This window comes from Thioalkalivibrio sp. ALE14, assembly GCF_000376845.1.
GTDB lineage: Bacteria > Pseudomonadota > Gammaproteobacteria > Ectothiorhodospirales > Ectothiorhodospiraceae > Thioalkalivibrio.
This window is the reverse complement of the sequence record NZ_AQXY01000019.1, coordinates 1-56549: the sequence shown is the minus strand read 5'-3', so window position 1 is coordinate 56549 and position 56549 is coordinate 1. Positions and strand designations below refer to the sequence as shown.

Sequence of the window (56549 nt, the reverse complement as noted above, 5' to 3'; positions counted from 1 at the left end):
CGGAACTGGTAGACGCATCGGACTTAAAATCCGCTGGCCGCAAGGCCGTGCCGGTTCGACTCCGGCCGTCCCCACCAATCCTTCTCTCCTGTTGGTCGTGCCCTGCATGTAGGGCACGGCAAGCCGTACCGTGCTCTCCCTTGAGGAGCGGTGTGAAGCTCGCGGATCCGTGAGGTTTCCGTCAGGGCGCTGTCCGGGGCGCGGTTGATTGGTCGTTTCCGTTCGTCCGGCAATAGCGCATAGTAGAAGGCCCTGCGTCCCCCGAAAAGACCCGGCATGAGCTCATCCCCGGACACGACGGAAGAACCGGATTCCCGCGGCATTGCGTCTGCGACGCCGGTTCGTACCACGGAGCCCCATGTCAGCGGGCCGGTGGTCGCGGCGCTGGTTGCGGGCGTGTTTTTCGCGCTTCTTTTCCTGGTGATTGACCAGGGCTGGAAGCAGCAGATGGCCGAGCGCTACCAGCAGTCACTCGCGACCGAGGCGAACAGCCTGCGATCCCGCCTCGAGAGCGTATTGAACGCCTCCGTGCACGCGACGATCGGCCTTGCCGCCTACGCCTATGTCCACCCGGAGTTGAACGAGGACGAGTTCGCCCGGGCGGCGGAGCGGCTGTATCGCGGCCAGCCGGATCTGATCCTGTCCCTCACACTGGCACGTGGCGAGACCCTGGATCTGGTCTATCCGCGCGAGGGTAACGAGGCGGCCATTGGCCTGAACCTGGCCGCCCATCCCCAGCAGTCGGCGTCATTCCATCGGGTGTTGGAGAGCCGCGAGACGGTGGTCGCGGGGCCATGGCCGCTCGCTCAGGGTGGCCGGGGATTGCTGGTGCGGGCCCCTGTTCTGACCGAACCGGATGAGGATGCCGACGCGGCGAATCCCTGGAGCCTGTCGAGTATCGCGCTCGACTTCGACACCCTCCTGCGGCAGGCCGGCCTGGTCCCCGGGACGGCCCGACTGTCCGTCGCCCTGCGGGGCCGGGACGGAACCGGCGCGGAGGGGGAGGTTTTCTATAATCCCGACGCGCTCGACATATCCAGTGCACCGCTGGAGCTCGATGTGAACTTTGCCGGGGGGCGTTGGCAGATGCTGGCGCAGCCGGCCCCCAGTCCGTCCGCGACCAGCCGGCCGGCCGCATGGTGGGTCCTGGGGGCGGTCGGGCTTGTTGCAGTGAGTGGCTACACCTTCCGGGTGGGCCAGGGCATGCGCCAGCGTCGCGAGGCCCTCACGCGCTATCAGGCGCTGGTAAACCGGCTGGATGATGCGACGCTGGTGGTGGCCGGGCGACGCATCCTGTGGGCCAATCCCGCGTTCACACGCATGACGGGCATGTCGCCGGCACCCGGGGAGACCCTGGCCGCACTGGACGTCATCCACCCGGACGACCGCGTGCACCTGCCGCCCGGACTCGACTTTGCGCGCCCGGATGTGCGCGAAGAGCCCATGGGGCGCGAGATTCGCGTGCAGACGGCGGACGGAGCCCAGCGTTTCCACCTGCTCCGCTGGGTTTCGATCGACTGGAACGGCCAATGGGCCTGTCTGCTGAGCTTTGTCGATGTGCACGAGAATCGCATGCTGTTTAACGCGCTCAGCGAAGCCCGCGATCTGCAGGACGCCCTGTTCGAGGCAATGCCGGGCGATGCCCTGGTTATCGACGAGGCCGGGCTGATACGGCGGCAGTTCGGCGATGGGCGCCGCGGCCGCGATCCGAATGCGACGGCTGTGGGGCACACGCTGGACGAGTTGTTGCCGGGGGAAGTGGCGGAGCGGTTCGCCGGGATCGTGCAACGCTCGCTGCAGGAAGGACGCATGCAGGAGATCCAGTACCGCCTGCAGGCGAATCCGTTTCATGGCGGGAAGAACGAGGCCGCAGGCGAGGCCACGCGTTGGTACGAGGCGCGGGTCCGGCCGATTCACACGCCGTTCGAGGGTTCCGCCGCTGTGGTCTGGCATGCGCTGGATGTCACCGAGCGAAAGGAACTGGAGGATCGCATGCAGGCGCTCGCCTGGGAGGATCCACTGACCGGTACGGCTAACCGGGCGGCGCTGGATCGCGCGTTTCCGCGCCTGGCGGCCCGGGCGGATCGTCTGGAGGGCCAGTTAGCCCTGCTGTTCATTGATCTGGACCGCTTCAAGCCGGTGAACGACGAGTATGGTCATGCAGTGGGGGACGAGCTGTTGCGGCTGCTCGCTCGGCGTTTGACGGGCAGCCTGCGCCCTGATGACCTGCTGGTTCGCCTGGGCGGCGATGAATTCATCGTACTGAGCGCGCCATTGAACCGGCCGGAGGAGGCCGCGGGCCTGGTCGAGCGTCTCCAGGCGGCGTTCCGCGAGCCATTCGAGCTGCATCCCGGTCACATGGATCCGGTCGAGCAGAGCCTTTCCTGCAGTATTGGCGTCGCGTTCTATCCGCGTGATGGCCGCCGGCTCGCGGATCTGATGATGGCTGCGGACCATGCGATGTACCGCGTGAAGGCGGCCGGCCGCAACGATGTGGCCTATGCCTCGCCTGAGGCGCCCGGGGTCTGATCCGTGAACCGGCCCGGACTGAATCGCGCCGCGGTTCCGGCCTCCAACGGTTCGACGAGCCCCAGCAGATGGTCGGCCAGCCACTCGGCAGCCAGCGGGGCGTACAGCAGTCCCCGTGACCCGTGCGCAAGGTTCAGCTGGACCCGGCCCCCTGCGTCCATGCGGCTGGGGCCCACCAGGGGGAGCCGGTCGCGTACCACGGCCCGCTCGCCGGCCCAGTGGTCGAGCACCTGGACGGTGTCCGGGGCTTCCAGCCCGGGCACCCAGGCGAGGTGGCGCAGGTTCGCGGCGTCGTCCTCGGCCAGGATGGAGCCTTCCTGCCGGACCCCGGGGCTGGCCGTTCGGCGATAGGTGGCGCCGATCCACGCGGTCCCGTCGGCCGCCGGGATACAGTACCCCTGGCCCGTGGCCACGAATCCGCCCCAGTCGGGCAACGCGGCCTGCACCCGGGTCATCTGCCCCGTGACGGTTGCGATGCCGGCCTGTTCCGGGCACAGGGGTAGGCCCGGCCCGGCGGCATTCGCGAGCACCACGGCGTCGAAGGTCTCGCTGCCGGTATCGGTTTGCAGCTGGACACCGTCGGTGTCTCCGGACAGCTGGATCCCGGTGACGGCTTCCTGGCGGATCGCCGGGAGGCCCCTCGCGAGTGCGCGGCACAGGGCGCCCATATCCACGGCCAGTCCATCGGAGTAATACAGGTGAGGCGCATCGGCACACCGGGGCCCCTCGGGGTCGAACAACAGCCCGGTCGCCTCGCGCCCGGCCTTGCGCAGCCGTGTGACGCGCTTCTGGCCGTGGGCGCTGATGCCATGGAAGGCGACCCCGGAGGCCAGGCGGAGCGTCTTGCCCGTGGTGACTTCCATCGCCGCGATCAGCTCGCGCGACTGGCGCATGCCGGCAACCGCCAGTCGGTTGAGTTCGGCATCCCGTGGATGCAGGTTCGGCAGCAGAACGGCCGCGGGATTGCCCGAGGCGCCCCCGCCGGCCCCGGCCGGATCGAACAAGGCCGTGTGGACCCCGCGTCGATGCAGGGCGTGGGCCGTGGCCAGGCCGGCCAGCCCCGCGCCCACGACGGCGACGCGGCGGGGTGCCGGCGTCGCCGGGGCCGGGGGTTCTGCACAAGGCCCCTCCAGGGTGCCCGTCAGACGCTCGCGCTTGCGCCCGTGGCCCGGCACGCGCTGGACTGAGAAACCGACGCCTTCCAGATCCCGCCGTACCTGTCCCGCGGCCGTGTAGGTCCCGAAGGTCGCGCCGGGCGCGGACAGCCGGGCGATCTGCCGGAACACCCCCGTGTTCCACAATGCGGGATTGCTGCGCGGTGCGAAGCCGTCCAGGAACCACGCATCGATCCGCCCGCGGACCCGGGCCAGAAGCGGTGCCGCATCGCCCAGTCCGAGCGTGAGGACGGCACGCCCGCCCGGGAACTCGATTCGATGCAGACCCGGGACCGGCGGTGGGTATTGCTCGCGCAGGGCACGACTGTCGGCGTCGTCCAGTCCGAGGTGCTGGTGAAGCGTTGCGAGATCCTCGGGGGAGAGGGGATGGGCCTCCAGACTCAGGAGCGAGAGGAAGGCGTCGGGTGGTGCGTGGCGGCGCCACTGTGCCAGGGCCAGCAGGAGGTTCAGGCCGCTGCCGAAGCCCGTTTCGCCGATCGCGAAATGGCGCCGGCCGGAAAAGCGATCCGGTAGCCCATTCGCTTCGATGAAGACGTCCTGTACCTCGGCGCGCGGGTTATCCGAGCCGAAATAGCCGTCCCCGTAGTCGATGGCAAAGGGCATGCCGTCACGCCATTCAAGGCGTGCCCAGTCGAGCAGCGGGCGCGATGGAGAGTCAGCAACCACGAATCAAAGGAGCGCCGGCGATGCGGATGGGCTCCGTACCGCCGGCGGCCGGATCGGCAAGCGCGTCAGTGATTCAACGCGACAGTTCGTCGAAGGGGGTGAAGGCCACCTGCTGGTTGCGAAGCCCGTGGTCCAGCTGCGCCAGCAGGGTCTGGCTGATGGACTTGAAGTGGTCGAGTTCGTCGCCTTCCAGGGCATCGCTTTCCGGAAGCTCCACGCGCATCGGGTTCTGCGGCCGGTTGTTCACGTGGATCTCGTAATGCAGGTGGGGCCCGGTGCTGCGGCCGGTGTTGCCGGACAGGGCGATACGGTCACCGCGCTCCACGGTCTGCCCGGGGCGTACCAGCTGTCGTTGCAGATGCAGGTAGCGCGTGGAGTATCCCTGGCCGTGCTCGATCACGATGAAGCGCCCGGCGTAGGGATGGTTCTCGACCCGGGTCACGCGGCCATCGGCCGGAGCCAGGACCGGGGTCCCCACCGGCATGGCGAAATCCGTCCCGTGGTGAGGCGCGACACGGCCGGTAACCGGGTGGCGTCGCCGCGGGTTGAAGCTGGAGCTGATGCGGTAATTGCCGGCAAACGGGCGCCGGTCAAAAGGCGGCAGCAGGCTCTCGCCCTCGGGGGTATAGAATCGTCCGTTCACGTTGCGCGCCGCCCGGATCTCGATGCGTTCGCCGGCGTAGTCGAAGGCGAGCAGGCGCAGATTGTGCGGGGTGTCGTCGCCGACCAGGGTTTCCTGTTCCACCAGAAGGGTGAACTGGTCTCCGGTGCGGGCGTGGGTGCGCACCGGGAGGTAGCGGTCCAGCAGCACGGCCAGGGCGTTGGCCGCACTCGGGGAGATATCCGCCCGCTCGCTCAGCGCGGAGGCAATATTGCCGTCGATCTCGGCGTTGATGATCAGGTGGCTGACCTCGCGGCCATTCTCGACCTCGCCGCGCTCGAAATCCCAGCCGTCGGCCTCGCGGATCCATTCGTGGCCGCTGGCACGGTCGGTCCACAGGCGCATGCGGGTCAGGTAACCCTCGTCGTCGACCTGCCATTCGATCTCCTGACCGGGGCGCACGCGGTTGAGGATCGAGGCATTGTCATCGTCGTCCAGCAGGCGGTAGAGGGTTGCCAGGGGCAGTTCCCATTCGCGTTCCCACAGCCCGGTCAGGCGCTCGCCCTTCTGGAGGGTATGGCTGTGCCAGTCGGTTTCCGGGGATTCCGCCTCGGCGGCGGTCTCCGTGTCGCCGTCGAGGTCGAAGGTTTCATAGGAGGTCGGGGCTTCCGCGTCCGGATCGATGGGGGCATCGTCGTAGCCAGCGCCCGGGTCATCCAGCATATCGGTGGCGAATGCGACGGTCTGGGCACTGGCATCGAACGACGCGGCCGGCACCGGGCTGATCGAAGCGCCGCCGGCTGGGTGGTCGGCACGCACCAGAGACAGTTTGCCGTCAGGGAGCGGGTTGCCGGCACCGATCTGGAGCGGCTGGGAGGTTTCGGCAGGCTGGGAGGCGAGCAGGAGGCTGGTCCCCACCAGGATGGCGAGTCCGGCGGTGCCCGCCAGAAAGAAATGCGATGTCTTTCTGCTGTAACCCATATGGCCCTTGCCCCGGAGAGTTTTCGCTTTATACCACGTTTTTTCGGGCAATAAACACCGTCAGCCAGCGCGCGCGGGCCGTTTCGCCGCCAAGGTTCCTCAGGATCGAATCCCGACTCCACGATTGAGAAGCACCAGGGCGGTGCCGTAGAGGACGGCGATGAAGCCGGCGATGATCGCAAACGACATGGCGATCGGGAAGTCGCTGTGACCCAGGCTGCCGTAGCGGAAGGCGTCGACCATGTAGAGGATCGGATTCAGCATGGAGACCCCTTGCCAGAACTCCGGCAGCAGGCTGATGGAGTAGAACACTCCACCCAGGTAGGTCAGCGGCGTAAGCACGAATGTGGGGACGATCGCGATATCGTCGAAGGTGCGGGCGAACACGCCGTTGATCAGGCCGGCAAGGGCGAACAGGATCGAGGTCATCAGCACGATGACCAGCATCACCAGCGGGTTGTGAATGCTGAGCGGACTGAAGAACAGCGAGACCAGCAGCACCGCAACCCCCACCGACAGGCCGCGGGCCACGCCGCCGAAGATGAATCCGAGGATAATCACGCTGTTGGGGATGGGCGAGACCAGCAGCTCCTCGATGTGGCGCTGGAACTTGGAACCGAAGAACGACGACACCACGTTGGAATAGCTGTTGGTGATCACCGCCAGCATGATCAGGCCGGGCACGATGAAGTCCATGTAGCGGTAGCCTTCCATCTCCCCGATGCGCTCGCCGATCAGGCCGCCGAAGATGATGAAGTACAGCGCGGTGGTGATTACCGGGGGCAGGACCGTCTGCACCCAGATGCGGGCGAAGCGCAGGACCTCCTTGGTGACGATGGTGCGGAAGGCGGTCCAGTAGTGATGCAGGTGGGTGCTGCTCATGCCTGGTTCTCCGGCTGCTCGCTGGCGCCGCTGGCACCCGGTGTGAGGTGACTGGGGCTCTGGCCGTTGCGGGTCATGCGGATGAACAGTTCCTCCAGGCGGTTGGACTTGTTGCGCATGCTCTGCACGCGGATCCCGGCCTGATCCAGCACCCGGAACAGGTCGTTCAGGTGCTGACCGCTGCGGATATCCGCCTCCAGCGTCAGTTCGTCGACCTGGCGCAGGACCACCGGTGCATCCTCCGGGATGCCCGGGGGCGGTTCGCTGAGATCCAGCACCATGGTCTCGGTCTCGAGCTTGGCCAGCAGCTGCTTCATCGTGGTGTTCTCGATGATCCCGCCGTCATCGATGATTGCGATGTTGCGACAAAGCGTCTCCGCCTCCTCGAGATAGTGCGTGGTCAGGATGATGCTGCGCCCGTCGGTGTTGATCCGGGTGAGGAAGTCCCACATGGAGCGGCGCAGTTCGATATCGACGCCGGCGGTGGGTTCGTCGAGGATCAGCAGCCGCGGTTCGTGGACCAGGGCACGCGCGATCATCAGCCGCCGCTTCATGCCGCCGGAGAGCGTGCGCGCCATGTCCTTGCGCTTCTCCCACAGGCCCAGTTCGTTCAAGTAATGCTCGCAGCGCTCCCAGGCCTCGCGCCGCGGGATGCCGTAGTAACCGGCCTGGTTGACCACAATCTCGCCGATCGGCTCGAAGTTGTTGAAGTTGAACTCCTGCGGGACCAGGCCGATGGAGCGTTTGACCGCCTGCAGGTCGGTGTCCAGGTCGTGGCCGAAGACCTTGACCGTGCCGGCCGTCTTGTTGATCAGCGAGGTGATGATCCCGATGGTCGTGGACTTGCCGGCCCCGTTGGGGCCCAGCAGGGCAAAGAAGCTGCCCGGTGCCACCTCCAGGTCGATCCCCTTGAGGGCCTCGAACCCGTTCTTGTAGGTCTTCTTCAGCCCGCGGATTTCCAGCGCTGGCGTCATCATCACATCCTGTACTGTTCGGCGTTTTCCGGGGTTAGAGCGATCCCGGCGGGTCGACAAGGTGCGTATTATGGGGGCTTTGCATCGTTGTAGAGGAAAGCCGCGTGGATTCTGTTTTTGTTGCGTCGTCGGACACCGCCATTCCGCTGATCCCGGTCAGCCGCGAATCCCTCCCGGGTCGCCTGGAGAGCGCCCCGGCCAGCTGGCGCAACTGGGTTGACACCTCCGGGTTCGAGGCGGACCCAGGCGCCACGTTGCGGATTCCCAACCCCGAGGGCGGGCTCGAGGCCGTGCTGGCCGGCTTTGACGCGGAGACGCCGATCTGGATGCTCGCCGGCGCGGCGGAGTCTCTGGGTACCGGGGACTATCGCCTGGAAACGGATTTCCTGCCCCCCGACGTGCAGAACCTCGCGGCGATCGGCTGGGGTCTGGGGCGGTACCGCTTCGATCGTTATCGCGAGGCGCAGGAACGCGCACCCCGGCTGGTCTGGCCGGAAGGCGCGGATCCGGCCCGGGTGCAGGCGTTCGTCGACTCCATTGGCCTGACCCGTGACCTGATCAATACCCCGGCGGCGGATATGATGCCGGCCAACCTGGCGTTGAAGGCCCGGGAGCTGGCCGAGGAATTCGGCTGCAGCCTGCACGTGGTCAGCGACAGCGACAAGCTGGAACAGGACTTCCCCTGCATCCACGCGGTGGGCGCGGCGAGCCACCATGGTTCAAGGGTCATCGAGCTGACCTGGGGCCCGCCGGACGCGGCCTCGCTGGTGTTGGTGGGCAAGGGCGTGTGCTTCGATTCCGGCGGGCTGAACCTCAAGCCCGGCAATTCCATGCGGCAGATGAAGAAGGACATGGGCGGGGCCGCTATCGTGCTGGGGCTTGCGCGCCTGATCATGGCGCAGAACCTTCCGGTCCGGCTGACCGTGCTGGTCGGCGCGGTGGAGAACGCCATTGGCGCCGGGGCCTTCCGGCCCGGGGACATCCTGCCTGCGCGCAACGGCAAACGGATCGAGATCGACAACACCGATGCCGAGGGGCGCCTGGTGCTGGCCGACCTGCTGGACCGGGCGGGATCGTTCCACCCGGATCTGCTGGTCGATTTCGCCACGCTTACCGGGGCTGCGCGGGTGGCCGTGGGCACCGAGATCAGCGCCTGCCTGACCGAGGACGAGGGCTGGGCCCGGGCGCTGGTGGAACCAGCGCGCGAATGGGACGATCCGGTCTGTCAGCTGCCGCTGCACACGCCGTACCGCTACATGCTGGACAGCGACGTGGCGGACATCGCGAACAGCTCCAGCGGCGGCTACGCGGGCGCCATCACGGCCGGTCTGTTCCTGAAGGAGTTTGTCCCCGAAGGCGCGACGTGGATGCACTTCGACATCATGGCCTTCAACGAGCGCGCGCGTCCGGGACGGCCCAAGGGCGGCGAGGCCATGGGGCTGCGGGCGCTGTTCGCGGCGCTGGAGTCGCGCTACGGGCAGGCCGGGTAGGAGGCCGGCCAGGGGAGAGGGATTCCCCCTCGCGCCCCTTCGCTCGCTGCAGGGCAGGCTCAGATCAGCTTGAGGTCGCTGCGGGCGCGGATGATCTTGCGCAGGGCGATCAGGTAGGCCGCGGTGCGGTAGTCGAGTACCTCGCCATTGCTCTCCACTTCGCGCACCTCGTGCATCTCGCGGAAGGCCTCGCGCATGGTGTCCTCGAGGCCCGAACGGACCAGGTCGATCTCCTCGGCCCCGCGCACGACGGCATCGCGAATCCATTCCGGGATGCTCGAGTTGGTCATCATCTCGATGGCCGTCACGATGTGCTGGCCCTGGGACTGGTCGTAGCGCCGCTCCAGGCGCCCGAAGCGCATGTGGGAAAGGTTCCGCACCCACTCGAAGTAGGAGACGACGACGCCGCCGGCGTTGACGTAGACATCCGGCAGGATCGTGACGCCGCGGGTCCGCAGGGCCAGGTCGGCCTCCCAGGTACAGGGGCCGTTGGCGGCCTCGGCGATCAGGCGGGCCTGGATACGGTCGGCATTGTCGCGGTGGATGGCCCCTTCCAGCGCGGCGGGGATCAGGATGTCGCAATCGCGTTCCATGATGCGGTTGCCATCGCGCACGAACTCGACCCCCGCAAAGCCCTCCATGGTGCCGCTGCGGCGGACGTAGTCGTGCAGCGCCTCAACATCGATCCCGTCTTCGGAATACACCCCGCCATCGCTCTTGATGACGCCGACAATCTTCGCGTGGTCGTCGTGCTGCAGGAAGCGTGCGGCGTAGTAGCCCACGTTGCCAAACCCCTGGATGATGATGCGCTGGTCGCCCAGGCCGCCCTTGAAACCGGCCTCGCGGGCCGCCGAGCCTTCGCGGAAGAAGGCCTGAAGTGCATACTGCACGCCGCGCCCGGTCGCCTCGAGGCGACCGACGATTCCCCCCAGCTCGACCGGCTTGCCGGTGACCGAGGCGGCATGGTCCAGGTCCTCCGGGTGGCGCTCGCGATAGGTCTCCATGATCCAGGCCATTTCGCGCTGCGAGGTCCCGACATCCGGGGCGGGCACGTTCTGGGCCGGGCTGATGTAGTCGCGCTGGATCAGTTCGTGGGCGAAACGCCGGGTGATGCGTTCCATCTCCCATTCGTCGTATTTCTGCGGGTCGATCCGCAGCCCGCCCTTGGAACCGCCGAAGGGGATATCCACGATGGCGCACTTGTAGGTCATCAGGGCCGCCAGTGCCTCGGCGTGTTCCTGGTCCATGGTCGCGGAAAAGCGCAGCCCGCCCTTGGACGGCATCCGATGCGAGGAGTGCACCGCCCGCCAGCCGCTGAATACTTCGATGCGGTCGCGAAAACGGATCGGAAAGCTCACCTGAATGACGGAATCACAGGTCTTCAGCGCCGCCCGGGCCCCCTCGGGCAGCTCAAGGTACGCCATGGCCCGGTCGACCATGTGTGAGACACTATCAAGAAAGGTTTCAGGGACTTCGCTTTCCGACATGATGGCAATCCTTTCTGGTGTGGCCATGCCGCCCGCAAGGCATGGAGGCTTCGCTGATGAGTGACGCGGGATCCGCTCCCGACCCGCGGTTTTCGGTGGCACCGATGATGGACTGGACGGACACGTGGTGTCGCCGGTTCCATCGGCTGCTGACCCGGCGGGCATTGTTGTACACCGAGATGGTGCATGCCAATGCGGTGATTCATGGCGATCGCGACCGGTTGCTGGGGTATGCGCCGGTGGAGCACCCGCTGGCCCTGCAACTGGGCGGTTCCGAACCGGCCACGTTGGCCGGCGCCGCCCGGATCGCGGCCGAGCGCGGCTACGACGAGATCAACCTGAACGTTGGCTGCCCTTCCGACCGCGTGCAGTCGGGCGCCTTCGGCGCCTGCCTGATGGCACAGCCGGGCCTGGTCGCCGATTGCGTCGCGGCGATGCAGCAGGCCGTGGATGTCCCGGTCACCGTCAAGCACCGGATCGGCATTGATGACCAGGATTCCGAGGGCGATCTGCATGCCTTCGTGGAACGCGTGGCGGCGGCCGGTTGCCGGCACTTCGTGGTGCATGCGCGAAAGGCCTGGCTGCAGGGTTTGAGCCCCAAGGACAATCGCGACGTCCCGCCTCTGGACTACCAGCGCGTGTACCGCCTGAAGGCGGAATTCCCGGACCTGACCATCGTGCTGAACGGTGGACTGGACGATGTGCCCGGCGCCCGCAGCCATCTGGAACACGTGGATGGCGTGATGTTCGGCCGCAAGGCCTATCACGAGCCCTGGAGCCTGGCCGCGGTCGATCGACTGTATTTCGGCGCAGCGCAGGATCCCACTCGCGAGGCGGTGCTGGACGGCATCCTGGCGCTGGCGGAACAGATGCGCCGCGACGGCGTTCCGCTGGCGCGCCTTACCCGTCACATCCTGGGGCTGTTCCACGGCGAGCCCGGGGCTCGCCGGTGGCGCCGTATCCTGACCGAGGGCACCCACCAGCCGGACGCCGGGCCGGAATTGATCGAGCAGGCGGCGCAGGCCTGTCTGCCCCGGGCGGCCTGACGGCCCCCGCCGGGCGCGCCCGGTTAGTCGGCCGGGTCGTCCGGCGCGAGCCAGCCGGCCTCCAGCCCGTCCGCGAGGACCTGCCGGATCGCGGGGATCGCCTCCTCCCACTCCGCGATGCTGAGCGTGTCGGCGTCACAGAAGGCCTCGAGCACCTCGGGTGCGACGGCCTGTGCCGGATAGTCCGTGCCGGCGATGCACAGCACCGGACCGTCCGGACCGCGGAACCATGCGCGCCGCACGCCCGGATGAACGATGAACCGGGTCGCCGGGGTCGCGCGGGCCGCCAGCGACGGGTCATCCGGGGCCAGTTCCACGTTGCCCGCCGGGCGGGTCAGGAAGCGGCCCAGATAGGCGTCCAGGTCATGGTCCTCGGCAGCGAGCAGCGCCCGCAGCGCCTCGCGCAGCTCGCCCCGGTCCGCCGCCGGGATCTCGGCCGCGTGCGCTGCCGGGTGCCGCCCGGGGTCCTCGAAACGCGCCTGGTCGCCGATCACGTTGGCGCGTTCCTCGAGAAAGCCGGTCAGGACATCGAGCATGGTCGGGGCCCGGAAGCCGACCGACCAGGTCATGCACGCCACGTCCAGGGACATGCCGTAATGCGGCAGGCCGGGCGGCAGGTAGAGCAGGTCGCCGGGTCCCAGTTCCCAGGTCTCGGTGGGCTCGAATGCCTGCAGGATGGCCAGCGGCAGGTCGTCGTGGCACGCCAGGGATCCCGGCGGGTCCTGGATCTGCCAGCGGCGCCGCCCGGCGGCCTGGAACAGGAAGACGTCGTACTGGTCCACATGCGGGCCGACCGATCCGCCGGGCGGGGCATAGGAGATCATCAGGTCGTCCCGGCGCCAGCGCGGGACGAAGTCGAAGCGTGCGAGGAACTCCGGCCCCCCGGGCCAGAAGCGTTCCACATCGGTGACTAGCAGCGTCCAGTCATGCTCGGGCAGCTCGCCCAGGCGCTCGGCATCGAAGGGCCCGTACTCGACATCCCAGTCCTGGCGATCGACATGACCGCTGACGATACGGCTGGCGGCGTCGGCATCGGTCGCCAGCCCGGCGAGGTCGTCGGGCTCGATCGGGTTGTCGAAGCCGGGGATGGCGCCGCGCACCAGCAGCGGGCGCTGCTGCCAGTAGTCGCGCAGGAACTCGGCGGGGGTGAGGCCGCCGAGCAGGGCGAGCGGTTGGTTCGGGTCCGGGGCCGCCATGCCGCGCGCCGGATCAGATGTCGCGCGCGAGTCGGTCGGCGATGCCCGTATAGGTGCCCGGCGTCAGCTCGCGCAGGCGGGCACGGGCCTCTTCGGGGATCTCCAGGCTGTCGATGAAGGCCGCCAGCGCCTCGGGGGTGATCCGCTGTCCGCGGGTCAGTTCCTTGAGCTTTTCGTAGGGCGACTCGATCCCGTAGCGGCGCATGACGGTCTGTACCGCCTCGCCGAGGACTTCCCAGTTCTGGTTCAGGTCTTCCGCCAGGCGCCCGGGTTCGATCTCCAGTTTGCCGAGACCGCGACCAAAGGCCTTGTAGGCGATCTGTGACCAGGCGAAGGCGATGCCGATGTTACGCAGCACGGTCGAGTCGGTCAGGTCGCGCTGGAAGCGCGAGACCGGCACCTTGCTCGCCAGGTGGTCGAACAGGGCATTGGCCAGACCGAGATTGCCTTCGGCGTTTTCGAAGTCGATCGGGTTGACCTTGTGCGGCATGGTCGAGGAGCCGACTTCACCGGCCACGACCTTCTGCTTGAAATAGCCGAGCGATATATAGCCCCAGATGTCGCGCGACGCATCCAGCAGGATGGTGTTCGCGCGCATGAAGGCGTGGAACAGCTCGGCGAGGAAGTCGTGCGGCTCGATCTGGGTGGTATGGGTATTCGGCTGCAGGCCCAGGCCCTCGATCATGCGGCGCGACAGGGCGGGCCAGTCGACTTCGGGGTAGGCAATGGAATGGGCGTTGAAGTTGCCGACCGCCCCGTTGATCTTGCCGCGACAGGCCACCCCGGCGATCTCGTCGCGCTGGCGCTCCAGGCGTGCGACCACGTTGGCCAGTTCCTTGCCCATGGTGGTGGGGGAGGCCGGCTGGCCGTGGGTGCGCGCGAGCATCGGCTGTTCGGCGAAGCGGCCGGACAGTTCGCGCAGCGGGGCGAGCACGGCATCCAGGGCCGGCAGCATCACCATGTCACGGGCCTCGCGGACCATTACGCCATAGGCGAGGTTGTTGATGTCCTCGGAGGTGCAGGCGAAGTGCACGAACTCGATCTGGCTCTGCAGGTCGCCGCGGTCCGCCATCTGTTCCTTGATGTAGTACTCGATCGCCTTCACGTCGTGGTTCGTGGTCGCCTCGATCTCCTTCACGCGCGCCCCGGCCACTTCGTCGAAGCCGAAGGCGATCTCGTCGAGGAAGGCGCCGGCCTCGTCGGTCAGCGCCGGGACCTCGGGGATGGCCGGTTCGGCGGCCAGGGCCTTGAGCCAGGCGATCTCCACCCGCACGCGGGCCTGCATCAGGCCCTGTTCGGAGAAGTAGGGGGCCAGGTCGCGGGTATGACGGGCGTAGCGGCCGTCGACGGGGCTGATCGCGGTCAGGGGGCTCAGGGACATGGGAATTCCGGGGTCGGGTTCGGGACAGGCGGCGCAGTATACTAAGGCGTTCAGGTGCAATACAGCGTCCGCCGGGCCAGCATGGTCCCACGGGCCGGCGGAGCGGACATGAGCCGGACTCCGGTAACCGGCGCGGACTCAAACAGGAGAATGGCATGTCGAAGCCCGCAATGCGTGAGGAACAGGACAGTCTCGGGCCGGTGGAGGTCCCGGAAGAGGCGCTGTGGGGCGCCCAGACCCAGCGTGCGGTGGATAATTTTCACATCGCCGGGCGACCCCTGCCGCGGGCGTTCATCCGCGCGCTGGCGCAGACCAAGGCGGCCTGCGCCGAGGCCAATCAGGGGCTGGACCAGCTAACGCCCGACGTGGCCGGCGCGATCGTCGCAGCCGCCGAGGCGATCGCCAGTGGCGAGTATGCCGACGCCTTTCCGGTGGATGTCTACCAGACCGGTTCCGGCACCAGCAGCAACATGAACATGAACGAAGTGATCGCGCGCCTGGCCTCGACCGATGGCCTGCCGGTTCACCCGAACGATCACGTGAATCGTTCGCAGAGTTCGAATGACGTAATCCCCACCGCGTTGCACGTGGCGGCCTCCACCCAGCTGGAGCAGGAGCTGATCCCGGCCCTGCGTCACCTGATTGCCACCATTGCCCGGCGCGAGGGCGGGCTGACCGCGGTCGTGAAGACCGGGCGTACCCACCTGATGGACGCGATGCCAGTGCGCATGAGCCAGGAGCTTTCCGGCTGGCGCACGCAGCTGGAGCTGGACGTGGAACGCCTGCGCGAGACCCGTACCCGGGTGAACCGGCTTGCGATCGGCGGGACGGCGGTGGGCACGGGCATCAATGCCCCGGCGGCATTCGGGGATCGCGTCGCGGCGCGCCTGGCGGAGCGCACCGGGATTGCCTTCGAGCGGGAGTCAAACGGGTTTGCGGGGCTTGCCAGCCAGGACACTGCCGTCGAGTTGTCCGGGCAGCTGCGGACCACGGCGACCAGCCTGATCAAGATCGCCAACGACCTGCGCTGGATGAACTCGGGGCCGCTGGCCGGGCTCGGCGAGATCGCCCTGCCGGCCCTGCAGCCCGGCAGTTCGATCATGCCGGGGAAGGTCAATCCGGTGATCCCCGAGGCCGTGATCATGGCGGCGCAGCAGGTCATCGGGCTGGACGCCGCGATCGCAGCGGCCGGGCAGGGCGGCAACTTCCAGCTGAACGTGGGGCTGCCGCTGATTGCCGACAACCTGCTCAATCAGACAGGGCTGCTCGCGCGCGCGTGCGAACACCTGGCGGACCGGGCGATCGCGGGCTTCACGGTCAACGAGGATGTCCTGCGCGCGGCTCTGGATCGCAATCCGATCCTGGTCACGGCCCTGAACGCCGAGATCGGCTACGAGGCCGGGGCGCGCATCGCCAAGGAGGCCTATGCCACGGGGCGGCCGATCGTCGAGGTCGCGGCGGAACACACCGACATCCCGCGCGAACGCCTGCAGGCCCTGCTGGACCCGGCGGCCCTGACCGGCCCGCAGGGCGGATAGGAACGGTTCCCCGGTTCTGCGGGTAGAGCGGCGGTCAGGCGGTTTCCAGGGGGAGGGTGACCGCCGGGCCCAGCAGCTTGCGGAAGTCCGCAAACGGGACCGGATGCGAATAGTAGTAGCCCTGCGCCGTGTGGCAGTCGAGCTTCTGCAGGAGCTGCGCCTGCCGTTCGGTTTCCACGCCCTCCGCGATCACGTCCAGCCCCAGGGTGCGGGCCATCAGCACGATGGCGCGCACGATCTGTGCGTGTCCGTCGCCCTGGTCGAGGTCTTTCACGAAGGAGCGGTCGATCTTCAGCGTATCGGCGGGCAGCTGCTTGAGCTGCATCAGGGAGGCATGTCCGGTGCCGAAGTCGTCGACCGCGAGGGACATACCCGCCTGGCGCAGGCGCTGAAAGACCCGGGCGGCGCCTTTCGGGTCATCCATGATGCTGGTCTCGGTCAGCTCCAGTTCGATGCAGCGTGTCGGGATGCCGGCCTCGCGGATAATGCGATGAAATCCCCCGGCAAGGTCCGGCTGGCGCAGCTGGCGGGCGGAGACATTGATCGCGATCCTGGGTAGCGCGTCTTCGGCGACGCGCAGGGACTGCAGGTCCCGGCAGACCTGACGCAGTACCCATTCCCCGATTTCCTCGATCAGGGTCATGTCCTCGGCCAGTTCAATAAAGTGGCCGGGCGGTAGCAGGCCCAGTTTCGGATGCTGCCAGCGGATCAGCGCCTCGGCACCGATGATGCGCCCGCTCGCGAGTTCGACCTTGGGCTGGTAGTGCAGAACGAGCTGGTCGTTGGCGATCGCCTGGCCCAGTTCGTTCTCCAGTTCGAAGTGGCGGAAGGTGCGGGCGTTCAGGTCCTGGGTGTAGAAGCGGAACCCATTGCGCCCGCGCTGCTTGGCCTCGTACATCGCGGCGTCCGCGTTCCCCAGCAGGGTGTCCGGGTCCTCGCCGTCGTAGGGGTAGACCGCGATTCCGCAGGAGACGCTGCTGACGACCGGCTGGTCGAAGATCTGGCGCTCGGTGGCGGTCTTGCGCACCACGTCGGTGACCAGCCGGACGATGCCTTCCAGCCCCTCGCCGTCCTCGACGAGGATGCCGAATTCATCGCCACCCAGACGTGAAAGGGTGGTACGCAGCTGGCGTCCCGATCGTTCCCGTGCATGGTCCAGCAGCCCGGAAAGGTCCTGTGCGACCTTGCGGATGAGTTCGTCCCCGGCACGGTGTCCCAGGGAGTCGTTGGTGCGCTTGAAGTTGTCGAGGTCGAGCAGGATCAGCGCCACGTGCCCTGCGGCGGCCCCCGCATGGCGCTCCATCGCCTGCGACAGGCGGTCGCTGAACAGCATGCGGTTGGGCAGGTTGGTCAGCGAGTCGTGCGACATGTGGTGCAGCAGCTCGCGCGACTGGCGTTCGGTGATCCGCTGCAGGGCTTTCTGGCGGCGGTCCATCATCTGGAACAGGTCGGCACTCTCCAGCGCGTAGGCGGTGTTGAACAGCACCATGGTCAGCGTCGACAGGATCATCTCGTAGCGCTGCAGCTCCGCCTGGCGGAAGCGGGCGACGAACATCCCGCGAATGCGGGTGCGCGTGGAGATGACGTGCAACATCACGCTGTCGCCCGCCGCCGGGGAGGGCAGGCAGACCGGGTGATTCTGGTGCAGCGCCCAGGAGAACTGCCCGTCCTGGATGAGCTGTTCGACGGTCTCCGCGAGATCCGGCTCCAGCTCCCCCGGATGTTCCTGGTAGGCCAGGTTAAAGGAGCAGTCGTTGTCGAGGACATACACCGCCACGTCCTGCGCCGGCAGCAGTCGGCGGATGGCCTCGACGGTGTTCTGTATGATCAGTTCGGGGCTGCGGTTGCGGTCGGTGTCGCCAAAGATCGCCGTGGTCGAGGCGAGCACATCCATCGCATAGGCGTTGGCCTCCAGGGCCTCCTCGAGGAAGCGGATACGCTCATGAAGGGCATTGACCTCCTCGGGCGTGCGATAGGATGGGCTCATGCAACAGCGTCCTTTGCCTGCATAGGGGCTCAGTCGAGGAGGATCGCCTGCATCTGGTCCAGATGCTTGCAGGCGTGGCCGATGATGTCTTCGTAGATCGGCATCTCCAGGCCAATGCGATCGAAGGTCTCGGGTGCCACCGGGGGCACGAAACGCTCGCCGGACGACCCCAGCCGCAGCGAGTTCGCGATGCTGTCGGCGACGTGCACGATCGCGGTTTCCACCGGAAACGCGCGGGCCTCCTCCGGGGCGTGGTGGTAGCGCGTGGCCTCCACCTGGGCGGGAGCCATGCCCCATTGCTCGAGCAGGCCGGAGCCGATGGCCGCGTGGTCGAAGCCGAGCAGTTCCCGTTCCGCTTCGAACAGCAGGCACTGCTCGCGCTCGCGGATGTTGATCAGCTCCTCGGTTCCGGTGCCCAGGTGCAGAAACAGCAGCAGGCGCCCCAGGTCGTGCATGATCCCGTATAGGTACAGGCGCTCGATGTTCGCCTCGCGCCGGAAGCGGGCGATGGATCGACTGAGCACGCCGACCGCGATGCTGTGGCGCCAGAAGGATTCCATGTCGACGCCGATGACTGGCAGGCCGCGGAAGTGCTGGATGACGATGGTCGACAGCACGATCTGGCGCATCTGCTGCAACCCGATAATCGAGACCGCCCGGTGCAGGGTGTCGATGGGCTCGGGGAAGCCGTACAGCGAGGAATTGGCCATCCGCAGTGTCTTCGCGGCGATGGTCGGGTCCAGCTCCACTGCCTCGGTGATCCCGGCGACGTTGGCGGTTGGATCGCTAAGGCGCGTGAAGATGGTGTTGTAACTGCCGGAAAAACTGCACAGCGCTTCGTCCTGCTCGAGAAACTCGGCCACCGTCATCAGGCACTCCGGGGCTTGTGACCGCGGCGCATGAGATCGTCCAGGAGCTGCTCGCGGGCCAGTCGATGGATCCCGTCCATTGGATGCGCCGCCACGTCACAGTGACGGAAGCGCTCGGCCAGGATGGTATCGGCCTGTTCTTCCATCTCCGGGGTGGGGCGGGCATCGGCGGGGAGCTCCGGGGGCTCGTCGTGGCCATCGTTGGCGGCTGCCTGCTCGTCCTCGACGACCTCGACGGTGCTGATGCCCCAGGACAGGAGTACGCGGATCTGCTTGTCCTGGAGCACCATGCCGGCGGGGATCAGGAGACGGCCGGAACGGTCATGAACCGCTGTCGCCAGCGTCTGACCGGACTGTACCGCTTCCGTGGATATCCGCCGTCCCATGCCGAAACCTTATGCGGAAGCTGCGAGCTGGCGCAACACATAGGGCAGGATGCCGCCGTGGCGGAAGTAGTCCACCTCCTGCGGGGTATCCAGGCGTACGCGCACGGTGAAGGTCTTGCGCTGGCCGTCGCCGTCCACGGCCGTGACCGTGGCCTCGCGGGCCTCGCCGTTTTCCACGCCGGTGATGCTGTAGGTCTCGCGGCCGGTCAGCCCGTGGCTGGCTGCGTTCTCGCCGGGCAGGAATTGCAGGGGCAGTACGCCCATGCCGACCAGGTTGGAGCGGTGGATGCGCTCGTAGCTCTCGACAATCACGGCCTTTACGCCGAGCAAGAGGGTGCCCTTGGCGGCCCAGTCGCGCGACGAGCCGGTGCCGTATTCCTGCCCGGCGATCACGATCAGCGGCGTGTCTTCTTCCTGGTACTTCATCGCGGCGTCGTAGATGGACATCTGTTCGCGATCCGGCAGGTGCTGGGTGACGCCACCCTGGGTGCCCGGCGCGAGCAGGTTGCGCAGGCGCACGTTGGCGAAGGTGCCGCGCATCATCACCTCGTGGTTGCCGCGGCGCGAGCCATACGAGTTGAAGTCGGCGGGTTTGACGCCCTTCGATTCGAGATAACGGCCCGCCGGGCTGTCCTTGGCGATGGAGCCGGCCGGTGAGATGTGGTCGGTGGTCACCGAGTCGCCCAGCAGCGCCAGCACACGCGCGCCCTGGATGTCGTGCCAGGGCATCGGGGTCATGCCCATGCCCTTGAAGTAGGGCGGGTTGCGCACGTAGGTGGAGTCTTCCTGCCACTCGTAGCGCTGGCCCTGCGGGGCCTCGAGGTTTTTCCAGCGGTCCTCGCCGGAGTACAGATCCCCGTAGGCCGTGGTGAAACTGCCAGCACCGACATGGCTGGCGACTTCCTGGCGCACCTCTTCCGTGGTGGGCCAGATGTCTTTCAGGTAGATCGCGCGGCCCTCGGCGTTTTCGCCAATCGGGTCGTTGTAGAGGTCGATATTGCTGCGTCCGGCCAGCGCATAGGCGACCACCAGCGGCGGCGAGGCAAGGAAGTTCATCTGCACCTCGGAATGGATGCGCCCCTCGAAGTTGCGGTTGCCGGAGAGCACCGAGCTGACAATCAGGTCGTCCTTGATGATGGCCTCGCTGATCGGCTCCGGCAGCGGGCCGGAGTTGCCGATGCAGGTGGTGCAGCCGTAACCCACTACATGGAAGCCCAGGTGCTCGAGGTCCTTCAGCAGGCCGGACTTCTCCAGATAATCGGTTACCACGCGCGAGCCGGGGGCCAGGGAAGTCTTCACCCACGGCTTCACCTGCAGGCCCAGTTCGCGGGCCTTGCGGGCGACCAGACCGGCACCCAGCATCACGGACGGATTGGAGGTGTTGGTGCAGGAGGTGATCGCCGCAATCACGATGTCGCCGTGATCGAGGGTGAAGGTCTCGCCGTCCATCTCGATGGCGGTGTGGTGCGGTTCCTCCGCCTGGTGCTCCACGCCCACGGCGGTATGCCCACCCTCGGCGGCGAAGCGTTCCGCCTCGTCCGGCTCGTCGCTACCGCTGTCGCGTTCCTTCAGCATGGTGTCCAGGTGGCGGCTGATGGTGGCGCCGGCCTCGCTCAACGGGATGCGGTCCTGAGGGCGCTTGGGCCCGGCCAGGCTCGGTTCCACGGTGGACAGGTCCAGTTCCAGCATGTCGCTGTAGCGGGCGATCGGGGCGCTGTCGTCACGCCACAGGCCCTGGGCCTTCGCGTAGGCCTCGATAAACTCGATGTGCCCGGCCTCGCGGCCGGTCAGACGGAGGTAGGTCAGGGTTTCCTCGTCGATCGGGAAGATGCCGCAGGTCGCGCCGTATTCCGGGGCCATGTTGGCGATGGTCGCGCGATCGGCCAGCGGCAGGTCGGCCAGGCCGTCGCCGAAGAACTCGACGAACTTCCCGACCACGCCCTGCTTGCGCAGCATCTCGACGATCACCAGTACGAGGTCGGTCGCGGTGGCCCCCTCGGCTAGCTTGCCGGTCAGGCGGAAGCCCACCACCTGCGGGATCAGCATGGAGATGGGCTGGCCGAGCATCGCGGCCTCGGCCTCGATGCCGCCCACGCCCCAGCCGAGCACGCCGAGGCCGTTGATCATGGTGGTGTGGGAGTCGGTACCGACCAGGGTGTCGGGATAGGCCATGCAGCCGCCCTCGGCCTTGTCGTCCACGAACACGGTGCGGGCCAGGTACTCCAGGTTGACCTGGTGCACGATGCCGGTATCGGGCGGCACGACCTTGAAGGTATCAAAGGCCTGCTGACCCCACTTGAGGAAGCTGTAGCGTTCGCGGTTGCGCGAGTATTCCAGCTCCGCGTTCAGGTTCATCGCGTTGGCGTTGCCGTGCGCGTCCACCTGGACCGAGTGGTCGATGACCAGCTCCGCCGGCTGCAGCGGGGTGATCTTCTTGGGGTCCCCGCCCAGGGCCTCCATGGCATCGCGCATCGCGGCCAGATCGACAACCGCCGGGACGCCGGTGAAGTCCTGCAGCAGCACGCGGGCGGGACGGAAGGCGATCTCCTGGGTGGGTTCGGCCTGCGGGTCCCAGTCGAGCAGGGCCTCGATGTCGGCGCGGCGCACCGTGCGCTCGTCCTCGAAGCGCAGCAGGTTCTCCAGCAGCACCTTCAGCGCGAAGGGCAGGTCCTTCGCCCGGTCGTCGTCGGTGATCGGCACGTAGCGGCAGTCGATACCGCCGGCAGAGAGGTTGCGGGTGTTCTTCGGGTCAGCGTGGCTCATGATGCGTCTTCCGCGTTCAGGTATTGAGTCGGTTGAGGATGTTGTTCGCTTCGCGAATCAGCCGCTTGCGGCCGAAAAGGAGTTTCCAGCGGGATCCACCGGCCTGGCGCCAGAGGACCGCGGCCCGGATCCCGGCCAGCAGCAGCGCGCGGATGCGCGCGGCGGTCTCGGGATTCGAGAGGTTGTTCTGTTCGCCCTGGACGATGATGCGCGGGCCCAGCTCGGAGATCGTTTCCTTGTAGATCTCGGCCAGGCGCGCGATCACGCTTTCGTGCGTGATGTGGAAATAGTCGATCTGGCGCTGGGCGCCCTGCAGTCCGTCGGTGAGCTGCTGCAGCATGTCGTCGCGCTTTTGCAGCTTGCGCTCGAGGAAGATCAGTCCGATGGCGTAGCGGGTGATCTCCATGTCGGGCGGCTTGCTGCCGTTTTGCAGCTGGCTCTCGACGCGTTCCAGCCCGCTGCGCAGGCTGACTGCCTCGCGGTAGACCGCCTCGGGGGTCTCGACATCGAAGGCGAACAGGCTGCCGATCAGGACCTCGAATTCGTATTCGTCGCAGCTGCCGCGCCAGGCGAGGTCCTTGACCAGGCTCGCGCACTGAAAGAGGGCGGCCAGTGCCAGGGTGCGGTTGTGGTCGGAGCGGTCCAAGCCAGTTGATTCCTTGGGTGGGCGGGGCGGGATGCCGGGTGGGCTCACTATACCGGAAGTGGCCCGGCAGACTCACGGATCAGGCCGCAGCCATCGTGGTACGCCTCGCGATCACGGCCCCTCCGAGACAGACATCGCCGCGGTAGAAGGCGATCGACTGTCCGGGGGTCGCGGCCCGTTGCGGGGCGTCGAACACCACCGTGGCTCCGGCGCCGTCCAGCGCCGCCACGCGGCAGGCCTGCAGGGGCTGACGATGGCGCAACCGGGCCTGCACCGGCTCCCCGGTAGCCGGTGGCTCGTGAATCCAGTGGACCGGCTCGGTCGTCAGGGAAGGGCTCATCAGCAGCGGATGCTGCGGGTCCTGGGCGACGATCAGGGCGTTGTGCTCGAGGTCCTTGTCGACGACGTACCAGGGGGCCTCGGCGAAGCCGTCGACCCCGCCGATGCCCAGTCCCTGGCGCTGGCCGAGGGTGTAGAACATCAGGCCCTGATGGCGGCCGATGATCTGCCCCTCCGGGGTGCGCATGTCGCCTTCGGGTGCCTTCAGGTACTGCGCCAGAAAGTCGCGGAAGCGGCGCTCGCCGATGAAGCAGATGCCGGTGGAGTCCTTGCGGGCGTGATTGGGCAGGCCCAGTTCGCGGGCCCGTTCGCGGACCTGGTCCTTGGGGATGCCCCCCAACGGGAACAGGGCCGGGCGCAGCTGCTCCTGGGTCAGGGTGTGCAGGAAGTAGGTCTGGTCCTTGTTGGCGTCAGCCGCCATGCACAGTTCGCTGTAGTCCGCATGATGGCGGACCCGCGCGTAATGGCCGGTGGCGATCCAGCGGGCGCCGAGCTCGCGCGCGTGGTCGAGGAACGAGCGGAACTTGATCTCGCGGTTGCAGAGGATGTCCGGGTTCGGGGTGCGTCCCTCCTCGTATTCGTGCAGGAACTGCGCGAATACGCGCTGGCGGTAGTCCTCGGCGAAGTTGGCCTTGTGCAGCGGAATCTCCAGGCAGTCCGCCACCTCGACGGCCATCCGATAGTCGGCCTCGGCGGCGCAGTACTCGGCGTCGTCATCATCCTCCCAGTTCTTCATGAACAGGCCCTCGACGCGATAGCCGGCCTCCAGCAGCCGGCTGGCCGCGACGGCGGAGTCGACGCCGCCGGACAGGCCGACGATGACGCGTTCGCGTTCCGTCATGGCGCGAAGGCCCGGACCAACCCCCCGACCGCCGCGAGCGGGAGCCGCAGTCCGTCCCGGTAACGCTGGATGCTGCGCATCACCAGGGGGCTGCGCAGGGGCCAGTCGCGTTCGGCCATCTCCGGTGTGAGCCAGTGCAGGTCATGGATCGCCGGATCGCGGGGGGGCGGGGAGGGCGCCGAGGCACTCGTGCCGCAGAAGGTGACGCGCAGGATTACCGCTCCGCTGGCCAGTTCGAGCAGGTCGCAGCCGAGGGCCGCCTCGGGTGTGAATGCGAGGCGGGTCTCCTCGAGCACCTCGCGCACGACCGCTTCGGTCAGGTCTTCGCCGGTGTCCAGATGCCCGGCCGGCTGGTTCAGGACGCGCTGACCGGCGTCGGTTTCCTCGACGAACAGGAATCGGCCTTCGTGCTCGATTACGGCGGCCACGGTGATGTGACAGGGGAGGCGTTCGGTCATGCGGCGGATGATAACGCAGCCGTCGACGCCTGCCGCCGTTCCGGAACGCGCAATGGGTTTCGCTTGTGTCCCCGGAAACGCCGGTCCGGTATGTATAATCGAGATATACGCATCCCACCGATCCATTTTCTCGATTTCCGCACAAGGAGTTGGCATGGCCTACCAGCACATTCAGGTCCCGGAGAAGGGCGAACGCATCACCGTCGATGACCAGGGGAAGCTGCAGGTGCCGGATCATCCGGTGATCCCCTATATCGAGGGTGACGGGATCGGTGTGGACATCACCCCGGTGATGCGCCGGGTGACCGATGCGGCCGTGGAAAAGGCCTATGGTGGCAAGAAGAAGATTGAATGGATGGAGGTCTACGCCGGCGAGAAGGCGACCGGGGTCTATGCCGACGACTCCGGGCTGCCGGACGAGACCCTGCAGGCGGTGAAGGACTATCGCGTGTCGATCAAGGGCCCGCTGACCACCCCGGTCGGTGGTGGCTTCCGTTCCCTGAACGTGGCGTTGCGCCAGAAGCTGGACCTGTATGTCTGCCTGCGTCCGGTTCGCTATTACGACGGCACGCCGAGCCCGCTGAAGGAGCCGGAGAAGACCGATATGGTCATCTTCCGCGAGAACTCCGAGGACATCTATGCCGGGATCGAGTTCGAGTCCGGCACGCCGGAGGCGAAGAAGGTCATCGACTTTCTGCAGGACGAGATGGGCGTCACCCAGATCCGCTTTCCGGACACCGCGGGGATCGGCGTGAAGCCGGTGTCCAGCGAGGGCACCAAGCGCCTGGTGCGCAAGGCCATCGAGTATGCGATCGACAACGATCGGCCGTCGGTGACCCTGGTGCACAAGGGTAACATCATGAAATTCACCGAGGGGTCGTTCAAGGCCTGGGGCTACGAGCTGGCGCGCGAGGAGTTCGGTGCGAAGGATCTCGACGGCGGGCCGTGGCAGACCTTCAAGAACCCCAAGACCGGGCGCGACATCGTGATCAAGGACGTGATCGCCGACGCCTTCCTGCAGCAGATCCTGCTGCGCCCGGAGGACTACTCGGTGATCGCCACGCTGAACCTGAACGGCGACTATATCTCCGACGCCCTGGCCGCCCAGGTGGGGGGCATCGGCATCGCCCCGGGTGCGAACCTGTCGGATACCACGGCCATGTTCGAGGCCACTCACGGCACGGCGCCGAAGTACGCCGGCCAGGACAAGGTGAACCCCGGCTCGCTGATCCTGTCTGCCGAGATGATGCTGCGGCATCTGGGGTGGTCCGAGGCGGCGGATCGGGTGGTCAAGGGCATGGGCGGCGCAATCAGTGCCGGCGAGGTGACCTACGACTTCGCGCGGCTGATGGACAACGTCGAGCCGATTGCCTGTTCGGCCTTCGGCGAGGCGATGATCAAGCACATGTGACGCACGGGCCGGTGGTCGGAGTGTCCGTAAGGGCACTTGGCTCGAGCCCGGAACCATTCGAGGATGGAGACACCCCAAACGAGTAACCGCTGAACGCGTGAGTTCGACCGATGAGTGATGACAAGCCCCAAAACCCCGATCGAGACGACTCGGTAACGGTCGAAGAATCGAGGCCGGAGCTCCAGCCACCGCGACAGTACAAGGTGGTACTGCTCAACGACGATTTCACGCCGATGGAGTTCGTGATCGAAGTACTGGAGACCTTCTTCAGCATGGATCGCGAAAAGGCCACCCGGGTGATGCTGCACGTGCATACGCGCGGCAAGGGAGTATGCGGCATCTTTACCCGGGATGTGGCCGAGACCAAGGTGGCGCAGGTGAACGATTACGCCCGCAGTCATCAGCACCCACTGCTTTGCTCGATGGAGGAGGCCTGACTCCCATGCTCGACAAGGAACTCGAATTCAGCCTGAACATGGTCTTCAAGGAGGCCCGCGAAAAACGTCACGAGTTCGTGACTGTTGAGCATCTGCTGATGGCGCTGGCGCAGAATCCCAGCGCGGCCACGGTGCTGCGGGCCTGCGGGGGCGATCTCGATCGCATCCGTGACGAACTTGAGGCCTACATTGACGAGAACACCCCGCGTATCCCGCCGAACGATTCGCGCGAGACACAGCCGACGCTGGGCTTCCAGCGCGTGCTGCAGCGGGCGGTGTTTCATGTGCAGTCCAGCGGACGCAAGGAAGTCTCCGGCGCCAACGTGCTGGTGGCGCTGTTCGGTGAACAGGACAGCCAGGCTCTGTATGTGCTGGGGCAGCAGAACATTTCGCGTCTGGATGTCGTCAACTTCATTTCGCACGGCATCTCCAAGGTCGGCGAGGACGAGCTCGGGGCGCAGCCCAACCCCAGCGAGTCCCAGGCCGAGCCGGTGGAGGGCGAGCGCGAGGACAAGACCAACGCGCTGCAGCTCTACGCCACCAACCTCAACGACAAGGCGCGCCGGGACGAGATCGATCCGCTGATCGGGCGCGATCACGAGATCGAGCGCACCATCCAGATCCTCTGCCGCCGGCGCAAGAACAACCCGCTGCTGGTGGGCGAGGCCGGCGTGGGCAAGACGGCGATCGCCGAAGGCCTGGCGCGACGGATCGTCGACGAACAGGTGCCCGAGGCCATCGAGTCGGCCACCGTTTATGCCCTCGACCTGGGGGCGCTGGTCGCCGGGACCAAGTATCGCGGTGACTTCGAGAAGCGCCTGAAGGGCGTGCTGGCCCAGCTGAAGAAGGAGCCGGGCGCGGTTCTGTTCATCGACGAGATCCATACCATCATCGGGGCCGGCGCGGCTTCCGGCGGGGTAATGGATGCCTCCAACCTGATCAAGCCGATGCTCGCCTCGGGTGAGTTGAAGTGCATCGGGTCCACCACCTATCAGGAATACCGCGGCATTTTCGAGAAGGATCGTGCCCTGGCGCGGCGTTTTCAGAAGATCGAGGTGCCCGAACCGACGGTGGACGAGACCGAGCAGATCCTGCGTGGCCTGAAGTCGCGCTTCGAGTTGCACCACAACGTGCGCTTCACCAAGCCGGCGCTGCGGGCGGCGGCGGAGCTGGCCGACCGCTACATCACCGACCGCTTCCTGCCGGACAAGGCGATCGACCTGATCGACGAGGCGGGTGCCAGTCGGCAGCTGCAGCCGGTCAGCCAGCGCAAGAAGACCATCGGTGTGCAGGACATTGAGACCATCGTGGCGAAGATCGCACGGATCCCGCCGAAGTCGGTCTCCAGCTCCGACAAGGAGACCCTGCGCAACCTCGAGCGGAACCTGAAGATGACCGTCTTCGGGCAGGACGAGGCCATCGGTACCCTGGCGACGGCCATCAAGATGGCGCGGTCCGGGCTCGGCGACATGGACAAGCCGATCGGTTCGTTCCTGTTTGCGGGACCGACAGGGGTCGGCAAGACCGAGGTCACACGGCAGCTGGCGCAGCAGATGGGGATTCATCTCGCCCGCTTCGACATGTCCGAGTACATGGAGCGCCACACCGTGTCGCGCCTGATCGGTGCGCCGCCGGGGTATGTCGGCTACGACGAGGGCGGCCTGCTGACCGACGCCATCCTGAAGCATCCGCATTCGGTGCTGCTGCTGGACGAGATCGAGAAGGCTCACCCGGACGTCTTCAACGTGCTGCTGCAAGTGATGGACCACGGCACGCTGACGGACGCCAACGGGCGCGAAGTGGATTTCCGCAACGTGATCCTGGTGATGACGACCAACGCGGGTGCGGAGCAGGCCAGCCGTCCGTCCGTGGGCTTTACCCAGCAGGACCACTCCAGCGATGCCATGGAGGCAATCAAGCGCACCTTCACGCCGGAGTTCCGCAATCGCCTGGATGCGACCATCCAGTTCGGGCCGCTGGACGAGGCGACCATCCTGAACGTGGTGGACAAGTTCCTGATCCAGCTGCAGGCCCAGCTCGACGAGAAGAAGGTCCACCTGACGGTGGAGCCGGACGCCCGCGCCTGGCTGGCCGAGCATGGTTACGACGTGAAGATGGGGGCCCGCCCGATGGCACGTACCCTGCAGGAGCACATCAAGAAGCCGCTGGCCGACGAACTGCTGTTCGGCCGTCTGGCGCATGGCGGGGAAGTTCGGGTTCGGCTGGGCGAGTCCGGGCTGGAGCTGGATATCCAGGAGACGGCCGTGTCGTCCTGATGCGGCGTGCTGGCGTAACCGGGCCCGCGGAAGGGCCCGCAAACGAAGAAGCCCCGGTCCTGCCGGGGCTTCTTCGTTAGAGAGGCGAACTTACTTGTTGCGGTAGACGATGCGACCCTTGGTCAGGTCATAGGGCGTCATCTGCACGATCACCTTGTCGCCGCGCAGGATCCGGATGTAATGCTTGCGCATCTTGCCGGAGATGTGCGCCGTGATCGTGTGCCCGTTTTCGAGCTCCACCCGGAAGGTGGTGTTCGGGAGCGTCTCGACGACGGTACCCTCCAGCTCGATTTCGTCTTCCTTCGCCATACAGTTCCTCTCGTATTGAATCAAGGTGGCGACATTATCCGGATGCGCTGGTGGAACACAAGTCACGCGGCGCCACGCGTGGGCGGAGCGCCGGGCGTACGGGCATTCGCGCGCATCCATTCGGCAGGCGCCTGGCGCGATCGCGCCCGTTTGCCGACGTATCCCTGACCGCCTACACTACGCGCGCTTTCACGCGCGAGACCATTGCGAATGACAACATCTTGGGCAGCCGTATTTCCCGGCCAGGGGTCCCAGTCCAACGGCATGCTGGCCGATCTGGGCGATGACCATGCCATTGTCCGTGACACCTTCCAGGAGGCCTCGGATTGCCTCGACGCCGATCTCTGGAGCCTGTGCCAGCACGGCCCGGTCGAACAGCTGAACCAGACGGAATGGACCCAGCCGGTGATGCTCGCCGCGGGGGTCGCTGCCTGGCGCCTGTTGAGTGAACAGACGACCGCGCGCCCGCAGGCCGTTGCCGGTCACAGTCTCGGCGAGTACAGCGCGCTGGTGGCAGCCGGCGTGCTGCGCTTCCCCGACGCGGTCCGACTGGTCGCGGAACGCGCCCGGGCGATGCAGGCGGCGGTGCCCGAAGGCGAGGGCGCGATGGCCGCGATCCTCGGTCTCGATGACGTGGCGGTACAGGCCCTTTGCAGCGAGCACGCCGGGGGCGAGGTACTGGAAGCGGTCAACCTGAACGCCCCGGGGCAGGTGGTCATCGCGGGCAATACGGCCGCGGTCGATCGTGCCGTGGGCGCGGCGAAGGACGCGGGCGCCAAACGCGCCCTGAAGCTGCCGGTCTCGGTCCCCTCTCACTGTGCGCTGATGCGCCCGGCGGCGGATCGCCTCCAGGCCGCTCTGGACAACACCACCTTCAGTTCACCGAATATCCCGGTCTGGCAGAATGTGACGGCGGCGCCGGCGGAGTCCGCCGAGGTGATCAAGGAAAACCTGGCGGCGCAGCTTTATCGGCCGGTACGCTGGGTCGAGACCGTTCGCGGTCTGCGCGGGCAGGGCGTGGCGGTTCAGGTGGAGTGCGGGCCGGGGCGTGTGCTGACGGGCCTGGCCAAGCGGATCGATCGTGAGCTGGAACTGTTCGATGTCGCCGACCGCGACACCCTGAAGGCCACCCTGGAGCGCCTGGGGTCGGACTGACCCTCAATGGCCGGGACACGCTCGGTCAACCTCGTTTCGCCAACCCCTCTTACATGATGAAGCAAAGGCAACTGCCATGTCCGACAGCAAACGTGTAGCCCTCGTCACCGGCGCAAGCCGCGGGATCGGCGCCGCCATCGCCCGCCGCCTGGCCGAACAGGGCCTGCAGGTCGTAGGTACCGCCACCAGTGAGGCCGGTGCCGAACGGATCACCGAGGTCCTGAAGGAATGGGGCGGGCGCGGGATCGCGATGGACGTCACCGACGGGGAATCTGTCGCCGCCGGCCTGCAGTCCATCCAGGATCAGGAAGGCCCGATCGAGGTGCTGGTGAACAATGCCGGCATCACCCGCGACAACCTGTTCATGCGCATGAAGGACGAGGAGTGGGATGCGATCATCGATACCAACCTCTCCGCCGCCGTGTGCCTGACCCAGCGCCTGCTGAAGGGCATGATGAAGCTGCGCCGCGGCCGCATCATCCTGATCGGCTCCGTGGTGGGCTCCACCGGCAACGCCGGGCAGACGAACTACGCCGCGGCCAAGGCCGGCCTGGCGGGCTTTGCCCGGTCGCTGGCGCGCGAGGTCGGGAGCCGCAGTATCACCGTGAATACGGTCGCCCCCGGGTTCATCGATACCGATATGACCCGCGAGCTGGGTGATGACACCAAGGCGGCCCTGCTGGGCCAGATCCCGCTGGGGCGCCTCGGCGCGCCGGAGGAGATCGCGGCGGCGGTCGGTTTCCTGGCCTCGGAGGAGGCTGGTTACATCACTGGCGAGACCCTGCACGTCAACGGCGGGATGTTCATGCATTGATCACGGCGGGCAGGCCGCGTGCCGCCCGCAGGTCCCGCTGCACGCATCGCTAGATCGCGGCGGGGCTTTTCTCTAGAATGGCGGACCTTTCAACGAAGCCGCCTCACACCGAAGGGGATTTCTGAACCATGAGTAGCATTGAAGAACGCGTCAAGAAGATCGTTGTCGAGCAACTGGGAGTCAAGGAAGAGGACGTGACCAACGCCGCTGCCTTCGTCGACGACCTGGGTGCGGATTCGCTGGACACGGTGGAACTGGTGATGGCGCTCGAAGAGGAATTCGAGACCGAGATCCCCGACGAGCAGGCGGAAAAGATCACCACCGTGCAGCAGGCGATCGATTACATCAACGAGCACATGAAGGACTGATCCGACGCCTCCGGGCGCCGGTCAGGACGACGCGAACGGGCCTTCCTGCGCGCAGGGCGGCCCTTCGTCGTTTCGCTGAACGCGTATTGCAGTCTTTCGAGGAGAACATCATTGGCTAAGCGACGTGTCGTGATTACCGGGCTGGGGATCGTGTCCCCGGTCGGATCCACTATCGACAAGGCCTGGAGCAACATCAAGGCCGGCAAGAGCGGCATTTCCCCCATCGATGTCTTCGATGCCTCGGACATGCCGGTCAAGATCTCCGGCGCGGTTCGGGACTTCGAGGCCAATGACTACGTCCCGACGAAAGACCAGAAGAAGATGGACACCTTCGTCCTCTACGGGATCGCCGCCGGCCTGCAGGCCCTCGACGACTCCGGGCTGGAGGTGACCGAGGAGAACGCCGAGCGGATCGGGGTCGCCATCGGCTCCGGGATCGGCGGTCTGCCGTATATCGAGCGCTCCTACGGGGCGTATCTGAAGGGCGGTGCCCGCAAGATCTCGCCGTTCTTCGTGCCCAGCGCGATCATCAACATGGTGGCGGGCAACCTGTCCATCATGCGCAACCTGCAGGGCCCGAACATCTCCATCGTGTCCGCCTGTGCGACCGGCACCCACAACATCGGCGATGCCGCGCGCATGATTGCCTACGGCGATGCCGACGCAATGGTTGCGGGCGGTGCCGAGATGGCCACCACGCCGCTGGGCATCGGCGGGTTCGCGGCCGCGCGCGCGCTGTCCACCCGCAACGACGACCCGGAACGCGCATCGCGCCCCTGGGACCAGGATCGCGATGGTTTCGTGCTCAGCGACGGCGCCGGCGTGATGATGCTGGAAGAGTACGAGCACGCGAAGGCCCGTGGGGCCAACATCTACTGCGAGGTCGCCGGCTTTGCCTGGAATGCGGATGCGCACCACATGACGCAGCCGATCCAGGATGGCTCCGGCGCCGCGAAGTGCATGCATCGTGCCCTGAAGGATGCCGGCGTGAACCCGGAAGAGGTGGGTTACATCAACGCCCACGGGACGTCCACCCCGGCCGGCGACCTGGCCGAGACCCAGGGCCTGAAGAAGGCCTTCGGTGATCACGCGTACAAGCTGCTGGTGAACTCCACCAAGTCGATGACCGGCCACCTCCTGGGGGCCGCGGGGGGCATCGAGGGCGTCTTCACGGCCCTCGCGCTGCGTGATCAGGTGTCGCCGCCGACGATCAACCTGGAGAACCCCAGCGAGGGTTGCGACCTGGATTACGTGGCCAACGAGGCGCGCGAGATGAACACCAAGGTGGGCCTGTCGAATTCCTTCGGTTTCGGCGGCACCAACGGCACCCTGGTGTTCCGCAGCATCTGACGCTGCGGCGCCGCCATGGCGGTCCATCGGCTGGCCGCCGGGGTCGATTTCGCGGCCCTGGCGCGGCGTTTCCCTGAACGCTATCCGCATCTGCTGGAGTCGGCCCTGATCGGGCAGGCTCCGGCGCGCTTCTCCATCCTGTTCGCGTTTCCCGGCCGCACGCTGTCGACCGCGACAGGCGACGATGTGCTGGAAGCGCTGGATCAGGACCTCTCCGGGTCGCCCGTCCTGGCTCCCGACGATGCCGACCACGCCCACCTCCCGTTCCTCGGGGGGTGGTTTCTCTATGCCGGCTATGAACTGGCCTGGCGCCTGGAACCGGCGCTGGGGAAATGCCGTTCCGATCCCTGGCTGCCCGACGCCCTGGTGACGTACTTCCCCGCAGCCCTGATCCATGACCACCACGAGGGAAGCACGTGGTTCGTCGACGAGACGAACGACGCGGAACGCCGTGCACAGGTCGAGCGGGATTGTGCGGAGGCGCGGGAGAATATGGAGGCGGCGTCCCGCTCGTTGCCTGACCTGGCGTTACGGGAAGAGGACCCCGTTCAGTATCGCGGGGCGGTGCTCCGGGGACTCGAGTACATCCGGGCCGGGGATACCTTCCAGGTGAATCTCTCGCGGGAATGGCACGCCACGTCCGACGAACCGCTGGACCCGGCGGTGTTGTATGCGCGGTTGCGTCAGGCCAATGCCGCCCCGTTCGCTGCCTGGCTGCAACTTCCGGGAGCCCATGTGATCAGTTCCTCGCCGGAGCGCCTGGTGTCGGTCGAGGCGGGCGAAGTCGAGACCCGGCCGATCGCGGGAACGCGGAGACGGGATGCGGATGTGGAGGAAGACAAGCGTCTTTTCAGTGAGTTGACGTTCAACCTGAAGGAACGGGCTGAACATGTGATGCTGGTGGATCTAGAACGCAATGACGTCGGACGGATCGCCGAGACCGGGAGCGTTCGGGTCGCGGAACTGATGACCATCGAGAGCTATCGCCGGGTCCATCACATCGTCTCGAGCATCGTGGGCCGCCTTCGCCGCGGGACCACGGCCGCGGAGGTGCTGCGGGCGGTCTTCCCCGGTGGCACGATCACCGGGTGCCCCAAGATCCGCAGCATGCAGATCATCCAGGAACTGGAACAGTACGCGCCGCGCGGCGCCTACACCGGCGCCTGTGGCTATGTCAGCCGGCACGGACGCATGGATACCAACATCCTGATCCGCACGCTGGTGGTGCGCGGGAACGAGCTTCGTTTTCGCGCCGGCGCCGGCATCGTCGCCGACTCCGAGCCGGAACGCGAGCTCGAGGAGACGCGGCACAAGGCCCGGGGCCTGCTGGAAGCGCTGATTGGGCCGAAAGAGGCCATGTCGTGATTCTGATGAACGGGAAACCGGAAGAAACGGTCTCGGCGGGCGACCGCGGGTTGCTGCTGGGCGACGGGCTGTTCGAGACCCTGCGCGTACGGGCCGGGCGGCCGCAGCTGTGGGAGTACCACCGGAATCGGCTGTGGCGGGGGCTGCGCCAGCTGGGATTCCCGGAAGCCGACGAGGGGCAGATTCTGGAGGAGGTGGCCCGGGTAGCCACCACACCTGCCTGCCTGGTACGGGTGACGATCACGCGCGGCGAAGGCCCGCGGGGTTACGCAGCACCGGCCCATCCGGCACCGACGCGGATCGTCAGTGCGGGGCCCGTGCTGGACGAAGCACCACCCGGCGACCGGATGCCCCTGACCGTGGGCTGGTCGGACGTACCGATCGGGGTCAACCCGGCGCTCGCCGGGCTCAAGCACACCAGCCGCCTGGAACAGGTGGTGGTACGCGGCCGCTGGGAACCCGGCTGGGAGGAGGCAATCGTCCGCGATGCGCTGGGGCGGGTGGTGAGCGCCACTCAGGGCAATCTCTGGCTGCGTGAGGGACAGCGTCTGCTGACCCCGCCGGTCGATCAGTCGGGCATCGCGGGGACCCGGCGCGCCTGGATGCTCGATCACGCGGCGCGTTTCGGGTTCGAAGTCGTAGAGGCCTATCCGGAGACCGCGCGCGTCGAGCGGGCCGACGGGCTCTACGTGACCAATGCGCGCCTCGGGATAACCCCGGCGGTGCTGGCCGAAGCGGACAATCCGGGGCGCGCGTGGCAGGATGATCCGCTCTATCCCATGGGAATCGCGTTGCATGAAGCGGATTAGTCTCGCTGTCCTGGCTCTGGTGGTGGTGCTGGCCCTGGCGGCCGCCTGGTGGTTGAGCGATCACTACCGGGCACAGCTGGACACGCCGCTGGCGCTGGAGGGCTCGGAACGCTACCAGCTGGAGTCCGGCCAGGGATTGCGTGCAGTGAGTCGCTCCTTCGTCGAACGCGGGTGGATCGAATCCGCATGGGTGGCAGAGGTCTATGGTCGCCGTCAGGGGCTTGCGCCCAGGCTGCAGGCGGGCGAGTACGCCGTGACACCGGCGATGACGCCCCGCGAGTTGTTGCACGCGATGGCCCGGGGCGATGTCGTGCAGCATCGCCTCACGTTCCCCGAGGGCTGGACCATTCGTCAGGCGCTGGCCGCATTGCGCGAACACCCCGAGCTGGTGGGTCCGTCCGAGTCCGTCGGCGTGCATAACCTGCTCGAGGCCCTGGGGCTGTCGGATCTGGAACATCCGGAGGGCTGGTTTCTTCCGGATACCTATTTTTTCGGGTCCGGTACCGACGCCCTGGCCGTTCTGAAGCGCGCGCACCAGGCCATGCGCCTGAATCTGGACCGGGCCTGGGAAGACCGTATCGACGACCATCCGGTGGAATCCCCCTACGAGCTCCTGATTCTGGCCTCGATTATCGAGCGCGAGACCGGGCGCGGAGACGAACGGGACCGGGTGGCGGGCGTATTCGTGAACCGGCTCAAGCGCGGCATGCGGCTGCAGACCGACCCGACCCTCCTGTACGTTCAGGAGCCGGGCGTGCAACGCCTGACTCGCGCCGAACTCGACCGCGACCACCCGTACAATACCTACACCCGAGCCGGACTCCCGCCGACGCCGATTGCGCTCCCGGGCCGGGCGGCCTTGCAGGCCGCCGCGCGACCGGCGGATACCGACGACCTGTTCTTTGTCTCGCGCGGCGATGGCAGTCATCATTTCTCCGAGACCTATCGCGAGCACCGCGAGGCCGTGATTCGCTACCAGCTGGGTGGTGACGGCAGCCGCTACGGTATCCGCGACCGGTAGAACAGGAGTCGCCTTGCACATGGAACGTTCGTCTTATCCTGGCCGCTTACTGGTCCTCGAAGGCATCGAGGGCTCGGGCAAGAGCACGCAGATCGAACGCCTGGACACTGCCCTGCGGGGTGCGGGGCATTCGGTGCGGACCACCCGCGAGCCGGGCGGGACCGCGCTGGGCGAACGCCTGCGGGGGCTGCTGCTGGATCCGGACCTGCCGGGCATGTGCGCGGAGGCCGAGCTGCTGCTGATGTTCGCGGCCCGTGCCCAGCACCTGGCCGAAGTGATCCGGCCGGCCCTGCATGCTGGCGAGTGGGTGCTCAGCGACCGTTTTACCGATGCCTCGTTTGCCTACCAGGGCGCCGGACGGGGCCTGGGTGGCGAACGGGTCGAGCAACTGGAAGCCTGGTTGCAGGGCGAGCTCCGGCCGGATCTGGTGATCCTGCTGGATATCGACCCGGAGACCGGGCTGGAACGAGCGGTGCAGCGGGGCCGTCGCGACCGGATCGAACGCGAGGCGCTGGACTTCTTCGAGCGCGCCCGCGACGCCTATCGTGAACGGGCCGCGCAATCCCCCGGCCGATATCTGGTCGTCGATGCCGCCGCTGACCCGGACACGGTAGCCGATCGAATCCTTGCCGGGGTCCGCGAACGCCTGCCGCTGCACGCCCTGGAGGGCTAGCCCGGATGTTTCATGAATTGCACGCGCCCTCGCGGGTCTCTTGGCCGCACAGGGAATTTTCCGCAGTCGGCCGTATCGCCCAATACGCCACTCCTTCGAACGATCCCCTGTACGGCCAATATCCTGCGCGATCATCACGCGAATTCATGAAACATCGGGGCTAGGTCCATGGACGCCGTGACGACCACCGATGCCTTGCCGCCCTGGCTGTACGCACCCTGGGAGCGCCTGATCCGTAAGGGGCGCGAGGGGCGCCTGCCCACCGGCCTGCTGGTTCATGGCGCCACGGGGGTAGGGAAGGCGCTGCTGACGCGCGCGCTGGTCCAGGCCTTGCTCTGTCAGCGGGCGACCGGGACCGAGGCGGCCTGCGGGGAGTGCAATGCCTGCCGCAGCCTCGCCGGGGGTGTGCACCCCGAGGTCCTGACCCTGGAACCGGAAGAGGCCGGCAAGGAGATCCTGATCGCGGCGGCCCGCGAGGCGATCGAGTTTCTCGGGCTGTCGGGCTCGGGGAAGCTGCGTAGCGTGCTGATCCGCCCGGCGGATTCCCTGAACACCAATGCCGCGAACGCCATGCTCAAGACGCTGGAGGAACCGCCGCCCGGCGCGATGCTGATCCTCGAGGCAGCGCAGCCGGCACGGTTGCCGGCGACCATCCGCAGTCGCTGCCAGATGGTCGAGATCCCCACGCCGGACTACACCGAAGCGACCGCGTGGCTGCGCGGCTTTGCCGATGACGCATCCTCGGTGGAAGAGGCCTATGCCGCGAGTCTTGGACGGCCGCTCGCCGCGCGCGAGATCCTGACCGACGCCGAGCGTATGGGTCGCTGGGAACAGGACCGGGAGGCCCTGACCACCTTGTTGCGCAGCCCCGGTGTCACCGAGATGGCCGCCCGCATGCAGCGCAGCCTGCCGGAATCGCTGATCCCGCGTATCCAGGCCCTGCTGGTCGCCGCCCAGCGCCTCCTGGTTACCGGCGAGCCGGATGCCTTTGGCCGGCAGTTCCCGCGGGACCTGCTGGAGGCCTTCGCCCGGCAGACCGGGCCCCGACGGCTCGCCGCGCTGTCCGCCGAGGCAGCGGTCTGGCAGCGTCAGGCCACCCGGCAGTTGAATCCGCAGCTGCGCATGGAGGACATCGCGCTGGGTTTTCTCCGGAAATAGCGCTCCGCTCACAGGGCGCATCGCCACGGGGTGGCGCCGTATCGGTGCGATGGGCGATACTGCCCGACCGAGCACGCATTCAGGTCACACGGGAGGGTCTATGGCCGGACAGGGCATGCTGACCTTGGCAATCAAGGAAAAACCCGCGCTGTACGCGGCCTACATGCCGTTCGTGACCAATGGCGGGCTGTTCATCCCGACCGACAAGGCCTACAAGCTGGGAGACCAGGTCTTCCTGCTGCTGTCACTGCTGGAGGATTCGGATCGCCTCCCGACCCCGTGTACGGTCGTCTGGATTACCCCGCCGCGCGCCCAGGGCAACCGCCTGCGTGGCATTGGCGTCCAGTTCAACAAGTCCGACAAGGGAGTCACCCACCGTCGGATCGAGGAACACCTGGGCGGCATGCTGAACTCCGACCGCAAAACCCACACGTTCTAGCCGCGGGGCAAAGGCCTGGGTGTTTGGGGCGAGCTTGCCGGTCGAGCCCGTCACCCGCCGCAGGACGCCACATCCGGGTCCCTTTCGTCGACCCGAATCCGCAACCCTCAGCGTACGCCTGCAGCCGCGTTCTCGCGGATGGCCTCGCCGAGACACTCCAGGGCCCGGTCGATTTGCTCCCGCGTCAGGTAGAAGTGCGGTGCAAAGCGGATCCCGCCGCCGCGCTGGGCACACAGGATTCCGTATCCCTGAAGCTGTGCGTAAAGCGCATCCAGGTCATTCACCGGGGGCAGGAACGTAAGGATGCCCGCGCGCCGGCCGCGCGGCGTCAGAATGCGGCAGCCCTGCGCCCGCAGACCCTCTTCCAGATGCAGCCAGTGTTCCCGGATCTCGTGGTCGATCGTCTCAAGGCCGGTCTCCAGCAGGAGCGAGAGGCTGGCGTGCAGCGCGTGGATTCCAAGCATGTTCGGACTGCCCGGCTCGAAGCGCCGGGCGCTCGCCGCCGGCTCGATCCCCGGATTGGAGAAATCGCCGGCATGCTCGAGCATGTTCCAGCCGAACTCCTGCAGCGTCAGGCGCTCGCGGATTTCCGGGTTCACGTAGAACACCCCGATCCCCTCCGGCGCCAGCATCCACTTGTGCGCATCCGCCATCACGAAATCCGCATGGCAGCCCGGGGCATCGAAGGGCAGGGCGCCCAGGTGCTGAATCGCATCGACGCAGAACAGGATGCTGCGCGAGCGGAGCTCCGCGCCCAGGGCCTGGATATCGATCCGCATGCCGGAGTCGTAGCGCACGGCGCTGGTGGCCACCAGGCGCGTGCGCCCGTCGCAGGCCGCCAGCAGGTCGCGCTCGGGCTCTTCGCCAATCTCGACTTCGCGCGCTTCGAGGCCGAAGCGCTCGGCCGCCGCTAGCCAGACGACGCGGTTGGAGGGAAACTCGTGGGCCGGAAACACCACGTTGTCACCCGGTTTCCAGTCCAGGCCAAAGGCCACCATCGACAGGGCCTCGGAGGTGTTCTTCACGAAGGCAATATCCTCCGCGGCCGGTGCCCCGATCAGCGCCCGTGCCAGTTCTCGGGTGGCATCGACGCGCTTGAGCCATTGCAGGTAGTCGCGCGAGCCATGCGCCACGTTTTCTCGGGCAAACCGGCAGACGGCCTCCTCGGTTCGCCGCGGCCAGGGCCCGACGGCGGCATGGTTGAGGTGAATGATTCCTTCCTGTGGAAATTCCGGGTGCATGGGATCCTCCTGAACAGGGTTCGAAGGGTAACCCAGTCGGAAAAAAGGTAGAACACCGGAACCCGACACCGTGCTGGGCGGCAGTCTCATTGGCCACAGGGTTCAGATCAGACACCCGTTGTGATTCCATCGGCAAGTTGTTAATTTGCCGAATCCCCGAACACCCCACGTACGCACCGGGGCGGCCCACTGGCTGCCCGGGTGCAGTGCCATTGCACCGGTGGATCGCCCGTGCCCGACGCCCCCTCCATGTCTGGCATCGCGTTCCCGTGCATCTTGTCAGCAAGGAGGGACGGATGAATTCCGTTGTCCAGTTTTACCGGGACCCGGAGCTCGGGGCCGTCGAGCCGCGCGAATTCCGGGTCTTCAATGACCGTTCCATCGACCGTATCGAGGCCCTGAAGGGGCTTCCCGAAGCCATGCGCTTCGAGATGCGGGTGGTCGCCAGTGTCCTGCCGTTCCGGGTCAACGATTACGTGATCGACGAGCTGATCGACTGGGACCGCGTACCCGACGACCCCATGTTCCAGCTGACCTTTCCGCAGCGGGACATGCTCGCCCCCGAGGCCTTCGAACGCATGGCACAACTGCATCGAAGAGGGGCGGGGCGTGACGAGATCCAGGCGCTGGCGCACGAGTTGCGCGAAGCGCTGAATCCGCATCCCGCGGGGCAGATGGAGCTCAACCGGCCAAGCGAGGAGGCAGGCGAGGTCATCAACGGGCTGCAGCACAAGTATCGCGAGACGGTCCTGTTCTTTCCCGGCCAGGGCCAGACCTGCCACAGCTACTGCACCTTCTGTTTCCGCTGGGCCCAGTTTGTCGGGGACAAGGAACTGCGCATCGCCAGCACCGATGCCGGCCTGTTGCATGACTATCTCCGCAGTCACCCGGAGATCAGTGACCTGCTGATGACGGGTGGCGACCCAATGGTGATGAAAACCAAGCACCTGAAGGCCTATCTCGAGGCATTGCTGGAGCCCGAGCTGGCCCACGTCCAGACCGTCCGTATTGGCACCAAGGCCCTGACGTTCTGGCCCTATCGCTTTGTCACCGACAGCGACGCGGATGAACTCCTGCTTCTGCTGGAGCGGCTGGCCGAGGCGGGCAAGCACGTGGCGTTGATGGCGCACTACAACCATCCAAATGAACTGCGCACCCCGATCGCGCGCGAGGCGATCCGCCGCGTGCGCGATGCCGGCGCCGAGATCCGTGCCCAGGGGCCATTGCTTCGGCACATCAACGACAGCCCCGCGGCCTGGGCCGATCTGTGGCGCGAGCAGGTGCGCCTCGGGATCATCCCGTACTACATGTTCGTCGAACGCGATACCGGCGCGCGACGGTACTTCGAGGTCCCACTGGCCCAGGCCTGGGAAATCTATCGGGAGGCCATGCAACAGGTCTCGGGTCTGGGTCGCACTGCGCGTGGCCCCTCGATGAGCGCCGAGCCCGGCAAGGTGGAGATCCAGGGGGTGGCCGAGATCAACGGCGAAAAGGTGTTCGTGCTGCGTTTCATCCAGGCACGCAACCCCGACTGGGTGCAGCGGCCCTTCTTCGCGCGTTATGACGAGCAGGCGACCTGGCTCGATCAGCTGGAGCCGGCCTTTGGCGAGGAGCGCTTCTTCTTCGAGGACGAACTGGCCGCGATGAAGGCCGAATCGGGTCAGTAACCGCCTTCTTTGCGGGCGGCTTTGGCACAATAGGCCCCATGAACAACGACACCCTGAAGCAGCGCGACCTGCGCGCCCTCTGGCATCCCTGCACCCAGATGAAGGATTACGGCGAGGAGGGCACCCTCCCGCTGCTCCCGATCCAGCGCGGGGAGGGCGTCTGGCTCTACGACTTCGACGGTAACCGCTACCTGGACGCGATCAGCTCCTGGTGGGTCAACCTCTTCGGTCACGCCAATCCGCGTATCGGCGATGCGGTCAAGGACCAGCTGGACCGGCTGGAACACGTGATCCTGGCGGGCTGTACCCACGAGCCAGTCGTGGAACTGTGTGAACGGCTGATCGACATCACCCCCGATGGGCTGGAGCGGGTGTTCCTGGCGGACAACGGCAGTGCCGGGGTGGAAGTCGCCCTGAAGATGAGCTTTCACTACTGGCGCAACGTCGATCGCCCGCAAAAGACCCGCTTCATCCGGCTGTCGAACAGCTACCACGGCGAGACCCTGGGTGCGCTTTCGGTGAGCGATGTGCCGCTCTACAGCGCCACGTACGAACCGCTGATGCTGGACGTGATCACGGTGCCGGCCCCGGATTGTTTCGACCGCGAGGACGGCGAAACCTGTGCCGACGTGGCGCGCCGCCAGTTCGTGCACATGGAACAGGCCCTTGCGGCGCACGCCGATGAGGTCGCCGCGGTCATCGTCGAGCCCCTGGTCCAGTGCGCGGGCCACATGCGCATGTACGACCCGGAATACGTGCGGCTACTGCGCGAGGCCTGCGACCGCCACGGGGTGCACCTGATCGCCGACGAGATCGCGGTGGGTTTCGGCCGCACCGGCACGCTGTTCGCCTGCGAACAGGGGCCGATCACGCCCGATTTCATGTGCCTGTCCAAGGGGCTGACCGCCGGTTATCTGCCCATGGCGGCCGTGCTGACCACGGACACCATCTATCAGGCGTTCTATGACGATTACGAGAAGCTCAACATGTTCCTGCATTCGCATTCCTACACCGGGAATCCGCTGGCATGCAGGGCAGCACTGGCCACATTGGATATCTTTCATGCGGATCCCGTTCTCGAGAGAAACCGGGAGCTTGCATCCCATATCCAGAATCGACTTGAACCATTGAGGGATCATCCGCACGTCGCCGACGTGCGCCAGCACGGCATGATTGCGGCGGTGGAACTGGTGCAGGACAAGTTCCGGCGCACGCCATATCCATGGCAGGAGCGCCGTGGCCTGCATATCTATCGTCACGGTTTGGCCCGCGGGGCCTTGCTGCGACCGCTAGGGAACGTCAGTTATCTGATGCCGCCGTACGTGATCACTGAAGAGCAGATCGATTTCCTGGTCGAAGTGATGACCGAAGGCATCGAGAAGGCCGTACGTGCCTGACGCGATTACTGCCATTCGGCCCATTGGGGGGCCGTCGAATAACCCGGGGCTACGCCTCGCCGTGCTGCCTCCGCCGGTTAACTGTTTAATCTTTTGGGTCTACCCCGTTAACGCGGACGCTTACAGGAAGGCTCACACACTGTCCGAAAGTGCTCGGCCCGCTTAACCATATCGGTCATCTGATTCGCAGCTTTTACGGTAAGCGAGTGCTGGGTGAAGCCGGCACGCGGCAAGATATAGCTCGCCATTTCTCGGGCAACCTCAAGCTGCCGGTCGGAACTTTCAGCGAGTAGCATCAGCATCAAGTTCTCCAGCGCAATCACACGAATCCGAAGGTGAACCAGTTCAGTGTTCGACATTTCGTGGATGTCAGCTTCTGCCTTGTCTGGATGGGCGCCACCCTCATTGTCCCATCTCGAAAGAGCCTGATCGATTTGTAGAAATTCTGTTTCGGTTGGGTTGGGCCGGGAAATAGCCATGTCCGAAATTCTCCTGACAAAATTTACGACTAAGGACCACCCAAGCTATATCCAGTGCAGAGGAGCTTCTGTTTGCTACCACACAGAATGACGCTGCCAGCTACACTGGCGACGACGCATAATACATATTATGTTAAATGAAAGATAAGTGAGCGGAAGTGGCGCCCTGCGAGGCGCCCGCTCCACTCATTCCAGGGATCTGATCGCAGGCTGCGGGTTTGTCAGGCCCGGTCCCGTTCCCGCACGGACAAGCGTCAGGACAGGCTGCTGATCACGTGGGTCAGGATCTGCTTCACCCGAGCCATCCCCACGTCCAGATTCGCTGCGATGTCATCCATGGTGATCTCGCCTTCGGCGCGGCCGGCGGCCCAGTTCGCGATCACGGCACAACAGGCGTAGTTGAGTTCCAGCTCGCGGGCCAGCGCCGCCTCGGGCATGCCGGTCATGCCGACCAGGTCGCAGCCGTCGCGCTCAAGACGGTCGATCTCCGCGGCCGTCTCCAGACGCGGACCCTGCGTGGCGCCGTAAGTCCCGTGCTCGACGGCATCGATTCCAAGATCGTCGATCGCACGGATCAGGGTCTGGCGCACGGCCTCGCTGTACGGCCAGGTCATGTCGATGTGGGTGACCTCTTCCAGGTCGCCGCCTTCGAAGAACGTGTTCGCACGCGACCAGGTGTAATCGATGATCTGGTCGGGGATCGCGACGATCCCGGGCTTCATGTCTTCCGTGATCCCGCCCACTGCGGCCACGGCGACGACGTTGTCGATCCCGGCGTTCTTCAGGGCCCAGATATTGGCGCGATAGTTGACCTGATGCGGCGGGATGGTGTGCCGGGCCCCGTGGCGCGGCAGGAACACGATCTCGGTATCGTTCAGGCGGCCGAACACCAGCGGCCCGGAGGGTTCGCCGAAGGGCGTGTGCATCACCTGACGCCGGGTAATCTCCAGATCCTTCAGCCGGGTCAGGCCGGTGCCGCCGATCACGGCAATGCGGGGTGCGGACATGAAAGCCTCGGGCGTTGGTGGTTAGTGGTCCGCCACGGCGAAGATGCCGGGGGCATTGCGCAGGTAGTCCTGGTAGTCCATGCCGTACCCGAACAGGTAGCGGTTCGGCGCCTCCAGCGCGGCGTAATCCACGGTGATGGAGGGGTCGCGCTCCGGATTGTGCTTGTCGACGAGGACGATGGAGATCACCTGCTCGGCGCCCTGCTCTTCGCAGAACGTCTTGATCCCCTCCAGGGTGATGCCGCCGTCGAGGATGTCGTCGACGATCACCACGGTGCGATCCTTGAGCGGCGCCTGCGGGCGTGCCAGCCAGTGGAGCTGGTCGCCGCCGCGTGTGCCCCCGCGGTAGCGCGTTGCATGCAGGTAATCGACCTGCATCGGAAACGACCAGCGGGTCAGTAGGCCCCCCATCAGCACCACACCCCCGTTCATCACGCCCATCACCAGCGGGTTGCGGTCCTTCAGCGCCGTCGCGGTGCGTTCGGCCAGGCGGTCGATCGCGGTCTCGACGGCATCGCGACTGAAGAGGCAGTCGGCATCACGCAGGGTGGCTCGGGCCTGTTCCGGGCTCATGGCATGTCCTGAGGGTGTCAGTGCGGGGAAATCATGTCCGAGCGCCGCGCAATCGGCAAGGCGGTCGTCGCCGTTTCAGGGCCCGGAAACGCAACCGGCCGGCACAAGGGCCGGCCGGCTGGCGAACGAACGTCGGAGACCTTAGTAGGTAAAGGTGACCGTGTCGTCGTCCATCGCTTCGGAGATCACGTAGGCACCGCCCACGGTTTCTTCGATTTCGGGGATCAGATCGTTGCCCCACAGGTCCAGGGTCGGGGTGCAGACCTTCATCACGACCCCGGCTTCGACGGCGTCCTTCATGAAGTCGTAGACGCTCTTGCTGGAGCCTTCCTGCACGAACAGGTTCTCGGCCACGCCCTTCTTCGCGAGTTCGCCGGCGCGACCGGTCATCACGACTTCAACGTCGTATTCCATGGCGGCGGCAACGGTGGCCTGGAAGAACGGGGCACCCAGTTCGGAAGCGTTGCTCGGGTCGGTGTTGACCATGACGATCAGGAGCTTGTCGGCCATTTCGGATCTCCAACTTCAGTGGTGAGTGTGAATATTAATAGCTGCTCAATCGCAAACCGGTCGCGCATTATAGGCGTCTCGGCTCGCGGGCGCCAATCCGTTCTTTTCATAGGGTTATGCGGTGGCCAGCTGGCTGGCCTGGATCCAGTTCGCCAGTTGCGCGCGCAGCCCGACGAGGCGCTGCTTGTCGGTCTCCAGTGGCCGGGCCCGCAGGCGTTCCAGCCGGCGCAGCGCGTCGGCCGAAAGCGGTTGGTCCGCCTGGGCGGCCAGGATGGCGTCGGCCTGCTCGGGCTGGTTGCAGATCAGGACCATGTCACAGCCCGCGGCACGCGCGGCGGCTGCCCGTTCGGCCGGACCGCCCACCCCTTCGGCCCCGGCCATGGCGAGATCATCGCTGAAGATGGCGCCGCGATAGCGCAGTTCGCGGCGCAGGATGTCCTGCAGCCAGACCCGCGAGAAGCCCGCGGGCTGTTCGTCGACCTGCGGGTATACCACGTGGGCCGGCATGATGCCCTCGAGATCGCCCAGTACCGGGCGAAAGGCCTCCAGATCCTGATTCTCGATCTCGGACAGCGGGCGGTCATCCACCGGCAGGTCCACATGCGAGTCGGCCGCAACGGCCCCGTGCCCGGGGAAGTGCTTGCCGACGGCGGCCATACCGGCGGCCCCGAGCCCCCGGATCAGCTCGCCGGCCAGGCGCGCGATCACGTCCGGGTCATGGTGAAAGGCGCGGTCGCCGATGACCTCGCTGATCTCCAGGTCGCGATCGAGCACCGGGGCAAAGCTGAAGTCGATATCGACGCCGCGCAGCTCGCGGCCCAGCAGCTCGCCCGTCGCGCGGGCCAGTTCGCAGGCCTTGTTGCGGTCGACATCGTAGACGTGGCCGAGCTGGCGCATGGCCGGGATGGCGGTGAAGCCGTCACGCAGACGCTGCACCCGCCCGCCTTCCTGGTCCACGGCGATCAGGATGCCGGGACGCTCGGCGCGAATGGCGGCCACCAGTGCGGCCACCTGATCCGGCGTGCCCACGTTGCGGGCAAACAGGATCACGCCGCCGGTGGCTGGGTGGCGCAGGCGTTCCCGGTCCTGCGGAGTCAATTCCATCCCGGTGATGTCCAGCATCACCGGGCCCAAGGGCAAGGGCTTTTTGTCGGACATGGTTCAGGGGCTCGAATCGACGCTCCCGTGGGAGCCATCTTTTCAGGATAGCGAGGCTTCGGGGAGAAAGGCGAGTGCCTTGAGCTTCTCGATCCGATCGCGTATCCGCGCGGCCTCCTCGAACTCGAGGTCGCGGGCCTTGGCGAACATCTCCTGTTCCAGGCGTTCGATCTCCTTCGCGGCATTTTCCGGTGCAGCCAGGTAATCCGCGCCCTCCTCCGCCACCTTGCGACCGCGTCGGCCGCCGGCACCCGGTGTGGCGTTCCGCGCCTCGAGGATATCCGCGATATTCTTGCGGATGCCCTGGGGGGTGATCCCGTGGGCCTGATTGTGCTCGATCTGCTTGGCCCGGCGGCGCTCGGTCTCGTCGATCGCGCGCTGCATGGAACCGGTGATCTTGTCGGCGTACAGGATCGCCTTGCCGTTCACGTTGCGGGCCGCACGGCCGATGGTCTGGATCAACGAACGGTCGGAGCGCAGGAAGCCCTCCTTGTCGGCGTCGAGGATCGCCACCAGCGAGACCTCCGGCATGTCCAGGCCCTCGCGCAGCAGGTTGATCCCTACCAGCACGTCGAACTCGCCGAGCCGCAGGTCGCGGATGATCTCCATGCGTTCCACGGTGTCGATGTCCGAGTGCAGGTAGCGAACGCGCACGCCATGTTCGGTGAGGTAGTCCGTGAGGTCCTCGGCCATGCGCTTGGTCAGCGTGGTGATCAGCACGCGCTCGTCCCGTTCGACGCGGTCACGCACCTCGGACAGCGCATCGTCGACCTGGGTGCCCGCCGGGCGCACCTCCAGTTCCGGGTCCAGCAGCCCGGTAGGCCGTACGACCTGGTCGACGATCGCCCCGGCGTGCTCGCGCTCGTACGGGCCCGGCGTCGCGGAGACGTAGATGGTCTGCGGCATCAGGGCCTCGAACTCCTCGAAGCGCAGCGGTCGGTTGTCCAGCGCCGAAGGCAGGCGGAAGCCGTATTCCACCAGCGTCTCCTTGCGCGAGCGGTCGCCCTTGTACATCCCGCCGACCTGCGGCACGGACACGTGGGACTCGTCGATCACCAATAACGCGTCCTTGGGCAGGTAGTCGAAGAACGTCGGCGGTGGTTCGCCCGGCGCGCGGCCCGAGAGGTAACGCGAGTAGTTCTCGATGCCGTTGCAGTAGCCGATCTCCAGGATCATCTCCAGGTCGAACAGCGTGCGCTGCTCCAGCCTCTGCGCCTCGACCAGGCGATCCTCCTTGCGCAGGAAGTCCAGCCGCTCCTTCAGCTCTTCGCGAATGTGGTCCACGGCCTCCAGCAGGGTCTCGCGTGGGGTGACGTAGTGCGTCTTCGGGTAGATCGTCAGGCGCGGCACCGTGCGCAGCTGCTCGCCGGTGAGCGGGTCGAAGTACGACAGGCGCTCCACCTCGTCGTCGAACAGCTCGATGCGCACGGCCTCGCTGTCGGACTCCGCCGGATGGATGTCGATGACCTCGCCACGCACGCGATAGGTGGCGCGGCGCAGCTCGGTGTCGTTGCGGGTGTATTGCAGCTCGGCCAGGCGGCGCAGCAGGTCGCGCTGGTCGATCCGGTCGCCCCGCTCCACGTGCAGCACCATCGAGAGATACTTGCGCGGATCGCCCAGGCCGTAGATCGCGGAAACCGAGGCCACGATGATCGCATCGCGCCGTTCCAGCAGTGCACGGGTCGCCGAGAGCCGCATCTGCTCGATGTGGTCGTTGATCGAGGCGTCCTTCTCGATGTAGGTGTCCGAGGACGGGACGTAGGCCTCCGGCTGGTAGTAGTCGTAGTAGGAAACGAAATACTCCACCGTGTTGTGCGGAAAGAACTCCTTGAATTCCCCGTACAACTGGGCAGCCAGCGTCTTGTTGGGCGCCAGGATGATGGTGGGGCGCTGCACCTTCTCGATCACGTTGGCGATGGTGAAGGTCTTGCCGGAGCCGGTCACGCCGAGCAGGACCTGATGCGCGAGACCGGCCTCCAGTCCCTCGGTCAGCGCGCGGATCGCCGTGGGCTGATCGCCCGCCGGCTGGTACTCCGACACGACCTTGAATTGTTCGCCTTCGCCTGGCTGCACCTTATCCTCCGGGCCTGATTTCAGTATCATTTCGCCCCGACCGCCCACGCGGCCCTTCGACCCGATCACACAGAGGCCTCCCCCTTGGATATCGAGCTTTCCGACCGCGTCCAGCGCATCCAGCCCTCCCCCACCCTCGCCGTCAGCGCGCTGGCCGCCCAGCTGCGAGCCGAGGGACGGGACATTGTCGGGCTGGGGGCCGGAGAACCGGATTTCGATACCCCCGAGCATATCAAGCAGGCCGCGATCGACGCGCTTGCCCGCGGAGAAACCAAGTACACTCCGGTGGACGGTACGGCCAGCCTCAAGGCCGCGATCATTCGCAAGTTTGATCGCGACAACGGCCTCGCGTTCAGCCCGGACCAGATCCTGGTCTCCTCCGGCGGCAAGCAGAGCATCTTCAATCTCTGCCAGGCCCTGCTCAACCCCGGGGACGAGGTCGTGATCCCGGCGCCCTACTGGGTGTCCTATCCGGACATCGCCCTGCTGGCTGGTGCGCGCCCGGTGATCGTTAGCGCCGAGCAGGAAGCGGGCTTCCGCATTACCGGCGAGCAGCTGGAGGCCGCGATTACTCCGAACACCCGCCTGGTGTTCCTGAACAGCCCGTCCAATCCGACAGGGGCGGCCTACTCCGCCGAAGAGCTGACGGAGCTCGCCGAGGTCCTGCGCCGCCACCCCCGTGTGGTCATCGCCACGGATGACATGTACGAGCACATCCTGTTTGGCGGGAAGCAGTTCGAGAACATCGTCAACGTGGCGCCGGACCTGCTGGAGCGCACCGTGGTCCTCAATGGCGTGTCCAAGGCGTATGCGATGACCGGCTGGCGCATCGGCTACGCCGGTGGCCCGAAAAACCTGATCGCGGCGATGAAGAAGATCCAGTCGCAGAGCACCTCCAACCCGACCTCGATCGCCCAGGCCGGTGCCGAGGCCGCACTCGAGGGTGACCAGGGCTGCGTCGTGGCCATGTGCTCGGCCTTTGCCGAGCGTGCCCGCCACGTGGTGGACGGGCTCAACGCCATCGACGGTATTGACTGCCTGATGCCGGACGGCACCTTCTACTGCTTTCCCCGGGTTACCGGACTGATGGAGGCGGCCGACATTGACACGGACGTGGCCCTGACCAAGCAGTTGCTGGACGAAGTCGGTGTCGCCCTGGTGCCGGGCAGTGCCTTCGGGGCCCCGGGGCATGTCCGCGTTTCCTTCGCCACCAGTGTTGACCAGCTCGACAAGGCACTGGAACGTCTGCGCCAGTTCGCCGCGACCCACCGGTAACGCGGCGAAGGACGGCAAAAGGCGGGGAGCCGCCAGATTTTCCTTGACGCCCCCGCCCCGCCCCATTAGGATTTGCGCCCAATTCCCCGGTAGCTCAGTCGGTAGAGCGGGTGACTGTTAATCACTAGGTCGGCGGTTCGAGCCCGTCCCGGGGAGCCAAATAAAACAAGGGGTTAGGTCATTCGGCCTGACCCCTTTTCTTTTCCGGGTCACGGAAAAGTCACAAGGCAGCGTTCCTGGTCACATCACGGTCAGGAGTAGACGCCATGCCAAACCATGAAGGATCACCCCACCGCTGCCAGGCGGCCACCACGCACGGCACCCGCTGCCGGAACATCGGCACCCAATGGGTCGCGCTGGATCGCGACACCGAATCCTTGCTTTGCCCGGAGCACCAACGCCATGCCCGCGAAGGCCGGGTGCGAGTTCTCGAGTCGCAGCCCCGGGAGGTGTTCGCATGAATGCCTCGGAGCCCATGAACGAAACGGCAGCCGCCACGGACTGGAACCGGGAGGTCTCGAAGCGCATTCAGCGCTTGCAGACCATCGAACGGTTCTGCGGGCACATCGCGGAAGGCGGCGTAGACGACGACCAGTGCCTCTACTGGTGGGCGGAAAACGAGATTCGGGCCGGGCGGGAGTTCTTGGACCGCCTCTATCGCGAGTTCGGTGCGCGGGAAAAGGGAAATTCTGGCTCGGAGCAGGTGCTGAAGGAACTGGACAAACGCACCCTTCGTCTTCAGACGGTCAGCGAGGCGGCAAGCCTACTGGTGGACTCCAACGAAGCGCCGCCGGCGGTCTGGTTCTGGATTAGCAGGGAAACCGCCGCAGCGGATGCACTGGTGGGCCGCTTGTGGGAAGCGTGCCGGAAGGCGTCAGGATTGAAACCGGTCGGCTAACCGAAACCGCTGATACTCAACGAGGGCCGGCCTTTGCGCCGGCCTATTCTTTGAACGCGGCCCGCAAGGCGGCGCGGCCCTACTTCGTCGCCAGGGCTTGCTCGATTCGCTGGCGAAGCTTGTTGGCCGCTTCCCCGACCATAAGCGTTTCTGGTGCGCCAAGAAGGAACACTTCGGCATCGCTCGGGGCATCACCGATGCCCGGCCAATCCTTCACGCCGCACACGCGGTCGGCGCGAATGTAGACGGCGTTCCGGCGCTGGCGGTCTACGGTTTCAATGAACATCGTCTTACCTCGGCATTAAGAATTAGGGGCTGCCGTAGCTCCGCTGCCCCAACAGCGGGCCGGCGTTGGCAGCCGTAAGGGTACTTGGGGAGGAAGCACCCTCATCCGGTGTGGCCCATCCCAAGTTCCCAATGCCATGCCAAACACTGGGAACCCCCCTGGAGGCGCTGGGCCACTCCCACGCCTCCAGGGCCGGAACATTACGCGGACGTGATCGCGGCAAAGGCCTTCGGGTGCCGCAGGGCAATGTCGCAGGAGTACAGCGCCCGCACCCGCACCGATCCCTTCTCGAACTCGTGGTACGGATCGGCCATCAATTCCAGGATGCCCCACTCGCCGAACAGCACTTGCGAGAAGTCCCCGAACAGCACGGCATCGGCCGGCATGTTCTTGGTGGCAAGCGCCCGGTAACCGGTCATCATGCCCTCGCCAGGGCCGCCGTTGGTCCAGATCATCTGGCCGGTATCGCTGCCGATATCGGTGCCCTTCAGCGTGCCGCGCAGCGCAGGGGAAGTGACGTAGATCGACTGGGGCGAGTCGGCATTGTGGTCGGCCACCAGGGTCTCCGCGCCGATAATGTCGCTGTACGTCGGGCTCCCGCTGTAGGTGTCCGACCCAATCCCGGCGGCATTCAGGATGCCGGTGGGCTCGTTGCCGGTGCCCGAGCCGTTAAGGACGGCGCGGTCGATCTCCACCTGCAAAGTGCTTGCGAGGTCATTTCGCAGCAGCCCTTCAACCTCGGGGCTACTCTGAAGCAGCATCCGATGGGAGAAGGAGGCCAGACCGCCCACCGTTCGCGGCGACAAGGTAACGGCCCCATGCGTTGGCGCGGTCAGTGAAAGCGCTTCGCCTTCGCCGTCGATCCAAGCCCCGGTGCTCGAGTCCGTTTTCATCGGGATGGACACGTCGCCCTGAAGGCCCCGCATCGGCTGCATGCCGGCCTCGAAAGCAACGGACTTGTTGCGCAAAACGTCGATAAACGAGCCGCCCATGTGGTCAGTACCCACCAGGGCCGCGCCGGTCGCACCGGCCGTGAGCGTGGAACGGTTGGCGTACTGCCGCTGGACTTCTACCGGCACCAGGATGCCCGAGGTCTCCCGGCGCAGTTCCTTTGCAATCGCTCGCGAGGCCTCAAGTTCCAGCCCGGCATCCTTGGATGCCTTCGGATCGACCATGGCCCGGATCGCCCGAACCAGGGAATAGTCCTCCATTTCCCGGCCTGACAAGCCGAGCCCACCAGCGGGGTTTCCGAAGGCATCTCGCTTGCCCGTGTATGGCTCCGGGGCCGGCATATGGCTGGAATCCGCACGCTGGAGTACTGTCTGGCAAAACCAGTCATCGTCCCGGCCTTCGCGAATGGCCTGCTTCGCGAGTTCCCGACCGCCGAAGCGGGCATACGATTCGCCTAGGGAAAGCAGGTCCGAGACGCGCTGGCGTTCCGCTTCCATTGCACGGTTCTGGCTGCGGCGTTCGGAGCGCGTGAGCGTCACCTGGTTGGCGTTTGGATCGTTGGTTTCGTTCTCGTGGTCACTCATCGGTGTATTCCTCATCGGTTCGGCGCGGAAAAAACCCGCAGTAGGATCGGCCGGCACGCTCACGGCGGAGACCTCGAAGGGCTGCCATTGGGTCACCCGGACGGTGCGCTGATCCGCTCCTGGCTGTTCGTCGAAGATCCGGTATCCAATGGAGACGCTGGTCACGATCCCGGCGAGGATGTCTTGCATCAGTTCGCGGGCACGATCACTGGTGCCAAGCCGGAGCTCACCACGCAGCTTGCCGCCCGCCAGGCGCAAGGCCTCAACGACGCCGATATTCAGGCGCCCGGTATCGTGGGATTCGATGAACGGAAGGGGAGCGCGGCTCAAGTCCACCGCATCCGGGGTGTGGTCCAGAACTTCCACAAAGGCACCCCGATCCACGGGGTACTCGGTGGACAGGACCAGCGGCACGGTCATTGCCTCGGTGGAGGCTTGGGCCGCGTCCAGGTCAGCTTGTCGGGTCTGTGTCGCTTGCATGTTCCGGTTCTCCACCGACCGGAACGACAAAGCCCCGGCCGGAACGTTGAAAGCAGCAAACCCGCAGGTTTGCGCGATCACCTTCCAGACCGGGGCCCGGTCCTCGTTCGGGGCTGCTTTCCTGGGCTCTGGCCAAGCGCGAAGCGATTGAAGCCGGGTCGCCAGGGGATCAACCCCGAAACGTGGTATTGCCTGAAACTATCGCAGCCCCGGCCGTGTACGTCAATGCCTTACGGCGTCGATAATCTCGGACGTCCTGGCCTTCACCTCGGCGGTCACGTAGTCCGAGCAAATCTCCACGAATTGCTCCTTTGTGACGGGGTGTATCAGGGTCCAACGCCGCTGATCGTCCTGCATGGGGAAGATGCCCCCCGTTTGCGTCGCATCGGAGTACGCGACCAGGAATTGCCCGGCCACGATCCCGGTGCTGTTGGGGTCGTGAATGGTGGTCTCACTCAACCCGGGCGGGATGGGTACGTTCAGCACTTCAGTCATGGCTCACCTCATGGTCTGTTCGATGTTCAAGCGCAGGCGCAACCCCGCCCCCCTCTTCCGGTGTCGGGCACGCATCGTCCATCGCCTGCATGTAGAGTTCTTCCAGGTAGTCGCGGGCCTCATCTGCGCCCAATCCAGCGAGCCGTGAGCGCTGATCCTCGTCATTCGCCAGGGCCGCGATGAAGCCATCCGCAGCGCCCTCCACCATGTTCAGATCAGCAGCCGCCTCGTCCGCCCGAGCGGCGGCGCGTTCGGCTCGGTTTTCGGCCGCTTCGGCACGTTCCAGGGCTGCCCGGAGTTCCGTTCGCAGCCCGGCCATGTCATCCATGACGGGTTTCAGGAGCGTGGCGCGCAGGCGGGCCGGGTCGCCATGCTGTAGCACCCGCTCGGTGGCCTTTACTGGATCCAGGCGGCCGGACGGGTCCAACAGCACACGGCCTTCTTTGACCCACCGGGATACCGTCTGCCTGGAGACGTTCAGCATCCTGGCGAACTGCGCCGGCCGAACGCGGACGCCAAGGTCCGGCTCTGGCAAAAGTGACAGGTCCGTTCCCTGGCCATCTTCGGCGGTGGTTTCGTCTTCGGTTGTCATGGTGTAACCCGATTGGTTGCCTATATTCCAAGCCCACTAACTAGCGAAAGATCGCGCCTCTCCGCACCCGCACCCCGAAGGGGTACAGAAGGACCCTTCTGGATTGCCTTCCGCATCGAAGCCCTTTTATTCAATGCCTTGCACTCCCTTTCGGGAATAGGAAATAGGTTTATAAGGAACAGGAGGGAACGGGAGGTGGTGCAGGAGATGCAGGAGATGCAGGAGATGTGCACCACCAACGCGTGAAAAACGCAGCGCGGTGCGAAATATAGATATGAGCCGGGAATACCCCCTGCATCTCCTGCATCTCCTGCACGGGGCGCGGCGGTCATGCCCCGACCTCGCGCACCTGCCAACGGCCCGTGTTGGTCCGGTCGGTGCCGGCGCGCTCGAGCCGCAAGCCCGACTCGATACGATCGACGTAACGCCGAAGCGCAAAGCCCAGCGTGCGCCCGTCCAGCTTCGGCCCGCGACCACTCGTGCACACGGCTGTTACCGCATCAGCCAAGTCCGGTGCATCATCTGCGGTGGTGCCGTCCATGCGCCGTACGGTGTCCGTAGCGGCACGAATCACTTCGGCCGCCGTTTGCGGCTCGGAGCCGAAGTGCGCGTGCCAGGCTTTGAGCAGCGCACGGTGGTCTTGACGGTCGGGGTCATCCGCACGCAGTGCTTCACTTGGCTCAAGGGGATCGGGAAGGCCCAGCCAGACGAGCGGGCGCCGCACCAGAAGGTCCCACTCGCCGAAAGAGTTGTAGGGCGCGAGCCCGACGTCCGGTCGCCCGCTTGCTAGGTACGCGCGCGGGATCGCTGTAAGGTGCATCAGGAGTTCGTCGCGATGACTGCGGACGTGCTCGAGGATGTCCCGCTTGAACGGCCGGCGTTCGGGCCGCTCCATTCCCGTGGACAGGCGCGTGAGGACCGTCCGGCGGGTCATGTCACCTCGCACCACGGCGTTATTGCCCGTGGCGTATAACGCCACCCGCGCGGGCACCTGGAACATGGTCGACGCCCCCAACGCGCGCACCGTCATGACTGGCTGCGTCGTCGCCTGGCAGAGCGATTCGCCGGCCAATGGCCGTTCCAGGTTGTCGAGACTGGCCAGGGGATCCCCAGCCAGCAACACCCCGTGCAGTCGTTTTTCCTGTTCAGCGGCATCGGCTGGCCAGGAGATCACCGGCATGGGCCGGCCGGTTGCGAGGATGGCGGCGGCATCCCATACGGTCGATTTGCCGGCTCCGGGGGCCTCGGCGGTCGCGAGATGCTGGGGGCATGCTGGGATGGCTGGGGCCGCCACCGGCGTCATGATGCCGGCAATCGCCGCCGCTCGGTCAGCGTCGGTAGAAAAGGGGAACTCGCTCAGCAGATCGGTCAGGACCTCGAGCGCCTTCTCAGCGTCCGCACGATCGTCTCCCCCGATCCGGTAGCCGCCGCGCGGGGCGCGCGCCACGTAGATACCGGTATGACGGTCATATCCACCCTGGTGAATGACCCGACCGGATGACAACACCACCGGGCACTCGGTCAAGGCCGTGACCTCCGGCACGTGGCGATACTCGCCGCGCTCGCGGAACGCTTGGGCATAGGCGGTGGGGCAGTCGATAGGCTTGTAGCGCTGGGAGCGTTGGTCCCACCTCTCCCAGGCGACCGCTCGAGTCAGTCGGTCCTTCGTTGCGGCGTTGGTCAGGAGCAACGTGGCGGGTGCGGTCTGTCGCGTCTCAAGACCAGGGCGGCGGTCGATATCAGTGACCGCGATCAGCGCCGATCCCTTCCGGAACATGATAGGGCTCGCCATTCGCCCTAGTTCCCGGTCCACTTGGTCAAGGATCTCGTGCATCTGCCCGTCTTCGGCCACGATGGCCGGGCGCATGCTATGCTCATCCGTGAGCGCTTGACCTTGCTCACCCCCACCGCCCCGCGCCGCTCCCCCGGCCGGGGCGTTTCTTTTGGCGGCGCTCATTCCGTGACTTCCGCAACGGGAGCCTGAACGTTACGCGCCAGCCATGCGTCGACGTCTGCGCGGCGGTAGATGATGCGCTGGCCCGCCTTCACCCAAGGCGGCCCCTTGCGCATATTCCGCCAGCGGATCAACGTGCGGGGAGATAGGTGCAGGTATTCGGCTGCCTGCTGCGGTGTCATGTTGGGATTGTCGGTCATCGCGTGGCCTCCGTTGTGACTATGGAGGCATCTTGTGGCGTGACCGGGCGGGAGTCGTGTACTAAAACCGCAAGCGGTTTCCGCACACAGTCAGCCTAGAATGGCAGTGTCTCCAGATCCATCGTCGCTGCCTCAAGCGCTGTTGTTCCCAAGTAAACCTGAATGCAAGCGGCGGGTTTCTCCTGGTGCCACCAAGGCACGCTCGCACGGGTCCATTTCCTCGCTGCCTGGTATCGCTTCCGTACAGCTTCGTAGTTGAACCAAGCCCAGCCACAGGACTGGAGGTGCTCCGAAACGGCGTCACAAGCGCTGAACGGCGGGGACGCTTCGTTCCGGGTTCGTGATAGGCCGTAGCTCTGCGCCAATACCTCTACGCTCCGCATGACAAGCGCGGCCGTTACCCAGCTTTGCAGACTGGAGCGTGCCGGGGGCTTCGACGCAAAGTAAGTCACCGGATCGCAACCGTGCCAAGATTCTGCCGTCGCGGCATTCGTCAGGAACTCGACTTGCCAGGCTACAAGCGGCGCCGGCTCCGGGATGCGGAGAAGCTTCAGTTCTACAGAAAGGAATCCGAGTAACCGTGGCGCAGCGGGGTCACGGTCTGAAAAGGCATGAAGCGCTTCGATCAGCAGTCCGATCGTTCCAGGCTGCGCCGGGTCCTCTGCCCATTCGCACCGCTGCCGGATATCGGCGGCGAAGAATTTTAAGTCCATGTGCGCCATGCCCTGGAGTTCATGGGCAGTAACAAGCCCTCCTGAATCGCGCGGATCGTTCACGGCACGGTCGAGGGCCGAAAGCGCATCTCGATAAGGTTTGAAGTGGTCCAATGACAGCGGACACCCCAGTTAAGCCACACTAGATGGGTAACTGGAGGTGAATGTGAGCAAGCAGAGACGAGCGCGATACAGC

51 protein-coding genes and 2 tRNA genes (1 of these 53 running past the window's edge) are annotated in these 56549 nt (G+C 66.1%); 24 read left to right on the top strand and 29 right to left on the bottom strand.

Going from position 1 to position 56549, the window contains the following annotated elements; genetic code table 11:
• Both F572_RS0102315 and F572_RS0102310 read left to right on the top strand, forming a co-directional pair.
• Positions 1-77 (top strand) — tRNA-Leu (locus F572_RS0102315); it begins 10 nt to the left of the window's first position.
• Positions 78-276: 199 nt separating this feature from the next.
• Entirely contained in the window at positions 277-2529 is a 2253-nt protein-coding gene (locus tag F572_RS0102310) for a diguanylate cyclase domain-containing protein (protein ID WP_038033955.1), read from the top strand.
• Here the strand turns inward: F572_RS0102310 and mnmD are convergent.
• From mnmD to F572_RS0102290, 4 genes are all read right to left on the bottom strand, one after another.
• A complete protein-coding gene (gene mnmD / locus F572_RS0102305; protein WP_017941582.1) occupies positions 2499-4307 on the bottom strand; it encodes a tRNA (5-methylaminomethyl-2-thiouridine)(34)-methyltransferase MnmD in 1809 nt (602 codons plus the stop codon). The genes F572_RS0102310 and mnmD overlap by 31 nt on opposite strands.
• Before the next feature lie 136 nt (positions 4308-4443).
• A complete protein-coding gene (locus tag F572_RS0102300) occupies positions 4444-5952 on the bottom strand; it encodes a peptidoglycan DD-metalloendopeptidase family protein (protein ID WP_017941581.1) in 1509 nt (502 codons plus the stop codon).
• 99 nt (positions 5953-6051) lie between these two features.
• On the bottom strand, positions 6052-6834 hold the full coding sequence (locus F572_RS0102295; RefSeq protein ID WP_017941580.1) for an ABC transporter permease: 783 nt from the start codon (positions 6832-6834) through the stop codon (positions 6052-6054).
• Positions 6831-7808 carry an ABC transporter ATP-binding protein gene (locus F572_RS0102290; protein WP_017941579.1) on the bottom strand — a complete coding sequence of 326 codons (978 nt, stop codon included), beginning with the start codon at positions 7806-7808 and terminating at the stop codon, positions 6831-6833. Before F572_RS0102290 ends, F572_RS0102295 begins: the two co-directional genes overlap by 4 nt.
• Before the next feature lie 104 nt (positions 7809-7912).
• On the opposite strand from F572_RS0102290, the gene F572_RS0102285 reads away from it, so the two are divergent.
• On the top strand, positions 7913-9298 hold the full coding sequence (locus F572_RS0102285; protein ID WP_017941578.1) for a M17 family metallopeptidase: 1386 nt from the start codon (positions 7913-7915) through the stop codon (positions 9296-9298).
• A gap of 59 nt (positions 9299-9357) precedes the next feature.
• Here F572_RS0102285 and F572_RS0102280 read toward each other — a convergent pair whose 3' ends face one another.
• Positions 9358-10785 carry a Glu/Leu/Phe/Val dehydrogenase gene (locus F572_RS0102280; protein WP_026181387.1) on the bottom strand — a complete coding sequence of 476 codons (1428 nt, stop codon included), beginning with the start codon at positions 10783-10785 and terminating at the stop codon, positions 9358-9360.
• A 56-nt stretch (positions 10786-10841) separates the two neighbouring features.
• Between F572_RS0102280 and dusA the strand changes: the two genes are divergently transcribed.
• Positions 10842-11831, top strand: a complete 990-nt coding sequence (dusA, locus tag F572_RS0102275) for a tRNA dihydrouridine(20/20a) synthase DusA (RefSeq protein WP_017941576.1) — start codon at positions 10842-10844, stop codon at positions 11829-11831.
• Positions 11832-11854: 23 nt separating this feature from the next.
• Here the strand turns inward: dusA and F572_RS0102270 are convergent, their stop codons facing one another.
• Both F572_RS0102270 and purB read right to left on the bottom strand, forming a co-directional pair.
• A complete protein-coding gene (locus F572_RS0102270; protein WP_017941575.1) occupies positions 11855-13027 on the bottom strand; it encodes a JmjC domain-containing protein in 1173 nt (390 codons plus the stop codon).
• Between the two features lie 13 nt (positions 13028-13040).
• Positions 13041-14408, bottom strand: a complete 1368-nt coding sequence (purB, locus tag F572_RS0102265) for an adenylosuccinate lyase (protein ID WP_017941574.1) — start codon at positions 14406-14408, stop codon at positions 13041-13043.
• Positions 14409-14563: 155 nt separating this feature from the next.
• Between purB and F572_RS0102260 the strand changes: the two genes are divergently transcribed.
• A complete protein-coding gene (locus F572_RS0102260; protein ID WP_026142970.1) occupies positions 14564-15946 on the top strand; it encodes a lyase family protein in 1383 nt (460 codons plus the stop codon).
• Between the two features lie 34 nt (positions 15947-15980).
• On the opposite strand, the gene F572_RS0102255 is transcribed toward F572_RS0102260, so the two are convergent.
• From F572_RS0102255 to F572_RS0102225, 7 genes are all read right to left on the bottom strand, one after another.
• Complete coding sequence (locus F572_RS0102255) at positions 15981-17933, bottom strand: bifunctional diguanylate cyclase/phosphodiesterase (RefSeq protein WP_017941572.1); 1953 nt, start codon at positions 17931-17933, stop codon at positions 15981-15983.
• Between the two features lie 29 nt (positions 17934-17962).
• Entirely contained in the window at positions 17963-18802 is an 840-nt protein-coding gene (locus F572_RS0102250; protein WP_017941571.1) for an HDOD domain-containing protein, read from the bottom strand.
• A complete protein-coding gene (locus F572_RS14690) occupies positions 18802-19188 on the bottom strand; it encodes a hypothetical protein (protein ID WP_026142969.1) in 387 nt (128 codons plus the stop codon). The genes F572_RS0102250 and F572_RS14690 overlap by 1 nt, the downstream gene beginning before the upstream one ends.
• Before the next feature lie 9 nt (positions 19189-19197).
• Positions 19198-21951, bottom strand: coding sequence for an aconitate hydratase AcnA (acnA, locus tag F572_RS0102240; protein WP_017941569.1), 2754 nt, complete (start codon positions 21949-21951; stop codon positions 19198-19200).
• 16 nt (positions 21952-21967) lie between these two features.
• Positions 21968-22597, bottom strand: coding sequence for a high frequency lysogenization protein HflD (gene hflD, locus F572_RS0102235; protein WP_017941568.1), 630 nt, complete (start codon positions 22595-22597; stop codon positions 21968-21970).
• Between the two features lie 79 nt (positions 22598-22676).
• Positions 22677-23777, bottom strand: a complete 1101-nt coding sequence (gene mnmA, locus F572_RS0102230; RefSeq protein ID WP_017941567.1) for a tRNA 2-thiouridine(34) synthase MnmA — start codon at positions 23775-23777, stop codon at positions 22677-22679.
• Entirely contained in the window at positions 23774-24235 is a 462-nt protein-coding gene (locus tag F572_RS0102225; RefSeq protein ID WP_017941566.1) for an NUDIX domain-containing protein, read from the bottom strand. Before F572_RS0102225 ends, mnmA begins: the two co-directional genes overlap by 4 nt.
• A 154-nt stretch (positions 24236-24389) precedes the next feature.
• Here F572_RS0102225 and icd point away from each other — a divergent pair, with 154 nt between their 5' ends.
• From icd to clpA, 3 genes are all read left to right on the top strand, one after another.
• Positions 24390-25646 carry an NADP-dependent isocitrate dehydrogenase gene (gene icd / locus F572_RS0102220; protein WP_017941565.1) on the top strand — a complete coding sequence of 419 codons (1257 nt, stop codon included), beginning with the start codon at positions 24390-24392 and terminating at the stop codon, positions 25644-25646.
• A 110-nt stretch (positions 25647-25756) separates the two neighbouring features.
• Positions 25757-26083, top strand: a complete 327-nt coding sequence (gene clpS / locus F572_RS0102215) for an ATP-dependent Clp protease adapter ClpS (RefSeq protein ID WP_017941564.1) — start codon at positions 25757-25759, stop codon at positions 26081-26083.
• A 5-nt stretch (positions 26084-26088) separates the two neighbouring features.
• Positions 26089-28359, top strand: a complete 2271-nt coding sequence (clpA, locus tag F572_RS0102210) for an ATP-dependent Clp protease ATP-binding subunit ClpA (protein ID WP_017941563.1) — start codon at positions 26089-26091, stop codon at positions 28357-28359.
• A 90-nt stretch (positions 28360-28449) separates the two neighbouring features.
• Here clpA and infA read toward each other — a convergent pair whose 3' ends face one another.
• Positions 28450-28668 carry a translation initiation factor IF-1 gene (gene infA, locus F572_RS0102205; RefSeq protein WP_012982660.1) on the bottom strand — a complete coding sequence of 73 codons (219 nt, stop codon included), beginning with the start codon at positions 28666-28668 and terminating at the stop codon, positions 28450-28452.
• Between the two features lie 210 nt (positions 28669-28878).
• On the opposite strand from infA, the gene fabD reads away from it, so the two are divergent.
• From fabD to F572_RS0102155, 10 genes are all read left to right on the top strand, one after another.
• Entirely contained in the window at positions 28879-29823 is a 945-nt protein-coding gene (fabD, locus tag F572_RS0102200) for an ACP S-malonyltransferase (RefSeq protein WP_081602010.1), read from the top strand.
• 76 nt (positions 29824-29899) lie between these two features.
• A complete protein-coding gene (gene fabG / locus F572_RS0102195) occupies positions 29900-30637 on the top strand; it encodes a 3-oxoacyl-ACP reductase FabG (protein WP_017941561.1) in 738 nt (245 codons plus the stop codon).
• 128 nt (positions 30638-30765) lie between these two features.
• A complete protein-coding gene (acpP, locus tag F572_RS0102190; RefSeq protein WP_017941560.1) occupies positions 30766-31005 on the top strand; it encodes an acyl carrier protein in 240 nt (79 codons plus the stop codon).
• 129 nt (positions 31006-31134) lie between these two features.
• The gene (fabF, locus tag F572_RS0102185; protein ID WP_017941559.1) at positions 31135-32355 is read left to right on the top strand and encodes a beta-ketoacyl-ACP synthase II; all 1221 of its coding nucleotides are present in this window, start codon (positions 31135-31137) and stop codon (positions 32353-32355) included.
• A 15-nt stretch (positions 32356-32370) separates the two neighbouring features.
• Positions 32371-33720: an aminodeoxychorismate synthase component I gene (locus F572_RS0102180; protein WP_017941558.1), complete on the top strand. Its 1350-nt coding sequence runs from the start codon at positions 32371-32373 to the stop codon at positions 33718-33720.
• The gene (gene pabC / locus F572_RS0102175) at positions 33717-34529 is read left to right on the top strand and encodes an aminodeoxychorismate lyase (protein ID WP_017941557.1); all 813 of its coding nucleotides are present in this window, start codon (positions 33717-33719) and stop codon (positions 34527-34529) included. Before F572_RS0102180 ends, pabC begins: the two co-directional genes overlap by 4 nt.
• A complete protein-coding gene (gene mltG, locus F572_RS0102170) occupies positions 34516-35550 on the top strand; it encodes an endolytic transglycosylase MltG (RefSeq protein ID WP_017941556.1) in 1035 nt (344 codons plus the stop codon). Before pabC ends, mltG begins: the two co-directional genes overlap by 14 nt.
• 19 nt (positions 35551-35569) lie before the next feature.
• Positions 35570-36223 carry a dTMP kinase gene (gene tmk / locus F572_RS0102165; RefSeq protein WP_017941555.1) on the top strand — a complete coding sequence of 218 codons (654 nt, stop codon included), beginning with the start codon at positions 35570-35572 and terminating at the stop codon, positions 36221-36223.
• A 168-nt stretch (positions 36224-36391) separates the two neighbouring features.
• A complete protein-coding gene (locus F572_RS0102160; RefSeq protein WP_017941554.1) occupies positions 36392-37381 on the top strand; it encodes a DNA polymerase III subunit delta' in 990 nt (329 codons plus the stop codon).
• A gap of 100 nt (positions 37382-37481) precedes the next feature.
• Positions 37482-37820 carry a PilZ domain-containing protein gene (locus tag F572_RS0102155; RefSeq protein WP_017941553.1) on the top strand — a complete coding sequence of 113 codons (339 nt, stop codon included), beginning with the start codon at positions 37482-37484 and terminating at the stop codon, positions 37818-37820.
• A gap of 107 nt (positions 37821-37927) precedes the next feature.
• On the opposite strand, the gene F572_RS0102150 is transcribed toward F572_RS0102155, so the two are convergent.
• Positions 37928-39061, bottom strand: coding sequence for an aminotransferase class V-fold PLP-dependent enzyme (locus F572_RS0102150; RefSeq protein WP_017941552.1), 1134 nt, complete (start codon positions 39059-39061; stop codon positions 37928-37930).
• A 296-nt stretch (positions 39062-39357) separates the two neighbouring features.
• Here F572_RS0102150 and F572_RS0102145 point away from each other — a divergent pair, with 296 nt between their 5' ends.
• Together F572_RS0102145 and F572_RS0102140 are read left to right on the top strand one after the other, a co-directional pair.
• On the top strand, positions 39358-40728 hold the full coding sequence (locus tag F572_RS0102145) for a KamA family radical SAM protein (protein WP_017941551.1): 1371 nt from the start codon (positions 39358-39360) through the stop codon (positions 40726-40728).
• A gap of 38 nt (positions 40729-40766) precedes the next feature.
• On the top strand, positions 40767-42125 hold the full coding sequence (locus tag F572_RS0102140) for an adenosylmethionine--8-amino-7-oxononanoate transaminase (RefSeq protein ID WP_017941550.1): 1359 nt from the start codon (positions 40767-40769) through the stop codon (positions 42123-42125).
• Between the two features lie 107 nt (positions 42126-42232).
• On the opposite strand, the gene F572_RS0102135 is transcribed toward F572_RS0102140, so the two are convergent.
• From F572_RS0102135 to uvrB, 6 genes are all read right to left on the bottom strand, one after another.
• A complete protein-coding gene (locus tag F572_RS0102135; protein WP_017941549.1) occupies positions 42233-42604 on the bottom strand; it encodes a hypothetical protein in 372 nt (123 codons plus the stop codon).
• A 254-nt stretch (positions 42605-42858) separates the two neighbouring features.
• Complete coding sequence (locus F572_RS0102130) at positions 42859-43611, bottom strand: S-methyl-5'-thioinosine phosphorylase (protein WP_017941548.1); 753 nt, start codon at positions 43609-43611, stop codon at positions 42859-42861.
• 21 nt (positions 43612-43632) lie between these two features.
• A complete protein-coding gene (locus F572_RS0102125) occupies positions 43633-44184 on the bottom strand; it encodes a hypoxanthine-guanine phosphoribosyltransferase (RefSeq protein WP_017941547.1) in 552 nt (183 codons plus the stop codon).
• 141 nt (positions 44185-44325) lie between these two features.
• Positions 44326-44694, bottom strand: coding sequence for a DsrE family protein (locus tag F572_RS0102120; protein ID WP_017941546.1), 369 nt, complete (start codon positions 44692-44694; stop codon positions 44326-44328).
• A gap of 114 nt (positions 44695-44808) precedes the next feature.
• Positions 44809-45852 carry a beta-N-acetylhexosaminidase gene (nagZ, locus tag F572_RS0102115; protein ID WP_026142968.1) on the bottom strand — a complete coding sequence of 348 codons (1044 nt, stop codon included), beginning with the start codon at positions 45850-45852 and terminating at the stop codon, positions 44809-44811.
• 42 nt (positions 45853-45894) lie between these two features.
• Positions 45895-47925: an excinuclease ABC subunit UvrB gene (gene uvrB / locus F572_RS0102110; RefSeq protein WP_017941544.1), complete on the bottom strand. Its 2031-nt coding sequence runs from the start codon at positions 47923-47925 to the stop codon at positions 45895-45897.
• An 84-nt stretch (positions 47926-48009) separates the two neighbouring features.
• Between uvrB and F572_RS0102105 the strand changes: the two genes are divergently transcribed.
• From F572_RS0102105 to F572_RS0102095, 4 genes are all read left to right on the top strand, one after another.
• Positions 48010-49200: a pyridoxal phosphate-dependent aminotransferase gene (locus F572_RS0102105; protein ID WP_017941543.1), complete on the top strand. Its 1191-nt coding sequence runs from the start codon at positions 48010-48012 to the stop codon at positions 49198-49200.
• A gap of 83 nt (positions 49201-49283) precedes the next feature.
• Positions 49284-49359 (top strand) — tRNA-Asn (locus tag F572_RS0102100).
• Positions 49360-49466: 107 nt separating this feature from the next.
• Positions 49467-49661, top strand: a complete 195-nt coding sequence (locus F572_RS15600) for a hypothetical protein (RefSeq protein WP_155983878.1) — start codon at positions 49467-49469, stop codon at positions 49659-49661.
• Complete coding sequence (locus F572_RS0102095) at positions 49658-50098, top strand: hypothetical protein (protein ID WP_017941542.1); 441 nt, start codon at positions 49658-49660, stop codon at positions 50096-50098. Before F572_RS15600 ends, F572_RS0102095 begins: the two co-directional genes overlap by 4 nt.
• 79 nt (positions 50099-50177) lie before the next feature.
• Here F572_RS0102095 and F572_RS0102090 read toward each other — a convergent pair whose 3' ends face one another.
• The 7 genes from F572_RS0102090 to F572_RS0102060 all read right to left on the bottom strand — a co-directional run bounded on the left by F572_RS0102090 (position 50178) and on the right by F572_RS0102060 (position 56416).
• Positions 50178-50384 carry a hypothetical protein gene (locus F572_RS0102090; protein ID WP_017941541.1) on the bottom strand — a complete coding sequence of 69 codons (207 nt, stop codon included), beginning with the start codon at positions 50382-50384 and terminating at the stop codon, positions 50178-50180.
• Between the two features lie 200 nt (positions 50385-50584).
• Complete coding sequence (locus tag F572_RS0102085; protein WP_231291103.1) at positions 50585-52480, bottom strand: phage major capsid protein; 1896 nt, start codon at positions 52478-52480, stop codon at positions 50585-50587.
• Between the two features lie 141 nt (positions 52481-52621).
• On the bottom strand, positions 52622-52894 hold the full coding sequence (locus F572_RS0102080; RefSeq protein WP_017941539.1) for a hypothetical protein: 273 nt from the start codon (positions 52892-52894) through the stop codon (positions 52622-52624).
• Positions 52887-53486 carry a hypothetical protein gene (locus F572_RS0102075; RefSeq protein ID WP_017941538.1) on the bottom strand — a complete coding sequence of 200 codons (600 nt, stop codon included), beginning with the start codon at positions 53484-53486 and terminating at the stop codon, positions 52887-52889. Before F572_RS0102075 ends, F572_RS0102080 begins: the two co-directional genes overlap by 8 nt.
• 328 nt (positions 53487-53814) lie before the next feature.
• A complete protein-coding gene (locus F572_RS0102070; protein ID WP_017941537.1) occupies positions 53815-55353 on the bottom strand; it encodes a hypothetical protein in 1539 nt (512 codons plus the stop codon).
• 86 nt (positions 55354-55439) lie between these two features.
• Positions 55440-55640, bottom strand: coding sequence for a helix-turn-helix domain-containing protein (locus F572_RS0102065; protein WP_017941536.1), 201 nt, complete (start codon positions 55638-55640; stop codon positions 55440-55442).
• Between the two features lie 95 nt (positions 55641-55735).
• A complete protein-coding gene (locus F572_RS0102060) occupies positions 55736-56416 on the bottom strand; it encodes a hypothetical protein (RefSeq protein ID WP_155983876.1) in 681 nt (226 codons plus the stop codon).
• Positions 56417-56549 lie beyond the last annotated feature (133 nt).

Bases quoted from the DNA above. Each gene is read 5' to 3' on its own strand.
- acnA (WP_017941569.1), bottom strand. From the start codon at position 21,951: ATGAGCCACGCTGACCCGAAGAACACCCGCAACCTCTCTGCCGGCGGT.
- F572_RS0102155 (WP_017941553.1), top strand. From the start codon at position 37,482: ATGGCCGGACAGGGCATGCTGACCTTGGCAATCAAGGAAAAACCCGCG.
- F572_RS0102255 (WP_017941572.1), bottom strand. From the start codon at position 17,933: ATGAGCCCATCCTATCGCACGCCCGAGGAGGTCAATGCCCTTCATGAG.
- F572_RS0102290 (WP_017941579.1), bottom strand. From the start codon at position 7,808: ATGACGCCAGCGCTGGAAATCCGCGGGCTGAAGAAGACCTACAAGAAC.
- fabG (WP_017941561.1), top strand. From the start codon at position 29,900: ATGTCCGACAGCAAACGTGTAGCCCTCGTCACCGGCGCAAGCCGCGGG.
- F572_RS15600 (WP_155983878.1), top strand. From the start codon at position 49,467: ATGCCAAACCATGAAGGATCACCCCACCGCTGCCAGGCGGCCACCACG.
- F572_RS0102125 (WP_017941547.1), bottom strand. From the start codon at position 44,184: ATGAGCCCGGAACAGGCCCGAGCCACCCTGCGTGATGCCGACTGCCTC.
- clpS (WP_017941564.1), top strand. From the start codon at position 25,757: ATGAGTGATGACAAGCCCCAAAACCCCGATCGAGACGACTCGGTAACG.
- fabD (WP_081602010.1), top strand. From the start codon at position 28,879: ATGACAACATCTTGGGCAGCCGTATTTCCCGGCCAGGGGTCCCAGTCC.
- F572_RS0102160 (WP_017941554.1), top strand. From the start codon at position 36,392: ATGGACGCCGTGACGACCACCGATGCCTTGCCGCCCTGGCTGTACGCA.
- F572_RS0102095 (WP_017941542.1), top strand. From the start codon at position 49,658: ATGAATGCCTCGGAGCCCATGAACGAAACGGCAGCCGCCACGGACTGG.
- F572_RS0102180 (WP_017941558.1), top strand. From the start codon at position 32,371: ATGGCGGTCCATCGGCTGGCCGCCGGGGTCGATTTCGCGGCCCTGGCG.
- mltG (WP_017941556.1), top strand. From the start codon at position 34,516: ATGAAGCGGATTAGTCTCGCTGTCCTGGCTCTGGTGGTGGTGCTGGCC.
- mnmD (WP_017941582.1), bottom strand. From the start codon at position 4,307: ATGCCCTTTGCCATCGACTACGGGGACGGCTATTTCGGCTCGGATAAC.
- F572_RS0102250 (WP_017941571.1), bottom strand. From the start codon at position 18,802: ATGACGGTGGCCGAGTTTCTCGAGCAGGACGAAGCGCTGTGCAGTTTT.
- F572_RS0102260 (WP_026142970.1), top strand. From the start codon at position 14,564: ATGTCGAAGCCCGCAATGCGTGAGGAACAGGACAGTCTCGGGCCGGTG.
- F572_RS0102140 (WP_017941550.1), top strand. From the start codon at position 40,767: ATGAACAACGACACCCTGAAGCAGCGCGACCTGCGCGCCCTCTGGCAT.
- clpA (WP_017941563.1), top strand. From the start codon at position 26,089: ATGCTCGACAAGGAACTCGAATTCAGCCTGAACATGGTCTTCAAGGAG.
- F572_RS0102300 (WP_017941581.1), bottom strand. From the start codon at position 5,952: ATGGGTTACAGCAGAAAGACATCGCATTTCTTTCTGGCGGGCACCGCC.
- F572_RS0102150 (WP_017941552.1), bottom strand. From the start codon at position 39,061: ATGCACCCGGAATTTCCACAGGAAGGAATCATTCACCTCAACCATGCC.
- infA (WP_012982660.1), bottom strand. From the start codon at position 28,668: ATGGCGAAGGAAGACGAAATCGAGCTGGAGGGTACCGTCGTCGAGACG.
- F572_RS0102295 (WP_017941580.1), bottom strand. From the start codon at position 6,834: ATGAGCAGCACCCACCTGCATCACTACTGGACCGCCTTCCGCACCATC.
- tmk (WP_017941555.1), top strand. From the start codon at position 35,570: ATGGAACGTTCGTCTTATCCTGGCCGCTTACTGGTCCTCGAAGGCATC.
- F572_RS0102130 (WP_017941548.1), bottom strand. From the start codon at position 43,611: ATGTCCGCACCCCGCATTGCCGTGATCGGCGGCACCGGCCTGACCCGG.
- F572_RS0102310 (WP_038033955.1), top strand. From the start codon at position 277: ATGAGCTCATCCCCGGACACGACGGAAGAACCGGATTCCCGCGGCATT.
- mnmA (WP_017941567.1), bottom strand. From the start codon at position 23,777: ATGACGGAACGCGAACGCGTCATCGTCGGCCTGTCCGGCGGCGTCGAC.
- nagZ (WP_026142968.1), bottom strand. From the start codon at position 45,852: ATGTCCGACAAAAAGCCCTTGCCCTTGGGCCCGGTGATGCTGGACATC.
- F572_RS0102080 (WP_017941539.1), bottom strand. From the start codon at position 52,894: ATGACTGAAGTGCTGAACGTACCCATCCCGCCCGGGTTGAGTGAGACC.
- F572_RS0102225 (WP_017941566.1), bottom strand. From the start codon at position 24,235: ATGACCGAACGCCTCCCCTGTCACATCACCGTGGCCGCCGTAATCGAG.
- F572_RS0102075 (WP_017941538.1), bottom strand. From the start codon at position 53,486: ATGACAACCGAAGACGAAACCACCGCCGAAGATGGCCAGGGAACGGAC.
- F572_RS0102065 (WP_017941536.1), bottom strand. From the start codon at position 55,640: ATGACCGACAATCCCAACATGACACCGCAGCAGGCAGCCGAATACCTG.
- F572_RS0102135 (WP_017941549.1), bottom strand. From the start codon at position 42,604: ATGGCTATTTCCCGGCCCAACCCAACCGAAACAGAATTTCTACAAATC.
- purB (WP_017941574.1), bottom strand. From the start codon at position 14,408: ATGTCCCTGAGCCCCCTGACCGCGATCAGCCCCGTCGACGGCCGCTAC.
- acpP (WP_017941560.1), top strand. From the start codon at position 30,766: ATGAGTAGCATTGAAGAACGCGTCAAGAAGATCGTTGTCGAGCAACTG.
- F572_RS0102280 (WP_026181387.1), bottom strand. From the start codon at position 10,785: ATGTCGGAAAGCGAAGTCCCTGAAACCTTTCTTGATAGTGTCTCACAC.
- dusA (WP_017941576.1), top strand. From the start codon at position 10,842: ATGAGTGACGCGGGATCCGCTCCCGACCCGCGGTTTTCGGTGGCACCG.
- F572_RS0102070 (WP_017941537.1), bottom strand. From the start codon at position 55,353: ATGCGCCCGGCCATCGTGGCCGAAGACGGGCAGATGCACGAGATCCTT.
- F572_RS0102090 (WP_017941541.1), bottom strand. From the start codon at position 50,384: ATGTTCATTGAAACCGTAGACCGCCAGCGCCGGAACGCCGTCTACATT.
- F572_RS14690 (WP_026142969.1), bottom strand. From the start codon at position 19,188: ATGGGACGGCGGATATCCACGGAAGCGGTACAGTCCGGTCAGACGCTG.
- F572_RS0102270 (WP_017941575.1), bottom strand. From the start codon at position 13,027: ATGGCGGCCCCGGACCCGAACCAACCGCTCGCCCTGCTCGGCGGCCTC.
- icd (WP_017941565.1), top strand. From the start codon at position 24,390: ATGGCCTACCAGCACATTCAGGTCCCGGAGAAGGGCGAACGCATCACC.
- F572_RS0102120 (WP_017941546.1), bottom strand. From the start codon at position 44,694: ATGGCCGACAAGCTCCTGATCGTCATGGTCAACACCGACCCGAGCAAC.
- F572_RS0102145 (WP_017941551.1), top strand. From the start codon at position 39,358: ATGAATTCCGTTGTCCAGTTTTACCGGGACCCGGAGCTCGGGGCCGTC.